Genomic DNA, 54,702 nt, shown 5'->3' with positions numbered 1-54,702 from the left:
AGCCGTCTCGGGGCCGGAAGGTCCTCGGGCAGGCGCTCGGCGTCCCGGACGGTGCCTGCCAGACGGTCGCCGGGAAACTCACCCGGGAGGGAGTCCTCACTCATCGTGCCGGCTAGGGACTCGACCCGTTTAGGCTGTTTGCCGGAGCCGGCTCGGTGCATCGGTTGCCGGAGCCGGCCCGGAGCATTATAGTCGTACACGTCCACGGCGAAGGTATGGATATCTCCGAGAGCGATCTTCCCGGCGTCGGGAAGAAACACGAGATCGAGATCGGGGGCGACAAGCGCCTGGTCATCGTCACCCACAACACCGGAAAACGCCAGCTCTTCCTGAAAGACGGCTCCGACGCCGACTCCGAGGAACTGTTCGAACTCTCGGACCAGCTAGCCCGAACCGTCGGGACGATCCTAGAGGGGGCGTACTTCCAGCCGGTCGCCTCCGAGAGCGTCGAGACGATGCTCGCCGAAGGGACGCTTCTAGAGTGGTACGCCATCGGGGACGACTCGCCGCTGGTCGGCGAGACCCTGCGAAGCGCCGACGTGGCCAACCGCACCGGCGTCACCGTCGTCGCCATCCAGCGCGAGGACGAGGTGCTCTCGGACACGCTGGCCGAGACCGAACTCCGGGCTGGCGACACGCTCGTCGCCGTCGGCGACCGGGAGAGTTGCGACCAGTTCGAGGACCTGCTGACGGGGGACGCGTAGGTGTCTCCCCGCACCTGCGGAGGTGACGTGGAGTGGCAAACCTGTTAGAAGTCGGCGTGATGTTCGCGGCCATCGCGGCCGCTGGCGTGCTCTCGACCCGGCTGGACAAGTCCGTCATCCCCTTCTACATCGTCGTCGGGATGGTGCTCTCGCCGTCGGTCGCCGGCCAGTTCTCGGTCGGCGGCTACGCGGTGCCGAGCGTCGAGTCCACCGAGTTCGTCGAGATCGGTGCCGAACTCGGGATCGTCTTCCTCCTCTTCTTCCTGGGCCTGGAGTTCAATCCGAGTCGACTCGTCGAGAGCCGCGACCGCATCGTCCGGGCTGGCGTCATCGACTTCGCGGTGAACTTCACCGCGGGTCTCCTGTTGGGGTTCGTCCTCTTCGGCGACCCGCTGGCTGCCCTGCTGGTCGCCGGTATCGTCTACATCTCCTCGTCGGCGATCATCACGAAGTCGCTCATCGACCTGGGGTGGATCGCCAACGACGAGGCCGACCCGCTACTGGGGACACTCGTCTTCGAGGACCTCGTCATCGCCGTCTACCTGACGATCGCTGCCGCGCTCGTCGCGGGCGGGAACGATCTCGTGGAGACGGTAACCTCCGTCGGCGTCGCCGTCGGCTTCATCCTCGCGCTCGTCCTGGTCGTCTACCTGGGGACCGCGTGGTTCGAGCGGTCGCTGGCAACCAGTTCCCGGGAGTTCACCGTCCTCCGGGCGATCGGGATCACGGTGCTCGTCGCCGGCGCGGCCCTGGCGCTGGGCGTCAGCGAGGCCGTCGCGGCCTTCTTCGTCGGGATGGCCTTCGCCTCGACCTCCCACGTCCACGACCTGTCGGAACTGCTCGAACCGATCCGGGACACCTTCGCCGCGGTCTTTTTCTTCTGGATCGGCGTCGAGACCGACCCCGCGCTGGTCGCCGGGGTCGCGGGTCTGGTCGCCGTCGCGGCCGTCGTCTCGGTCCCGACGAAAGCCGTCTCGGGCTATCTCGGCGGCCGCGTCTACGGCCTCAGTATCCGGCGCTCGACGCGGGTCGGCCTGGGGATGGTCACCCGCGGGGAGTTCTCGCTGATCATCGCCGCCGTGGCGCTGACCGGCGCCGGCGGGTCGCTGTCGGCCGCGATGGCCGGAGAGCTCTACTCGTTTGCCGTCGGCTACGTCCTCGTGATGAGCATCCTCGGCACGCTGTTGATGCAGTACTCCGAACCGATCGAGACCGCCGTCGAGTCCCGACTCGGCGGGTGATCAGTCCGCGACGGCCTCTTCAGAACTCAGCACCGCGTTGGGGTCCTGTATCCAGAGGTCGCCGAAGAGGTCGTCCTGCTGGAGACGGACCTGCCCGCGGTGGGCCAGAAAGAGCAGTCCCAGGAACGTCTCGACGCGGGTGCCGCCGGCGGTCTCGACTTCCTCGTACAGCACCTCCTCGCGGCCCTGGTCGTAGTGTTCCCGGACGGCTGCGTGGACGTCCTCGATGATCGCGTCCATGTCCTCCGCGTGGGCCGTTCCGGTGACGTCGTCGACCGTCGGCTCGTCGTCCATCCGGAAGTCGTCGTTGGCCCGGTAGTCCAGTTCCTGTGTCCCGCGGTCGTAGCCGCTCGGGGAGTCGCTGGTGTCGTACTCCCGGGACTCCTTCCACCAGGAGTCCCGTTCTGCCTCCCGGAGGTCACGGACGAGTTCGTCCAGCGTCTGTGGCATTCCCCGGGCGCGCCGGCGTTCGAGCCGCCGGTCCATCTCGGACTCCAGTGCGGTGAACGGGTCCGGGTCTTCGATCGGCGCGTCCTCGGTCATCGCCTGTTCCCAGGGTTCTGCGGGTTCTTCGGCTGGCTCGTCCTCTCCGAGCATCGCGTCGCTTTTCATCCGGATGAGCACGGAGGCGTAGAACAGGACCCGCCCGGAGGTCCGCAGGTCCGCGTCGTCGATGTGGTCGAGGAACTTGTCGGTCACCTCGACGACGTCGATGTCCCAGGGATCGATCTCCCCGTCGTCGGCCAACTGGACGAGCACCTCGACGGGTTCGACCTCCTCGTCTTCGCCGTCGGCTGTCCCTTCCTCCGGCGAGTCGTCGAGCAGCGACTCCGCGTCGTCGGAGCCTGGCGGCTCCCTTTCCTCGCGGGTCCCGTCGCTCCCCGCTTGACTGTCGGAGCCTGGCGGCTCCCTGTCCTCGTGTCCGCTGATGTCCAGGGGGATGTCGTCGTCTGTCATTGTCAGTCGTCCGCGGGTGCTTCCTCACTCTCGTCTGTGCCCGAGAGATCGATCCCGGTAACGGCCGAGACGTTGTCGCCCTGCATCATCACGCCGATCGCGCGCTCTGAACGGTCGAGCATCGCCGAGCGATGGGAAACGACCACGAACTGGGCATCGCCGGCCAGTTCGTCGACGAGTTCGCCGACGAGTTCGGCGTTGGCGGCATCGAGGAAGGCGTCGACCTCGTCCAGGGCGTAGAACGGGGCGGGGTTGTGCCGCTGGATGGCGAAGATGAACGCCAGCGCAGTCAGTGACTTCTCGCCCCCGGACATCGCGTTAAGCCGCTGGATGGGCTTGTCGGCGGGCTGGGCTTTCATCGTCAGGCCGCCGTCGAAGGGGTCGTCCTCGTTCTCGAGGTGGAGGTGGCCGGTGCCGTTCGAGAGCCGCTCGAAGATCTCCTCGAACTGCTCGTTGATGGCGTCGAACGACTCCATGAACGTCTCCTTCTTGCGGGCCTCGTAGGTGTCGATGCGCTCCCGGATACCGTCGGCCTCCTCGACGAGCGTCTCGCGTTTGTCCTCCAGTTCGTCGAGATCCGCGGCCACGTCGTCGTACTCGTCGATCGCACGCATGTTGACCGGTTCGAGCGCCTCCATCTCCCCGACGAGGCGCTCGATCTCGGCCTCGACGGTGTCGTGGTCCGGGACGTCCTCGGGGTCGTACTCCCCGACCTGGGCTTCGAGCTCGTCGATCTCCCACTCCAGGCGGTCACGGTCGTCCCGGGCGTCTTCGAGGTCACGCTCGACCTCGCTGACGGCGGTCTGTTGCTCGTCGCGGGCCTCCTTTGCCGCCGAGAGTGCCTCGCGAAGCTCCTCGCGCTCGGCCTTGAGGTCGGCCAGTTCTTCCTCCAGGTCGGCGATCTTCGCCTCCTTCTCGGCTTTGAGTTCCTGCTTCTGTGCGACCTGTTCTTCGAACTCGGCGATCCGTTCTTCCTGTTCGGCTTTCCGGTTCTGTGCGGCCTCGATGTCGTCGTGGAGCTCCTCGACGGCGTCCTCTGCGTACTGTTTCTCCAGTTCGAGTTCGTTCCGGCTGCCCTCCAGTTCGTCGAGCCGGTCCTCCAAGTCGTCGATCTCGCCCTGGATGGCCTCACGCTCGTCGGTCAGCGCCGGGAGCTCGGAGTCCTCGACTTCGGCCTCTAGCTCGTCGATCTCGGTTTGTAGCGCCGCGATCTCCTCGTCTTTAGCCTCGATCTCGGCTTCCAGTTCGTCCATCTCGTCGGCGACGTTCGCTCGCTCGGCCGCGATCTCCGCCAGCTCCTCGTCGAGTTCCTCGATGCGGGCCCGTGTGTCGTCGACGGCTTCCTGCTTGCGTTCGATCTGGGCCTCGATGTCCCGGACCTGCTCGGTCGCGTCGGACTCCCGGTCGCGGGCGTCGTCCAGTCGCTCCTCGACGTCCCGGAGGTCGCTGCGGACGCCCTCACGTTCTTCCTCCAGATCGGTGATCCGCTGTGCGACCCGTTCGAGTTTGCCGGCCCCACCGGAGAAGGAGTACCGCGTCCCCGACGAGGAACCGCCGGTCATCGCGCCGCTCTTCTCGACGAGGTCACCCTCCACGGTGACCATCCGGAAGTCGCCGATGAGGTCCCGTGCCGTGTCCATGTCGTCGACGATCACGGTGTCGCCGAGCACATAGGCGAAGATGCCGGCGTACTCCGAGTCGAAGTCCACGAGATTGTACGCGAAGTCGACGACGCCGTCGTGGCTCGGCAGCGACGGCAGCGACCGGCGCTGCATCTTCGTGATCGGCAGGAACGTCGCCCGGCCGGCGTTGCGCGATTTGAGGTAGTCGATACACTGCTGACCGACGCCGTCGTCGTCGACGACGACGTGTGCTAGTCGTCCCCCGGCGGCCGTCTCACAGGCCGTCGCGTACTCGGGATCGACGCCGCCGAGCTGCCCGACGGTGCCGTGGACCCCCCCGAAGTCGTTGTTCAGGATGGTCGTCACCGCGCGGCCGTAGGAGGAATCGCCCTCCTGGCCGGCTTTGGCTTCGAGTTCGGCGTACTCCTGTTGTTTGGCGCTGATCTCGTCTTCTAGCTCGTCAAGATCCGACTGGAGTTGTCGTTTCTCCGCCCGCAGGTCGTCGACCACCTCGCCGATGGTCGCCTTGTTCTCTCGGGCTTTCTCCAGTTCGGTCTCTAAATCCTCGATGTCCGCCTCCAGATCGGGGATGCGCGCTTCACACTCCTCGATCCGGTCCCGTTTCTCGTCTTCCTCGTTAGAGCGCCGACGGGCCTCGTCGAGCAGCCGGTCCTGCTCGCGCTGGAGGTCGTTGTGCTCGCTCTTGAGCGTCTCTAGCCGATCACGTTTGGCTTCGAGTTCGTCTTTGACCTCCTCGAACTCCTCGCCGACGGCGTCGATCCGTTCTTGGACGTCGGCCAGTTCGGCCTCCTTCTCGGCGATGTCGGCCTTGAGGTTGGACTGCTCGACTTTCGTCTCGCGGATCTCGCTCTCCAGCTCGTCGATACTCTCTTGTTTGCGGTCGATCTGGACGAACGCCTGGCGGCGCTCGTTTTCGGCCTCCTCGACGGCCGCCTCGGCGGCCTCGATCTTGTCCTCGAACCGGGAGATGTCGCCTTTGATCTCCTCGATGTCGCGTTTGATCGCGAGCTGCTCGTCCTCGCCTTTGCGCTCGATCTCCTGGTTCAGTTCCTGGAGTTCGTCTTCCAGGCGGACGACCTTCCCCTGGCGCTCGTCGAGTTCGGCCTGGAGGTCCGCGAGTTCGGTCTCCAGCTCCTCGATATCGCTCTCGACGGCGTCCAGTTCCGCGCGCTTGTCTTCCAGTTCCGCCGCCTTTCGGTAGCCCTCGTACTCCTCTTTCTCCTCGCGCAGCGACTGGTACTCCAGAGCCGTCTCGCGTTCGTCCTCTAGCTGGTCGAGCCGGTCCTGTTTCTCCTCGATACGTAACTCGGCCTCGTCGATGCGCTCCTGGACGACCTCCAGTTCCTCGAAGGCGTCCTCTTTCTTGGCGTCGAACTGCGAGACGCCGGCGATCTCGTCGATGATCTCCCGCCGGGCGCCGGCGGTCATGTTGATGATCTCGGTCACGTCGCCCTGCATGACGACGTTGTACCCCTCCGGCGTGACACCGGCCTGTGCGAGCAGGTCCTGGATGTCCGAGAGGTTGACCGAGCGGCCGTTGATGTAGTAGTAGGAGTAGTAGTTGTCCTCGGTCTGTTTGACCCGGCGTTTGATCGAGATCTCGTCGACGTCGCCGACGTCCTCGGTGCCGGCGGCGTTGACGACCTGCGAACGGTCGAGCGTGCGGTCGTCGTTGGCCAGGATGACCTCACAGCTGGCCTGGCGCTCGCCGGAGACGTCGGCGTCCTCGTCGGCGTGGCCGGGGTTGTAGATGAGATCTGTCAGTTTCTCGGCCCGGATGCCCGACGTGCGGGCCAGGCCGAGGGTGAAGAGGACGGCGTCGATGATGTTGGACTTGCCTGAGCCGTTCGGACCGCTGATCGTCGTGAAATCGTCGTAGAACGGGATTCGGGTCTTCCGCCCGAAGCTCTTGAAGTTGTCCAGAACGAGCTCTTTGATGTGCATGCGGTGTGGTGGGCCGGGTCCCTACGCGACGATGATGTCCGACTCGGACTCCTCGGTGGTCTCGGCGTCGGCGGGCGCCTCGGCTCCCTCCTCTGGCGGTTCCTCGGGAGCCTCGGTGTTAGATGTGTCGGCCCCGTCGTCGAACTCCGCGTCGACTTCGGCGTCGACGTCGGTCTGTTGGCTGGCGATGGGACCCACTTCGCCGTCGACGGCGTTTTCCATCTCGCGGAGGCGGACTTTGCACTCGACGAGTTCGTCCGTGAGTCCTTCCACGGATGCTTCCAGTTCCTGGACGCGTGCTTCCAGTTCCGCGACGCGGTTGTCGCTCATATGAACACACGTTCCGGCCTGGACACTTATACCTACGTCAGACAATATCATGGATTCTGACAGCTCTCGGACGGGTCAGGTGGTTCGCCCGCGTTCACGCGTGGTCGTTAGTCTTTAGCCACCCGACGCCGAACGCCGGGTAATGACTGCACAAGCCGCCGAGTCCCGTGAACTCGCGGCCGTCATCGGGCTGGAGGTCCACGTCCAACTCGAGACGGATACGAAGATCTTCTGTGGCTGCTCGACCGCGCCGGCCGACGAGCCAAACACCCACACCTGCCCGGTGTGTCTCGGACTCCCGGGCGCGCTGCCGGTCGTCAACGAGGGCGCCGTCGAGGCTGCCGTAAAGATCGGGAAGGCGATCGACGCCGACGTACCCGAGGAGACGGCGTTCCACCGGAAGAACTACTACTACCCCGACCTCCCCAAGAACTTCCAGATCACCCAGTACGACGCGCCGATCTGTCAGGACGGCGAACTCTCCTTTACTGTCGAGAGCGAGCGGCGGTCGGTCGACATCCGCCGTGCCCACCTCGAAGAGGACCCCGGATCGATCAAGCACGTCCGTGAGGGTACCGGCCCGCTGGAATCCCGGACCTGCTCGATCGACCGGGCCGACTACACGCTCGTCGACTACAACCGCGCCGGGACGCCGCTGATGGAGATCGTCACCGAACCGGACTTCCGGGCACCGGGCGAGGTGCGAGCGTTCCTCGAAAAGCTCGAAGAGGTCCTGGAGTACCTGGGCGTGTTCGACCCCGGCCGGGACGGCAGCCTCCGCATCGACGCGAACCTCTCGATGGTCGACGCCGACGAGGTCGGCGACGACGGCGAGATCGACGAGTCGGTGCTGGAAGACGCCAACCGGACGGAGGTCAAGAACATCTCCAGCCACAAGGGGGCGGAACAGGCTCTCTCCTTCGAGGCCTCCCGCCAGCGGAAACTCATCCAGTCCGGGCGCGCGGTCGAACAGGAGACCCGCCACTTCAACGAGACCCACGGCAACACGGTCTCGATGCGTTCGAAAGAGGAGGAGAAGGACTACCGCTACTTCCGTGAGGCCGACCTCCCGCCGCTGCGTGTCGCCCACTGGAAGGACGAACTCTCTATCCCCGAACTCCCCGACGCCCGCCGCGGGCGGTTCGTCGCGGAGTACGGGCTCAGCGACGAGGCCGCCTCGAAGCTCACCTCCACCAAGCAGGTCGCGGACTTCTTCGAGAGCGTCGCCGAGCGGTTCGACGCCGACCTGGCCGCGACCTGGGTCGCCGACAACCTGCTGGGCGAACTGAACTACCGCGACATGGAGATCACCGACGTCGACGGTCGCTTCGACGAGGTGATGCGGCTGGTCGAACTGGTCGCCACCGACGAGATCACCGCCAAGAACGCCCGTGAGACCGTGCTCCGCGGGATGCTCGACGACGGCGACGACCCCGAGACGATCGTCGACCGGGAGGACCTGGGCAAGACCTCCGGCGACGAGATCCAGCAGGCCGTCGAAGCGGCGATCGACGAGAACCCCGACGCCGTCCAGGACTTCCACGACGGCGAAGGCGGCGCGATCAACTTCCTGGTCGGCCAGGTGATGCAGAAGACCGGGGGCAGCGCCGATCCCGGAGACGTGAACGAGCGATTGCGGGCCGAACTGGAAGACTGACGGGAAGGGTGGTCTGCGGTCGCTGTCGCGATACGGTGGCCGGGAGCGCTCCGTCGTGCGACCTGAAGACCGGCGGGGGCTGACAGAGAGCATCCGGCGGCGTAGCCGCCGGTTCACCGAACGCGAGGCACCGCCGAGCGTTCGGCCGTTTTTCCCCATGTCTTTGCAAACGGGGTTCGCGCCGCGAACCCCGTGCAGTAAAAAGTGGTCGTCAATCACCAGGACTGGACCCGACGGCGGGCGGATCGCCGCGCTCGCCGACCCGGGGTGCCATCGCGGCAGCGGCGGTCGGTGCCAGGGCGTTGACCACCGCGCGGCCGTCGCGCTCGCGCTCGACGAGGCCGGACTCCTGGAGTCTGTCGAGGTGGTGGGTCACGGTACTTGGGTCCCGGTCGAGTTCGTCGGCCAGTGCCGACACTGACGCCGGCCCGACGGTCGCGAGCGCCCGGAGGACGGTCTCCGTCGCGTCGTCGGCCAGCGCGGCAGCGAGTTCGTCGGTCGGTTCGTCGCCGGGGAAATACCGGCGCTTGCCCCGGATCTTCACGGGGGTGACGACGTCCTCGCGTTCGAGGACTTTGAGGTGGTACCGGACGGTACTCATCGAGGCGTCGCTGGCGTCGGCCAGTTCCGAGAGGTACGCGCCGGGGTTGTCCTCGATGGCTGCCGCCAGGTCCGCCCGCGTCTCGTGTTCCAGCGGGTCCTCGGAGTGGAGCGCGTAGCCGGCGATCCCCAGGAACCGCCAGAGGCGGTCGGCGACTCCGCGGTAGGCCGTCCGAACGAGTGGGACACTCGACTGGGCGACTCCGCTTGCGGCGGTTGGACTCCCGCCCGTCGCCCCGACGTAGGCCCGGCCCGCCGCACCGGCTGCGACCGTCGCACCGACACCGACGGCGACGCTCTTCCCGTCCGGCGTCGGCATCTCACCGCCGAGGCCCGGCGGTTTCGCTCCGCTCGCAGCCCCCGCCGACGCGTTAGCTGCGGTGCTGGAAGCGTTTGCGGTCGAACGGGTCGCTCCAGCGGCCGCAGTGCGGTCAGCGTTCGTTCGGGTCTGGTCGGGCGTCGCTCCCCGGGCCGCGGCCCCCTCCGCGTTCACCGCTCCGTCCACGGTCGCGTTCACCGACGGGCGTGCCGTCACGTTCACGCTCGTGGTTGACGCACCGTCCAGCGTCGACCCGGCGGACTGGCTGGCCGACTCGACGTCGTCGCGGACTGTTCCGGTCGTGTCCGTGGCGTTCTCAGTCGTCTCTTCGGCGGACCCCGTCGTGTTCTCGGCCGTCTTCGATACCGTCGGTGTCGTGGTACCGATCGTCGACGTGGTGTTGTCGTCGGTATCTGCCGCGTCCTCCGTCGTCTCGTCGACAGACGACGTGGTGTTGTCGGTCGTATCACCGACCGTCGACGTATCGTTGTCCGAGGGGACCACGCCGTCGTCCGTAACCTGACTGGACGGATTCCTCTCGTCGGCCGTAGCGGCCGCTCCGAGACCTGACGCGAGGAGGACACAGCAGACGAGCCCCACGGCGAGGGCGACGGACGAACGGGTCATCGGGCGGTTCGCTCGGCACGTAGTTTCCCTGAGAGAGGCAAGTATCTTGTGCCCGAACCCGCGTTCTTTTAAATACTATCCGGAGTGCGAAGTTTTCGGTCTGCAGCCACTATCTACCGTCAATACGAACGTTTGGACGGTTTTGTCAGAAACGCCTTTTATTAACTGTCCCTCGATCCGAGTGGACGATGATCCGACAAACGACACTGACAGCGGTGATGGCAGTGCTGCTGGCCACCGCCGGTATCGCGCCGGCTGCCGCAGCCAGCGGTGACGCGAGTAGTACGGCCGGCGAATCGCTCACGGTGACGGTTCACACGACCGAGGACGAGACTGTCGTGACCGTCGTGTCCGACGGCGAGGCCGTCTCCGGTGCCGCCGTGGACGTCGAGCCCCTCGTCGAGAGCGAGGTCGCCGCCGAGGGCGAGTACGAGACCGACGCGGACGGACAGATCCGCGTGCCCACGCCCGAGACGACCGCAGCGGTCGACGTGGGTATCGAGAGCGAACAGGCCGACGCCGAGGGTGTCGTCACCCTGGCCGGCGAGGCGGCCGCCGAGCGCACGATGACGGTCACCGTTGACGTCGAGACGGAGGCGGACGCCGAAGCGACGGCTAGGAACCAGACCGTCACGGACGAGCGGCGTTCGAACGACAGCGAGCAGCAGACCGAGGGACCCACCGCAGCCTCCGAGAACGCACGGGACGGTTCCGATGGCGACCGGTCCGGCAACGGCTTCGGTGCCAGCGTCGTCATCGACATGGTCGTCGACCTGTTCGCCGGCGGTCCCGGTGAACCCGCGGCGCCCGCTAGCGACAACGCACGGGACGACAACGCGAGCGACCGCGGTACCCAGCACAGCGACGAGCGGTCCCGAGCGGACGCTGGGGATTCGAGGAACGGCACTGCGGCTGTCGATGCCCGAGCGAACGCTAGCGCTACCGCCGACGTGAACGCGACGGCAAACGCCGACACCAACGCGGCCGTCCACGCCGACAGCGATGCGGACGCGGATAGTGACGCGAACGCCGACAGCGAGAGCGAGTCGAACGCCACCGTCGACGCCGAGGCGACCGCCAGTGCCGAGGACAGCGCGTCCGCGAACGGTTCGGCACGCGGCGCGGTTGGCCTGTAAACTGCGAACCAGTCACGGGCGGTCCCGCTGACCACTGCGGTTCGGCCCTCCAGTCAGTCGGTCACTCAGTGGTGTCAGTTCTCCACGGCGTCGCCTGTTTCTGACTCCCCGGCGTCGACATCGCTCGCGTTCTCGCCGGGGATGATCGCGGGGTCTTTCCACAGCAGCGTCACGAAGATGGCGACTCCCAGGAACTCGATGGTCTTGATCGCGGACTCGACCGGTTCGGTGACGAAGTGATCCAGGATCAGGAGGACAAGACTCCCGCCGTGGTGGCCCGCGCCGCCGCCCGGCGCTTCGAAGCCGTCGACGAGGAACGCACCGTGGCCCGTCGCGTGCCAGAACACCCAGGCGGCGATCGAGCCGGCGAGCAGGACCATCCCGGTCAGATAGGCGTTCCGGAGGCTGACGATCCGTCGGGTGACGAGATACGGACCGGCGAGCAACACCACCGCGAAGGCGACGAAGAAGAACGGACGCGGGTCCGGGGGGAGTCCGCGAAGGAGAAACCCCTCGGCGGCCTGGAGGTAGACGATACTTCGGGGGAGCCCCCACCAGAGGTGAAACGCCGCCGTCGCGAACACGAGTGCCGCGACGGTCGCACGGAGGCCGGTGACGAGCCGTCTGTCCATGGTGTGGCTCGAACCCTCGGCGACAAGAGCCCATCGGAGTTACAGGGACGTTCCGAACGCGACCGCTGACTCGTCTCAAAAGGGTTAATCGACGGGCTCTCCGAGGGGGTGGTGTGCTCCCCGCCGACTACTCCAGGGCGACCGTGGCACGCCTCCTCGCTGCGCTGCTGGTCGTCTCGTTGATCGCGCCGATAGCGGTCAGCGCGGTGACCGCAGACGACCGGGAGGCGACGACACTCCAGCGTGGAACCGTCACGTCGCCGGCCAACGGCACCACCGTCGTCAGTACCCAGGGCTACACGTTCCAGGGGAACACCAACCCCAAGAAGCCGGCCCGGCTGGTCGCGGTCGACGAGCGGGCCCGGCTCCAGTGGACCTACACGAGCAGACAGGGGACCGACGCGTGGTTCTTCGACGTCGATCCGCTGCCGAACGGTAACCTGCTCGTCGTCTCCCCGCGGGAGGGCAAGACCCTGGTGTACGAACTCGACCCCGAAACCAGAGAGCGCGAGTGGGAACGGCTGCTCCCGTACGAGGACACCCACGACATCGACATGCTGAACGACACCGCACTGGCGGTCTCGCACATGCGGGCCTGGAACGAGAGCGAGGGGGTCTCCAACGACGAGTTGCTCGTCTACAACCTCACCACCGATACCGTCACCTGGCGGTGGCGCTACCGCGACCACTACCCGGCCAGCACCGACGGCGGACAGGACGACGACTGGACACACAGCAACGACATCGATCCCGTCGGTGACGACAAGTTCCTCGCCTCGCCGCGGAACTTCGACCAGGTCATCCTCGTCAACCGGACGACCGGCGAGATCGAACTGCAACTCGGCGAGGACGGCAACCACGACATCCTCAACGAGCAACACAACCCCGACTTCCTCCGTGGGGCCGACGGGACGCCGACGATCCTGGTCGCCGACAGCCACAACGACCGCGTCGTCGAGTACGCCTACACGAACGGGAACTGGACCCGGACCTGGGAAGTCGGTTCCGGGCAGTTGAACTGGCCCCGGGACGCCGACCGGCTTCCCAACGGCAACACGCTCATCACCGACACGCTCAACCACCGGGTCATCGAGGTGACGCCGACGGGTGAAGTCGTCTGGGAGTACTACGCCACCTGGGGTCCCTACGACTCCGAGCGAGTGGCCCACGGCGACGGTTCGACGGGGCCGACGATCCGCGAGCAGAACGCGACCGGGAGCTACACGCTCTCCGGGAGCGCGAACCTCACGGCGGGCGGCAGCGAGCCGACCCCAGTCGGGACGACCATCGAGGCGACCTTCGCCGGAACTCCCCTGGACGACACCGGGGCCACGGTCGGCGCGCTCTGGGGACATTACACCCCGTGGCTGCGCCCGGTCTGGATGAGCGGCTGGGATCTCTTCTACGGGTTGGTGGCCGGCGTCGTCCTGTTGGGCTGGGCAGTCGCCGAAGGGATCAGGGTCGGACGAACGCGCCTGGCCGGCAGATAAATCCATCCCCCGTACACGCGAGCGCGAGCGAGCGTACACGCCGCGCACACCCGCGCTGTCTGTCGGTTTTGGCGAAACACTTTAGAACTCGTCCGGACCTATCGGGACCAATGATAGCCACAGGTGGTGTCCGATGGAGCTGATAATCACCGAGAAGGACAACGCCGCACGGCGCATCGCGGAGATCCTCTCGGAGGGGAGCGCGGAGAGCGAGCGACGCAACGGCGTCAACGTCTACCGCTGGGGGGACAAGCGGGTCGTCGGTCTCTCTGGTCACGTCGTCGGTGTCGACTTCCCGCCCGAGTACAGCGACTGGCGCGACGTGGAACCGGTCGAACTCATCTCGGCGGACGTGACCAAGGAACCGACCCAGGAGAACATCGTCGCGACGCTCAAGCAACTGGCCCGCCGCGCCGACGAGGCCGTCATCGCGACCGACTACGACCGCGAGGGGGAACTCATCGGCAAGGAGGCCTACGAACTCATCCGCGACGAGACCGACATCCCGGTCAGTCGCGTCCGCTTCTCCTCGATCACCGACCGGGAGGTCCGGGAGGCCTTCGCCGAACCTGACGAGATCGACTTCGACCTGGCCGCGGCCGGCGAGGCCCGACAGATCATCGATCTCATGTGGGGCGCGGCGCTCACGCGTTTTCTCTCCCTGTCGGCGCGGCAACTCGGCGACGACTTCATCTCCGTCGGACGGGTCCAGTCACCGACCCTGAAGCTCATCGTCGACCGCGAACGGGAGATCGAGGCGTTCGATCCCGAGGACTACTGGGAGCTGTTCGCTGACCTCCAGAAGGACAGCGTGGCCTTCGAGGCCCAGTACTTCTACGACGACGACGGAACCGAGGCCGAACGCGTCTGGGACGAAGCGGCCGCCGAAGCCGCCTACGAGGACCTCCAGAGCGTCGACGCCGCGACGGTCACGAGCGTCCGCCGTCGGACCCGGACCGACAGTCCGCCGACGCCGTTCAATACGACCGCGTTCATCTCCGCGGCCAGCTCGCTTGGCTACTCCGCACAGCGGGCGATGTCCATCGCCGAGGAGCTGTACACCGCCGGCTACGTCACCTACCCGCGGACCGACAACACGGTCTACCCCGAGGACCTCGATCCCGACGACCTGCTAGACGAGTTCGTCGGTTCGGCCTTCGCCGAGGACGCCGAATCCCTCCTCGAACAGGACGACATCGCACCGACGGAGGGCGACGAGGAGACGACCGACCACCCGCCGATCCACCCGACAGGAGAGCTACCCTCGAAGGCAGATGTATCCGAGGACGAGTGGGAAGTGTACGAACTCATCGTCCGCAGGTTCTTCGCGACCGTCGCCGAGGCAGCGACCTGGGAACACCTCCGGGTCGTCGCCGAGGCCGCCGATCGCTCGCTGAAGGCAAACGGCAAGCGCCTGGTCGAACCGGGGTACCACGCCGTCTACCCCTACTCCAGCGCCAGCGAGAACCACGTCCCCGACGTCGAGGAGGGCGAGGAGCTGACGATGCCCGAGGTCCGCATCGAGGCCAAACAGACCCAGCCGCCGCGCCGCTACGGCCAGTCCCGACTCATCCAGACCATGGAGGACCTGGGGGTCGGCACGAAGAGCACGAGACACAACACTCTGGAGAAGCTGTACGACCGCGGCTACATCGAGGGGGACCCACCCCGACCGACGACGCTGGCGATGGCGGTCGTCGAGGCCGCCGAGGAGTTCGCCGACCACGTCGTCAGCGAGGAGATGACGGCACAACTGGAGGCGGACATGACCCGCATCGCCGACGGCGAGGCCACTTTGGAGAACGTGACCGACGAGTCCCGAGAGATGCTCGAACGCGTCTTCGAGGAACTTCGCGAGTCCCGTGAGGAGATCGGGGATTACCTCCAGGAGTCGCTGAAAGCCGACAAGACCCTGGGACCGTGTCCGGAGTGCGGCGAGGACCTGCTCGTCCGGCGCTCCCGACAGGGCTCGTACTTCGTGGGCTGTGATGGCTTCCCCGAGTGTCGGAACACGCTCCCGCTGCCCTCGACCGGCGAGCCGCTCGTCCTTGAGGAAGTCTGTGACGACCACGACATGCACCACGTGAAGATGCTGGCCGGCCGGGACACCTTCGTCCACGGCTGCCCGCGCTGTGAGGCCGAAGCCGCCGACGAGAGCGAGGACGAGGTGATCGGGCCGTGTCCGGACTGCAACGAGGACGAGGGTGGCGAACTCGCGATCAAGCATCTCCGCTCCGGATCGCGGCTGGTAGGCTGTACGCGCTACCCCGACTGTGACTACTCGCTGCCCCTCCCACGGAACGGCGACATCGCCATCACCGACACCTACTGTGAGGACCACGACTTGCCCGAACTCGTCGTCGACCCCGACAGCGACGACCCCTGGGAACTGGGCTGCCCGATCTGTAACTACGAGGAGTACAAAGCCCGCAACGCTGTCGAGGACTTGGCCGATCTCGACGGCATCGGCTCCGCGACAGCCGAGAAACTCGAAGCCGCCGGCGTCGACGACCTCGACACGCTCCGCGAGGCCGACTCCGACACCGTCGCCACGGAGGTCCAGGGCGTCAGTGAGACCCAGGTCCGAGAGTGGCAGGCGCAACTCGACGACTAGCGACCACTTTTTACTGCACGGGGTTCGCGGCGCGAACCCCGTTTGCAAAAACAGGGGAAAAACGGCCGGACGCTCGGCGGTGCCTCGCGTTCGGTGAACCGGCTCGCTTCGCTCGCCGTATGCTCGCGGTGTCCCGCCCGTCTTCAGGTCGCGCAACGGAGCGCTCCCGGCCACCACACTGCGACAGCGACCGCCACCGCGACCTACAACTGCAGATGCGAGGTCGAACTCGGGCCATCGTCGTCGTCGATCCCGCCCTCGTGGTGAAAGTCGTAGTCGTCGTCGATCAGGAAGACGGTGCCGTGTCGCTCGGCGATGTCGACCCCGGGGAGAGTCGTCCCCGCCGCTTCGCCGTTGTCACAGTCGCCCGAACACGCGTCGAACAGCGACCCGTGGCGGGGACAGATCAGTTGGCCCTCCCGCATCGGGACGCCACGGCCGGTGTCGAACCGCTGTTGCTCGTGGGTGCAGACGTTGACCCACGCTTCGACGCCGTCCTCGCAGGGGACGACGACGATTTCTTCGAGGTCACCGTAGGGGTCCGTCGCGGTGAACAGCACCGACCCCTCCTCGTGGACGGTCTCGACCGTCGTCAACTGGTGCATGGAAGATGCTTTGCCGCCAGCCGCTAAGGCGTGGTGGTCACTCGACGAAGTCGGCTCCGGGCGCGACTAATCGACGTACCGTAACGTCGGTGGTCGATGTCGCTATCCGGGCGGAACTGGAACGGGGCTTCGCGAGTCGCTGACGGTAGCAGTACCGCCGAAGCGGTCGGGCGTACCGAACCGTCCCGGTTCGACAGGACCGAATGGATGTCACGCTGCGCATCCCGGCCATCCGAAGCGGTTATGCCGACAGACGAACGTCACTGCGGTATGAGCGACTGGGCGGACTGGGACCACATCGTCAAGATCGACCCGGACAAGACGCTGGTCGACGGCGAAACGTTCGAGGACGTAGCTGCGACCGGGACCGACGCGATCGAGGTCGGCGGTACCACTGGGATGACCGAAGAGAAGATGGAGCGGGTCGTCGAGGCCTGCGGGAAGTACGACATCCCCGTCTACATCGAACCCTCGAACCCGGCGTCGGTCGTCCACAGCGACCGCCACGACGGCTATCTGGTCCCGGTCGTCATGAACGCCGGCGACGTGACCTGGATCACCGGTGCCCACAAGGAGTGGATCCGTATCGACGACGAGATCGACTGGTCCAGAACCTTCACCGAGGCATACATCGTGATGAACCCCGAGGCCTCCGTCGCCACCTACACCCAGGCCGACTGTGATCTCGACGCCGAGGAAGTCGCCGCCTACGCCGAGGCCGCCGAACACCTGCTCGGCCAGGAGATCGTCTACGTCGAGTATTCGGGAATGTTGGGCGATACCGAGATCGTCTCCGCTGCGGCCGAGGCCATCGACGACGCCACGCTGTTCTACGGCGGCGGGATCGGCGGCTACGAGTCCGCTCGGCGGATGGCCGAACACGCCGACACCATCGTCGTCGGCGACCTCGTCCACGACGAGGGCGTCGACGCGGTCCGTGAGACCGTCGAGGGGGCCAGAGACGCCCACGCAGCGACCGCCGATCGCTGACACACGCCGCTTTTCTCCGCCCAGTCCCTACGGCGGCTATGCAGCACGTGGAGGCGGTCGTCTTCGACCTCGACGGGACGCTGTGTGAGTCCACCCAGGCGGAGGAGACCCTGTATGCCGGCGCCTTCGAGGCCGTCGACCTCCCGCAGTTCGGAGCCGTCGACGAGCTGTGGGCGGCTCTGGACGGTCCACCGGACCCCGAGGACGAACAGTCGTATCTGGCTGCCGGCTTCCGCCGGCTCGGCGCACAGTACGGCCACAGACAGGTCCCGGCCGACGAACTGGCCGCCGGGCTGCTCGACACCGTCGACCGGCGCGCCGTCGCCTTCCGCGACGGGGCGGACGGAGCGTTGCGGGCCGCCCGAGCGCACGGTCCAGTCGGCGTGTTGACCAACGGACCTGCAAGCCGTCAGCGTCCGAAAGTCGAGTCGCTGGCGCTCGCTGACAGGGTCGACACTGTCCGGTACGCGGGCGACCGTCCGCGCCGCAAGCCACACCCGGAACCGTTCATCGACGTGTGTGAGACCCTGGGAACCGCCCCCGAAGCGACGCTGTACGTCGGCGACTCGCTCGCCTACGACGTGGCGGGCGCACACGGTGCCGGCCTTCAGGCCGCCTGGTGTCCCCGGGAACCCGGGGACAGCGAGGGCTACCGTCCCGAATACGTCTTCGACAGTCCGGCGGACCTCATCGAGGTGTTGGAGCGGTCGGACGAAGCTCGACAGCCGTGAGCGACGTCGAACAGGTGTTCCGTCGGGTTGTCCCGGGCCGGATACCCGAGACGATCGAACGGCCACCGCAAGGGAACCACAAGAGGACAGCCGTCGCACGGTACCCCGACCGGCCCGCAGTCGTCGCACAGCTGACGGACGACCCCGCGGCGATACACACCGAAGCCACACTACTGGCTGCCGTCGCCGACCGGACGAGCGTTCCGGTCCCGCGGCTGCTCGCACACGGTCGGCTCGACGGGCGTGGCTATCTCGTCACCGAGTACGTCGACGGCACGGACCTCCACGAGCGGTTCGACGCCCTCCCGGCGGACCGACGCCAACACGTCGCCCGACAGTTCGGGAGCGTGCTGGCCCGGCTCCACGAGGCGTTTCCCTTCGAGTCCGCCGGGCCGCTATCGGTCGATGACGGCGGATCGTTGATCGGTGGGGGCCGGTCTGTCACCGAAGTGTTCACCTCCGTCGCCGAGGACGCCCTGGCGGCACTGCCGGCGGCGTTCGACGACCTACGGCCGGAACTTGCCGCCGCGATGGAGCCCCCTACGCGGACCCGACGGCCGCGGCTGTTCCCCTGGGACCTCCGGCCCGGGAACGCCCTGCTGTCGGCAGGTGACCTCGCCGCTGTCCTCGACTGGGGTGGCCCGCGAGCCGGCGATCCGGCCCTGTCGGTCGCCAAGACCGAACACCTCGTTGCCCGCTGGTACGGGACGGACCCGGAGCCGCTCCGGAGCGCGTTTCGCGCGGGCTATCGGTCCGTTCGCCCGCTGCCGTCGGTCCCGCGGGCCTACCGGGTAGCGGCCGTCGTCACCGCCGCGGTTGACTCCGCGGGCGTGGTGACCCGACCGCACTACCCCGAACAGACCGGGGCCGAAGCCGTGGCGATCCACCGCGCGTGGCTGACCGAGTGGCTGGACACCGGCGAGGGTGAATAAACGGAGTTTAAGTCCGTCCCCGCAAACGGACGAACATGGACGACCGAACCTACACAGCGGACGCCGAGCCCGGCGAGACGGTCACCGTCGCCGGCTGGGTCCACGAGCTTCGAGATCTGGGTGGTATCGCCTTCCTGATCCTGCGGGACACGACCGGGAAGATCCAGGTCAAGTTCGAGAAAGACGAGATGGACGAGGACCTCGTCGAGACGGGGCTGAACGTCCACCGCGAGTCGGTCATCTCGGTCACCGGCGCGGTCGAAGAGGAGCCCCGTGCTCCCACCGGCGTCGAGGTCACGCCCGAGTCGGTCGACGTGATCTCCGAGGCCGACCCCGAACTCCCGCTTGACCCCTCGGGGAAGGTCGACGCCGAACTCCCCACACGGCTGGACAACCGGACGCTCGACCTCCGCAAGCCAGAGATCAAGGCCGTCTTCGAGATCCGCGCCGAGGTCCTGCGCGCGGTCCGGGACGCCTTCCGTGACCTGGGCTGTACGGAGATCAACACCCCGAAGATCGTCGCCACGGGAACCGAGGGCGGCACCGAGCTGTTCCCGATCACCTACTTCGGCCAGGAGGCCTTCATGAACCAGAGCCCCCAGCTGTTCAAGCAGCTGATGGTCGGGTCCGGCCTCGAACGTGTCTTCGAGATCGGCCCGATCTTCCGCGCCGAGGAGCACAACACGCCGCGGCACCTCAACGAGGCCACGTCGATCGACTTCGAGTCGGCGTTCTTCGATCACACCGAGGCGATGGACGCCTGCGAACACGTCGTCAAGTCCGCCTACGAGGCCGTCGCACAGAACTGCCAGGCCCAGCTCGAAGCACTGGACCTGGCCGACGACTTCGAGGCCCCCGACGGCGAGTTCCCGCGACTGACCTACCAAGAAGCGCTCGACGAGATCAACGCGACCGGCGAACTCGACGAGCCGCTGGTCTGGGGCGACGACCTCTCGACGGAGGCTGAACACGTTCTCGGCCAAGAGGTCGGCGAACACTACTTCATCACTGACTGGCCCAGCGAGATCAAGCCGTTCTACATCAAGGACCACGACGACGACGAGGAGGTCTCGACCGGCTTCGACATGATGCACCCGTCGATGGAGCTTGTCTCCGGTGGCCAGCGTGAACACCGCTACGACCAGCTCGTCGCCGGCTTCGAGCAGCAGGGCCTCGATCCCGAGGCGTTCGAGTACTACACCAAGATGTTCCGCTACGGCATGCCCCCCCACGCCGGCTGGGGTCTCGGTGGCGAGCGGCTCATCATGACGATGCTCGGTCTGGAGAACATCCGCGAAGCGGTGCTGTTCCCGCGAGATCGGCAGCGCTTGTCTCCCTGAGACAGCGATGCTCGGCGAGCGGGAGCCCGGAAGTCGCAGCCGGCGGAACGGAGTGAGTAGGACCGTCTTCAGACGTTCCCGCGGGATCGCCAACGTCTGAGTCCCTGACGAAGACGTTGGGAGCGCACGAGAGGCGCCACGCGCCTCTCGGGCAGACCGGCAGCGACTCAGTCCGTAGGACTGGTCGCTAACTGTCGAGCGGGTGCTCGTTGGACGAACGAAGTGAAGTCCAACGGTGTTCCCGCGAGCCGCAACGGTAACGACGGAACGCTTATCACTGCGAGTATCCGACCGCTGGGAGTGGGTGACGACGTCCAGTTCCGGAAGGCCAGACCCGAGGACGCCGGCACGATGTTGTCCGTCAAGCGCGCGGCGATCCTCGGTATCGAGGACGAGCGGTACACTGAGGGCCAGCTTGCGGCCTGGGCACCGGACGAGGGCAACATCGAGGCCTTCGAGGCGTCGCCGTCGGCCGACCAGTACGAGATCCAGGTGGCGACGATCGACGACACCGTGGTGGGATACGGCGTCCTCCAGTTGCCGGAGCAGCGACTGGACGCGCTGTTCGTCAGTCCGTTCTACGCCGATATGGGCATCGCGACGACGCTGTTGAAGCAACTCGAAACCGCCGCGCGGTTCGCTGGCATCGGGGTCGTGGAACTCGCGTCGTCACTGAGTGCTGTCGGGTTCTACGAGCGACACGGCTACGAGCGGACGGGAACCATCCACCGGGAGATCGAGGATGTGACCGTCCCGTTCGTGACGATGGAACGCCACCTCTCCCCTGAAACCCCACAGAACGATGGGTGACCGGTTTTCGTGCCATCGCGGGACCATCCGATACTGATGGCGACGTATCGGTTCACCTGCCCCGAGTGTGGGGCTGCCGTCACCGTCGATGCCGGCGCACGCGAGCGACTCCTCGAAGCGGGCTGTGCGGTGTGTGGGGCCGGTGTCGGGACGGCAGCGTTCACCTCGGCGAACACGTTCGGGACAAGCGTCTGACCGACAGCCCCCGTCCTGTCGCGTATGGCGACGGAACAGCGTGACAGTCGGACGATGGACGTCCGGAACATCGACGGCGAACCGTTCGGAGAGATCATGAGCGCGCTCGACGACCTTGAGGAGGGCGAGAACCTGGAGTTGATCAACAGTTTCGAGCCGGTCCCGCTGTACGACGCTCTCAGTGCGCGGGGGTTCACCCACGAGACCGATCGGATCGCCGACGACGAGTGGCACGTCCACATCAGCCCGGAGTGAGATGAGCGACCCGCGGGTCACGCGCTGGGCCCGCAGGCTCGTCGCGGTCGGCGTCCTGTTTTTTCTGGCTGTACACCTCGCTGTAGCCGCCGATCTCGGCCGCCGACCGGTGGTCGTCCTCGGCCTGTACGGGTTCGTCCTGCACGTCCTGTTCGGGAAGGCCTACGCGCTGGTCCCCGCGTACTTCGATCGGGATCTCGCGCTCCCGTGGGCACCAGCCCTGCAGTTCCCGCTGTCGGTCGTCGGAACGGCGGGACTGGTGCTCGTGTCCGCGATGCCGGCGTCGGTCACCACGGTCGGGCGCGTCTGCTGGGCACTGGGTGTCGTCGTGTTCCTGGGATCGCTGGGCTGGACCCTCCGGACGAACCTCACGGGACGGGAGACGGGCACGGGCGGCGCAAACACCCACCGGAGGGGCGTCGACAGGGTCGCCAACGCCGTCGTCCCGGTCGCGCTTATGTACCTGGCCGCTGGCGCGGTCGCCGTCACACTGCCGGCCCTCGGACGCCAGTGGCTCCTGCCGGCGCAGGTCTCGCACCTGCTCGGCGCGGGGGCCGCCGCGCTGTTCGTTTTCGGCGTCGGGTTCCGGCTGTTCCCCCGGTTTCTCGTCGCCGAACCGCCCCGGCCGCTGGTCTGGCTCGTCCTCCCGGCCGGAGCAGTCGCACCGGCGTTACTTGCTATCGGGCTGTTCGACCGTCGGCTCCTCCTAGTCGGTGGTATACTGGAAGCGCTCGCGGTCGTCGGGTTCGCGGCAGCCTACGTGGTCATGTTTCGCCGTTCGGACCGGCGACGCGTGGGCTTTTATGCGGTTCTGGCGGCCGTCGGCTACGGCGTCGTCGGTGTCGGGCTGGCGCTGGCGACAGTCTTGAATGGGCGGGACCCCCAACTCGTTCGGGCACACTACCGGACGATGCTGCTTGGCTTTCTCGGGATGACCGTGATCGGTGCCACGTTCCAGTTCTACCCGCCGACCGTCGGCCGCTCGCGGCTGTCGACGGACCGTATCGCAGCAGTGACGATCGGACTGCTCGTCGTCGGACTCGGGGGACAACTACTGGGGATACTTAGTGAGTCGCCACCGCTCGTGTTCGGTGGTGAAGCGACCGGCGTCGTCGGCGCGGGGCTGTACTGTTGGCTGCTCGGAGCGGCGTTCCGTCGCCGTTAATCCGCCAGGATCGAATCCATGAGCTTGGTCTGGGCCGCCGCCAGGTGCTCGGCGAACGTCGATACCGAGATGTCGAGCGCCTCGGCGACTTCGCCGGCGTTGGCACCCTTCGGATACTCGAAATAGCCCATCTCGACGGCAGTCTCCAGAACCTCCCGCTGGCGATCGGTGAGTTTGCTCCGGTCGACGACGGTCGTGTCCATCACCGTCGCGTCGCCGTCCCGTCGCAGCGACCGCAGCGAGACGCCGTCGTAGAGATCTTTGAGCCGAGTGACGATGGCCCGAACCCTGTCGACGTCCGGTGCGTGAAACGTCAACATGAGTCGACCGTCGACCGCACGGATGTCCGCGACCGGACACGAGAAGGTCTCGACGGCTTCACAGACACAGTCCGTCCGGTCGCGCTCGAATCGATACCGCCCCCCGTCGCCCGCGGCGAAGACCTGTTCGGCACCGGGGTAGGCTTCGACGACGTCGGCCTCGCCGTCGGTCGTGAACTCCTCGACGACCTGTCCCTCCTGTGGGCTGGACCGCGAAACGTCGGTCACGGAGGCCCCGACCTCTTCGGTGACATCCGCCACCGGACAGGCACCGGGGGAGTCGACCGCCAGTTCGACCCTGATACCCGAGTCGCTCATACCAGACTGTGCGGACTACTGGCATAAAACGGGGGTCGCCCGTTCCCAGTGGCTGAAAAACCCCCTCAATCGGCCGGGTGCTGATCGGGAACGGGGCCGTCGTAGCCCGGTGGTTCGTACTCACACAGCGGGTCCGCCGCGAGCGGGTCGCCGGTGGTCGCGTAGGCTCGCGAACGGCTCCCGCCACAGACACCACGGAACTCGCAGGCACCACACTTGCCCGACAGCGCGTCGTCGTCCCGCAGCGACCGGAACAGCTCCGAATCGCGGTAGATGTCGACGACGCTCCGTTCGCGGACGTCACCGGCCGACTTCGGGAGGAACCCGGAGGGGTAGACCTCGCCGGTGTGGCTGACGAACGCGAACCCCTTACCGGCCCGAACGCCCATCCGTCTGGTCGGGCCGCCCTCTTCGCGCTGTTGCATCCCGACCCGGCGGTAGTGGGGTGCTTCGGTCGTCTTGACGCCGAAGGGGGCCTCGTCGCTGACCTCGTGGAGCCACTCCATGACCCGCTCGGCCCGGGCCGGCGGGATCGGGGTCAACACCCGACCGCGACCGACCGGGACGAGGAAGAACACCGACCACAGGACCGCACCAAGTTCCGCGACCCGCTCCCGGATCGTCGGTAGCTGATCGACCGTCTCCGCACAGACTGTGGTGTTGATCTGCAGCGGGACGTCCAGGTCCTCGGCCGCACGAGCCGCTTCCATCGTCGCCTCGAAGCTCCCGCCCTCGCCTCGGAAGCTATCGTGAGCGACGGCGTCCCCGCCGTCCAGCGAGAGGGCCAGTCGGCGGAGCCCGGCGTCCGAGAGGTCCGAAACCGCCTCGCGGGTGATCGAGTCGGTGCCGCTGGGCGTCAGCGTCATCCTGAGCCCCCGGTCGGTGCCGTAGTCGACGAGGTCGACCACGTCGTCCCGGGCCAGCGGATCGCCCCCCGAGAGGACGACCAGTTGCCCCTCGCCGAACTCGCGGGCGTCGTCCAGCAGCGCCTTCCCCTCCTCGGTCGACAGCTCCTGGGGGTGACGGCGCGGCTGGGCGTCGGCCCGGCAGTGTTTGCAGGCCAGCTCACAGGCCTGGGTCAGCTCCCAGATCAGGACCAGCGGCCGTTCGGTCAGGTCCATCTCCCCGTACATCAGACGTGCACCCGGGTGACGTGGCCGCCACAGCCACACTGCTCGACGTACTCAACATCGATCTCGTCGCCGAAGGCCGACTCCAGTTCCGCGAACAGGTACGTCTCGGGGTGGCCGTGCTCCCCGTGGGTCACCAGGTTGACGTGGTGTCCTGCGGTCGTGTGCTCGATCGCCTCCATCGCCTGTTCGACGATCAACTCCCGATCGTCGGCGTGGGCGGGCTGTTCGAGGTTCGCCGACCAGGAGTTGTCGTGGACGGCGTCGGTCACCGACGGGATGTCTTCGTGTGCGTGGCTCATACCCGTAGTTGGCGGGCTGTAGGGGTCCGTCCTGTCCCGTACATGTTCGGCGAACGTCGTCGGTCAGCCGAGTCGCTCTTCCAGCCAGTCGAACTGGGCTTCGAGTTCCTTCCGGCGTTGGCGGTCGACGACCGTCGAATCGAGCAACTGGCCGACCACCGCCAGGTCCAGCGCGGTGTACTCCGTCGTCGCGGTCACCGTCGTCCCCTCACCGTCGGCATCGACGTGGTACTCGGTTCGCATCGACTCGAAGACGCCGTCGCGTTGCTCGTAGACCAGCGCCGCGTCGTCCTGCTCGACGATGTCGAGGACGAGTTCGATGTCGAACAGCCCGACCCGGTTGTTGATGACGATGGTGTCGTCGTCGACGGTCACGTCGTCGAAGCCGGCACCGAGCATGAACGGCTCCAGGTCGGCCATCTCCTGGCGGACTCGCTCGGGCGTCGCGTCGAAGGGTCGTCTCACCGACACGCGTTCCATATCGGATGGCGACCGTCCGACGGGATAAGCCTTCGCCACCCCCGAACATGTCCGGCTAGAGGTTCTTTGTTACCGGCCGCGTACTCGTCCCTATGCAGCGCACACCGCTCCTCCGGGCGAACCGCGAGGTCCTGTGTGCGATCGAGACACCGCCGGACTCCGGAATCGAGGAGCGTCTGGACGACGTAGCCGCCCGGCTGTGGTACCTCGCCGAGGAACACCCGTACGACCCCGACACCGGGCAGATCACACGACTCCGGTACACCCTTGGACAGCTCGCCAAGCGGACCCACGAACGCCGAGCGAGACGGCTCCGGCGCGCCCGCGAGGCGCTGGACGAGTACCGCCGGCTGCTGGACCCCGTTTGAGTTCCCTGCCAGTACACTGATCCGTCTGGCCCGTGAAGCGAACATGTTCGGCAACACTGCCCTGCGCCCTCGCCGAATATATTCGGGTGAGAACGATGCCACGCGCAGAACTCACGCTCACGGTACCGGACGACATCTGGATCGGTGACGTCTCCAGGCAACACGACGTCACGGTTCGGGTCTTAGCTGCGCTTCCCGACGAGGAATCGGGGGTCGGGCTCGCGGAGGTGACGACCGACGACCTGCCCGGCGTCCTCGGTGACATCGAGAGTCGGGAGCCGGTGACCTCGATGGAGATCCTCTCGACGACGAACGACACCGCACTGATACAGTTCGAGACGTCGACCCCGCTGTTGCTGTTCCCGATCCAGGGGTCGGGGATCCCGTTAGAGATGCCGTTTACCCTCGAAGGCGGAGAGGCCATCTGGGAGATCACGGCACCGCAGGAACGGCTCTCCCAGTTGGGCGAGCAACTCGACGAGTTCGGCATCCCCTTCACCGTCGAGAAGGTCCAGCAACACGTCACCGAGGAGCCGGTCCTGACCGAGAGCCAGCGTGACCTCGTCCGGACGGCCGTCGAGGAAGGGTACTACGACACCCCACGACGGTGTTCGCTGACCGAACTCGCCGAGACGGTCGGGATCGCGAAATCGACCTGTAGCGAGACGCTCCACCGGGCCGAAGAGCAGGTGCTCAAGCGGTTCGTCTCGGAACTGGAGGCCACGCCGAGTCGAAGCGCGTAAGAATCCCCGCTGTGAGTGAACTGACAATGAGCAACGACGCCGACGAGGTTCATCAGAACGCCGAGCAGGACGTCATCGCAGTCGACGCCGACGACAACGAGGAGGGGCTGGTCAACCGTCTCGAAGCCCACACCGGCGACGGCGTCCGGCACCGGGCGTTCACCGCACTGCTGTTCGACGAGGACGGTCGGGTGTTGCTGGCCCAGCGTGCCGCCGGCAAACGGCTGTGGGACACCCACTGGGACGGCACCGTCGCCTCTCACCCCGTCGAGGGCCAGACACAGGTCGAGGCGACCCGCGAGCGGTTGGAGGAGGAACTGGGGGTCTCGCCCGATCAGTACGAGAACCTGCGGGTCACCGACCGCTTCGAGTACAAACGCTACTACGAGAACGCCGGCCTGGAGTGGGAGGTCTGTGCGGTGCTGCAGGCGACGCTGCAGGACACTTCGCTGGACCCCAACCCCGAGGAGGTCGACGGGCTGCTGTGGGTCCCCTACGAGCGCCTGCGCGAACATCCCGAGTACTACCGGCAGCTGCGGCTCTGTCCGTGGTTCGAGATCGCCATGCGCCGGGACGAGGAGCAGTAACGACCAAGACCCGTCGTCCGGTTTTTCGGCACGGACGCCGTAGGGGCGACATGGACGTTCCGCTGTACGACGACCTCGACGGACAGGTCGCGCTGGTGACCGGCGCGACACGGGGGATCGGGAAGGCGATCGCCGACGGCCTCGTCAGTCACGGAGCGACGGTGTACGCCGGGGCGCGGGACCCGGCGGACGTGACGGCGGCCGACCGTCGCGCGGTCGAACTCGACGTGACCGACGACGCCGAGATGGCTGCCGCGGTCGACCGGATCGAGGCGGAGTCGGGACGGCTCGACGTTCTCGTCAACAACGCCGGCGTGATGGACACACGGGAGCCTCTGGCCGAGATGCCCACCGACGCCATCGACCGGACGTTCGAGACGAACCTCCGGGGACCGACGGTACTGACCAAACACGCCCTCCCACTGTTGCTCGACCGGCCCGGCGGCCGCGTCGTCAACGTCTCCTCGGGGCTGGGCGCGATCACCGAGCGTCAGTCCGGCGGAATGCCGGCCTATCGCGTGTCGAAGACCGGACTGAACGGGTTGACACGGTATCTGAACGGCGAGTACGCCGCCGAGGGGCTGCTCGCGAACTCGGTGTGTCCGGGTTACGTCCAGACGGACATGACCGAGGACAGCGCCCCACGGACGCCCGAGAAAGGCGCCGAGACGCCGGTCTGGCTCGCACGGTTCCGCCCGGAGGCACCGAGCGGGGAGTTCTGGCGCGACCGGGAGCGGAAGTCCTGGTGAGTCACGCCTCGTCGTACTCCGGGGGTTTCGCGGCGGGGAGGCCGACCGCGACGGTCGTCCCCGGCCCGCCCTCGAACGAGAGTGTCCCACCGACGTTGCGGACGACCCAGGCGACGAGCCACAGGCCGACACCGGAGCCGTGCTGGAGCGGCGTCTCCTCGCCCGCCTGGATGACCTCCCGTTCGTGGGCGGCGATACCGGGTCCGTCGTCGGCGACGGTGACGAGGACCCTCGGCGGTTCCGCACGGTAGGTGACGTCGACGTCGACGTTCACGCTGGCGCCGCCGTCCGCTCGGCCGGCTGCTGTCGGGCCGTCGGTGGCGTCCCGTTCGGGCGAGCGGCCGTGTTCGACGGCGTTGTCGACCAGTTCCTCGAAGGCAAGCGAGAGCGACGGCCCAGCGGACACCCAGATGTCCTCGTCACAGGAGAGGGAAATGTCGGCCGCAGGATAGGTCTCCCGAGCGTCCTCGATCAACGGGGCGAGCACGCTCGCGAGTCGGACCGGTCGAACCGACTCGTCTTCCAGCGCCTCCGATACCCGGCCGATCTTGTTGCTCCGGTCGACGACAGTGTCGACCGTGTCCCGGATGCGCTCGATCCGGTCCTGTTCGTCGTCGGTGACCCGATCGGCGAGGAGGTCGGCGTTGCCCCGGACGACGTTCATCTCGTTGCGAATGTTGTGCCGCAGGAGGCGGTTGAGAACGTCGAGTCGCTGCTCGCGCTGGCGCCGACCGGTGATGTCCCGGAGGCTGATGAGGTGGCCGGAGACGACACCGTAGGCCCGGTACAGCGGCGTCACCCGCACGTCGTAGTAGTTCACCGCACCGTCCCGTTGGAGTTCCGTCTCCGTCTGGGTAGATTCGCCCGGATCGGGAACAGTCGCCGCCAGCGCCGGCAACAGCTCCGCCAACCGCCGACCCTGGAGTTCGTTCCGCTCGCAGTCGAACAGCGCGACGGCCGCGTCGTTGACGTCGACGATACGGCCGTCGTCGTCGACGATGACGACCTGATCGTCCATCTCGGCGAAGATCGCCTCCCGCCCGAGGTCACGGGTCACTGGGGCGACATCGAGCAGATGCCCGCGCAGGAGTGCCGCCGAAAGGACGACGCCCGAGACGACGTAGCCCAGACTCGTCGGATCGAACTGAGTCGGGATCGCGTCGAGAACGTGCAGGGCCTGGGCGACGGTCGGCGCGGTGATCGCGAGCAACAGGACGATGGCCTGCCCGCGGAACGACTCGTTGGCTCGAAACGTCGTCCGGAGCAACAACCCGCCACCGCCGAGAATCAGCGCCAGGATGTACGCGAGATGCGCCAAGTACAACAGCGTCCACTCGGGTGCGAGCGCGCTCGTCCCGCCGAGAAGCGTCGTCGTGCTCCCCTCCCAGACCAGTTGATGAGCGGCGTTCGACCAGACGAGCGTGACGAACGCCCCCGGTTCGACCAGCAGGAGCGCGAGTCGCCGGCGGGTGAGCCACTCCGGACGCCCGCTGTACTCCAAGACGGTGGCCAGCCAGGCGACCGGGACGACCACGGAGAGGGTCAACTGCACCTTGAGGAGCCAGCGCATCGTCTCGATGTCGGGGACCGCAAGCTCCAGGCCGTGAGCGACGGCCCACAGACTCGCGGCCACGACGAACGCTGCGAGGGGGCCCGCACCCGGGCGGTCACGGTGGAGCCAGACCAGGAAGGCAACACACATCCCGAGAACGGCCGCCAGGAGGACGACCGAGAGGAGCATTTGTCGGGGAGTACAGGAAACCCGAGTATAAATCGTTCCCCGACGTTACAAGCACTGATACTGGGTTACGACCGACGGGACCGTAGCGCGGACCAGACGGCGACCGTACCCAGAACGAACGCCGGAACCAGCGGTAACACCAGGTAGGCGTCCCGGAGCGTCAGTCCCAGAGCGGCGACGATCCCCCGCGCCGCTGGGAGATAGAGGATCGCCGCGGGAACGACGAGGAAGGCGACGAACACCACACCGACGAGTACCCAGCCGTGCCAGCCAAACCCCTCGGTCGGTTCGGCCTGGCGGGGCGGCTCGCCGCTGGGTCGCTCGTAGCCGGAGTCGTCGTCAGTGACCGTCACCGAGCCGTCGCTGTCGATGGAGACCCGGTCGCTCGCGGCGTCGTCACTCATCGCTGGCGAACCGGGTGACGACCCTTCGGCCGTAGTCAGGACGGAGCATACCTCACAGTCGGGCCAGCGGCCGCAAAACGCTGGCGGTCCGGCCAGCGGCCGCCCCCGAGTATTTACCCGGGGACCGTCCACGTACTGACATGGTCGATTTCCAGTCCAGGGACACGCGGCGGGGGGCGAGCGAGGAGTCCGACGACGAGCCGGAAACGGAGCCCGATCAGGAGACAGAGCAGTCCGGTGACGGCGGAACGAGCGAGTCGGGGACAGCGAGCGAGGCAGCGACGACGGACGGAACAGAGACCGCAAACGAGACAGACACAGTGGAAGAGACGGACACGCAGACGGCGGAGACAGACGCGGCCTCACGGACCGACACAGCGGACGAAGCCGAGGGGACAGCCCCGACCAGCGACACGGAGCCGGCCGAACCACCCGGCTCGCCGCCTGAATCAACCTCGACCGACGCCCAGGGGCCAGCCGAAACAACGCCAGGGCGATCGAAACCAACCGGCTCGGGGCCGGTAACGACAACGCAAACGGCACGGTCGGTGTCGACGACACCTGCACGATCGATCGACGTGGCGCTGGTCGCCGTCGGCGAGGCAGCGACTTCGGAGGGCGATCCGAACCTGACGACGGATCGACTGACGGAGAGTCTGACCGACGCCGGTCACTCGGTGACTGTGACCCGAGAGCTGTCGGGCGGATACGACGAGGTCCAGGGGGCCGTCGACGGACTGGTTTCGCGACCGGACGTGGAGGCGGTCGTCACCGTCGGCGGGACCGGTATCGCGCAGTCGGAGGTCGTCATCGAGGCGGTCCACCCGCTGTTCGAGAAGGTCTTGCCCGGGTTCGGTGAAGTCGTCAGGAACCTCCTGTTTTACCGGGCCGGGACCAGCGTCGTCGGCGTCCGAACGACGGCGGGGATCGCCGGCGAGAGCCCGGTGTTCTGTCTTCCCGGCGAGCGAGAACTGGCGGTCCGCGCAGTCGAGGAAGTCGTCACGACCGAAGCACCGGCGCTCGTCGCCGAACTCGAATGACCCCGTTCGACCGGTTTTCCCTCGCGAAATCGAGGGCGTAAAACGAATAAAACGTCTTAATCGAGCCGGCAGTTCACAAAACGAATGAACCGAGACGCTATGAACTGCTTGACCGACCGCTGAATCGCGACACCCCTCGGTTCCGGTAATTCCCCCCCCCCCCCTCAGCATCCCGAAAACTTCCCGTACAAACCCTCTAAAGCGTCTAAATCGTCTTAACTGCGTCAACCCTTCAAGTGGGTTCCATCCCCAGGCGAGAGTGCAATGTCCGATCGAACTGCGACGCGACGCGGTGCACTCAAGGGTATCGGTGCGACAGTTGCCGCAGCCACGGGGATCACGGCGTTCTCCGTCTCGGGGGCGGCCCAGTCGCCCTGGACCGCCGTGGAGTCGCCGACGGGGAACACGCTCCACGACGTCGAGTACACGGACGAGGGCGCGTACGCGGTCGGTGGTGGTGGCGTCGTCCTCGAACGGACGCCCCTGGGCTGGCAGAAGATCGTCGACGGCGGGCCGACGGGGAACGGAAACAGCCTCTACGGCGCGGACGTGACCGACGACGGCAAGCGCCTGTGGTTCGTCGGGTCGTCGGGTGCGATCGGCGAGTACGACGTCGAGTCCGGTGTCCTGACCGACCACAGCGCCCCCATGGACGTGACCAACAACTTCAACGACGTCTCGGTCACGGGCCGGGCCGACGAGGCGAACGTCTACGTCGCCGGCGACTCCGGGAAGATGTACTACTCCTTCGAGAACGGCGCCAGCCAGACCTGGGAGTACGTCACGCCCGGTTCGGGCTCGGCGATCAACGCCGTCGACTTCTTCGACGACCGGAAGGGCCACATCGTCGACGGCAACAAGTCCGTGTTCCGGACCAGCGATGGCGCGACCTGGGACAAGATCGGGCTGGCCGACGCCAACGTCAACTTCTACGGTGTCGATTCGGACGGCTTCGACGACGTGTGGATCTCCGGCGGTGGCGGGATGATCTTCCACTGGGACGGCGTCGAGTGGACGCCCGCCGACACCGGCGACGCGGGGCTGCGGGACATCGAGGTCACCGACGACGACAGTGACGGCCTCACGGTCGGTGGCGGCGGGAAGGTGTACGACCTCGACGAGAAGTGGAACCAACAGGCGACCCCCAGCGGCCAGAACCTGAAAGCGGTCGTCCGGGGCAGCACCGACATCGCCGTCGGCTCCGGCGGGACCATCGTCGAGCGGTAACGAGTGCGTGACGACTCCGTTCGGCCCTCCAGCGACACACGTCGTCCCGTCGTGATGGACGACACCGCCCGCTGACTGGCTGCTCGATCGGGGATTCCGCCGACAGAGCCGTGAAGGGTTTTGGCGTCGGCGTTCGTACCGACAGCTATGGTACAGTCTCTCGGCGACGGCGTGTGGTGGTACGACCTCACGGGCGTCAACGCCGCGCTCGTCGACGACGGCGGGACGGTGACGCTCGTCGATACCGGGATGCCCTGGGACGGCAACCGGCTGGTCGCAGGACTGATCGACACCGGGTTCGAGCCCCGCGATGTCGAACGGATTCTCCTTACCCACTACGACATGGACCACGTGGGCGGTCTATCCGCCTTCGAACAGGCCGGCGCCACGGTCTACGTGGGGACCGCCGACGCGAACTTCGTCGCCGGCGACCGTTCGCCGCCCCTGCGAAACCACAAGGGCGCACTCCAGCGACTCACGTCGCCACTGGTCGACGCACCCGACCTCCCGATCGAACCACTGTCCGACGGCGAGACCGTCGGGAGCTTCACCGCCTATCACACATCGGGCCACACGCCCGGCCACGTCAGTTACGTCAGCGAGTCGCTGTCGACGGCGCTGCTCGGCGATCTGGTCCGGGAGAAGCGGGGACGGTTTCACCCCTCGCCGTGGCACCTGAGCTACGACATCCGGGATGTCCGTCGGTCGATCCAGTCGCTCGTCGAGGACGCTCCATCGTTCGAGATCGCGGTGCCCGGCCACGGAACGCCCTTCGAACGCGGCGGCTCGGACCGGCTCGCCGATCTGGCTGCCCGGTTATAGCTCCTCTGCGACTGCTTCCGGGCTCAGCAGGTCGGGGTCGACGACGAGGTCCGCCTGTCGGCTGGCGAAATCCGGGAGCGAGCCGTCGGCGTAGATGACGACCCGGACGTCCGGGTTGAGGTCTTTCGCGACCGCGATCGAGGTCGCTTGGCGCATCTCGGTCAGCAGATAGACGTCGGCCTCGTGGATGCCGGCCTCCTCCAGACCCGGCCGGTTCGCGACATCGACCGCATGGACATCGGCTTCGATGTCGGAAAGCGCTGCGCCCAGTCCGTCCTCGTCGGCGCCGGCGATGATGATATGCATACCTTGACGGGGAGCTTCGAGGCGTTAATGTGTTCGGTTCCAGAACGGCCCGTTCTCGGAGGTATCGGTACTCACAGAGAGCAGTTGCTGAGCGTGGTCGGCCTTCGCCAGGAACACCTCGCGGAGATCCGGCGGGTTCTCGAACCGGTGGTCTTCGAGGAGGTCACGAGGGACCGCGAGTGTATCGGCCGGGACGCCGTCGTCGCCGTGGACGGTGAAATGCTGTGAACCGAGTTTCATCACGAGCGGGAGGTCTGTGCGTTCGACCCCGTCACCGGTCGTGTACAACTGTCGGTTGACGCGCTCGTGTTGTTCGCGACACATCGTTGCGGCTGCGTCGTCGTGTGGCTCGACGTACAGCCGCCCGAGATAGTATCCGCGTGAAAACTGTTCGAACATCGGTGCAGTCGAGTGTGTGTCATCGACACGCATAAACGCTGGCCCATAAGTTTTTGTCGTCGCGCAATCCGACCGCCAGCAGGGCGACTCCGACAGTGCTTTTTTCTGTGGGGTCCCGGACACGGTATGGACAGCGAGCGAGCGACCGGTACCGGTGACTACCTGCTCCCCCGCCGGTACGCACGCTACTACCTGGAGAACACGCCGAGTCTGGTCTGGTTGCTGCTCGTCAACGTCGTCGCGATGCTGGTCGGCGTCCGGTACTACGTCGAGACGATGCCTGACGTGTCGACGTTCCTCTGGCCGCTGTACGCCGACTCGCCGGCAGCCCTGTTTCTCATGACGCTCTCGCTGGCGACGCTGCTGCCGTTTCTCGGTCGGTCGCTGGACGAGGTTCCGCTGAGTCGACCGCTCGCGTATCTCCACACCATCGCGCTGGTCTGGCTGCTCAAGATGGGGCTCTGGACCGTCGTTGCGCTGAACCTGGGGTTCGACGCCTACTTCCCCGCGCCGTGGGCGTACTTCGGGATCATCGTCACCCACGTCGGGTTCGTCGCCGAGGGGTTGCTGGTCCCACACTACGCGCGGACGACCCGCGGTGCGCTCCTGACGGCGCTTGCGCTCGCGCTCGGCAACGACCTTCTCGACTACGGGTTCGGCTACTACCCACCGCTTCGCTACGATCCGGGGATCACGCTCACAGCAGCGACAGTCGCACTCTCGGTCGGCGCGGTCGTCGCCGCGTCCTGGCTGCTTCCAAGACACGCTGAAAACGAAGTATAAACGCTATTGGACTGTTTATGAGGCCCTCGGTGGAGGGTAAACGCTTCGAACGAAGACCCCTATTTTTACGACTGGATGGCCATAGCTATCGATAGATGCGCCACCGTTACCTCGTGTTAGTCGCTGTCGCCGCTCTCGCGTTCGGTGTTCCGGGTGTCGCTGCGCAGGGAACTGTGGCGGACAACGACTCCGGAAGCGGCGTCATCAGCCAGGCGAACACGACCGGTAACACTACGCTAGGGACGCAGCTGAGCGCCTTCCTCCAAGCCAGTTCGGCGGCAGCTGACGACACGGTCGAGTCGGGGATGTGGCGTGCCGGCTACGAGCAAGCCAGCGACGAGGAGCAGCCGGAGCTCGTTAGAAACCGAACAGGGACGCTCGAACGCCGACTCGAACGGCTCCAGGAGCGAAACGAGTCGCTGGAGGAACGGTTCGAGAACGGGTCGCTTTCGGAACAGGCCTACGTCGCACAGCAGAGCCGGCTCGCGGCCCGGATCACGGGGCTGAAGACGGCGGTCAACGAGACCGACACGGCTGCCCGGGAGACGGGCGTCAACGATACGCAACTCGAACGGCTCAAGCGGAACGCCAGCAACCTCACCGGACCGGAGGTGTCACAGATCGCCCGCGGGATCGCCGGACCGCCGGACAGGGCAGGTCCGCCGAACGCGAGCGAGCGGGGACCACCGGGTGACAACGCCAGCGAACGTGGCCCGCCGAACGCGAGTGAACGTGGCCCACCGGATGACAACGACAGCGAACGTGGCCCGCCGGATGACACCGGCCCATCTGACGACCGGTCCGATCGAGGATCGTCGGACGATTCCAGCCCGTCTGACGAGGCTGAGAGTGAGCGGGGACCGCCGGACGACGCCGGACCTCCTGACGACGACGACTCCGACCAGGGACCACCGGAAGACGCCGGGCCTCCTGACAATGACGACTCCGATCAGGGACCGCCGGAAGACGCCGGCTCTCCGGAAGACAGTGACTCGGAGCAAGGACCACCGGACGACACTGGACCCTCCGACGATAGCGATTCCGATCAAGGACCACCGGAAGACGCCGGACCTCCCGATGATACCGAGAGCGACGGGGGACCGCCGGAGGACACAGGTCCGCCAGCGGACAACGGGCCACCGGACGACAGCGACAGTGAGAGCAACCCATCCGGGGATACGACACCGTCCGATGAGGATACCTCGCCCGACGACGAGGACGACGATCCGTCCGAGAGCGGAGACGCACCATCCGACGACGGACCCCCGGACGACGGCGCGGAATCGCCCGACGACACTGACGACCAGGACGACACGGAATCCGACGACAGTGATGACCAGGACGACACCGAGTCCGACGACAGCGACGACCAGGACGACGGTGGACCGCCGGATAGCGGCGACAGAGGGAACGGCGGCCCACCGAGTGACGATCAGTCCGGTAACGGCGGCAGCGGTGGCCCACCCTGATCCCGCTCGAAGGGGTCACCCTTTTCTACGCAGACCCGCTACCCTCGGGTGAATGGACTCCGCCGAGTTGCTCGATCTCCTCGGGAACGCCAACCGTCGGCGTATCCTCCGACTGCTCGCCCACAAGCCCTGTTACATCACGGAGATCAGTGAGTACCTTGGCGTCAGTCCCAAGGCGGTCATCGACCACCTCCAGAAACTGGAAGACGCCGGACTCGTCACCTCCCGGACCGACGACAAGCGCCGAAAGTACTTCTCGATCTCGCGGAACCTCCGACTGGAGGTCCGTGTCTCGCCCTACGAGTTCGGGACCAAGAGCGCCTACCCGACCAATCCCGGCTTCGACATGTCCAGATGTCGCCATATCAGCATCGACGTCGGCGACGGCGGAGAGGAGACGCTTGGCGACCTCGCCAGCGAACTCGAACGGCTCGAACAGTTGGAGAACGAGCTCTCACTGGCCCAGCGGTGGGTCCAGGGCCGCGCGACAGACGTCCGTGACCGGATCGACGAGGCCGTCGACGACGGTGACGGCCGGCTCTACGCCGAACTCGTGAGCGCGCTGGCAGCCGGCGTCTCCACCGTCCCGGCGCTGTCCCGCGAAGTCGAAGCGCCACCGGAACTGATCGAGGAGGTACTCGACCGGCTGGCGGCACAGGACGTGGTCGAGGAGACCGAGGACGGCTGGCAGTTACGATAGGTCGGCGGTGAGGCCGGCGCGTAGGTCCCGGCCGAGGTAGTGAGCGACCAGCGAGGCGACCAGCCCCAGTACCGCCGCGACGAGGAACAGACGGCCGGCACCGACGTTCCCGCCGGCGACGCCCCGGAGCGCGAGCTGTGAGAACACCGAGAGGACGGTCCCGACGCCGGCGACGAGCCCGCCGGCCAGTCCCGTCTCGATGTAGCGCCGTTCGCTCGCCGCGAGGCCGTAGAGGAAGGCACCGACGGGAATCCCCAGGATCGCGGTAAACGGGAGTAGCGGGACGAAACTGCCCGCGACCATCCCGCCGCCGGTCGCGGCGAACGCGAACAGGAGCGCCCGGGCGGAGAAGTAGCTCCCACCGGACTCCGCCGTCTCGTCGGTGGACTGGCGTTCGGTCGTGGTCCCGCCGATCCCACCGATGTCGACGCCCGTGTCGGCATCCGTCGTGGTGTCTGCCTCGCGGGTCCGCTCCTCGGTTCGCTCGGACATACCTACCGATGGCACGCCGAGGGGCATGGACCTTTCGGGAGCGTGTCACCTTCCGGGCCGCGAACGGATGGGTTCAAGTCCCGCCGGGCGGAACTGGCGCGCATGAACGCAGGCGACCGCGTCCGCGTCGACCGCGCGGACCAGACCTACGAGGGGGTCTTGCTCCCGTCGAGCACCCCTGACCACCTCGCGATCAAGCTCGACGGTGGCTACAACGTCGGCGTCGACCGGGCCGAGGCCGAGGTCGAAGTACTCGAATCCGACGTGTACGACGTCGAGAGCGCCCAGGACGAACAGGGACAGTCCGAGATCGAGTTCGACGACGACCTGCCGACGGTGTCGCTGATCTCGACGGGGGGCACCATCGCCTCGACCGTCGACTACCGCACCGGCGCGGTCACCGCACAGTTCGACGCCGAGGACGTCCTCCGGGCGGTGCCGGACCTGGCGGGGATGGCAAACTACCGTGGTCGCGTCGTCGCCAACATCCTCTCGGAGAACATGACTCCCGCCGTCTGGCAGGACCTCGCGGCGGCCATCTACGAGGAGATCGAAGCGGGCGCCGACGGCGTCGTCGTCATGCACGGCACCGACACGATGCAGTTTACCGCCGCCGCGATGGCGTTCATGTTGGACACGCCGGTCCCCGTCATCTTCACCGGGAGTCAGCGGTCGGCCGACCGTCCATCCTCGGACAACGTGATGAACGCCGTCTGCTCGGTCGAGGCGGCCACGAGCGACTGCGCGGAAGTGCTGGTCTGTATGCACGCCGACGAGTCCGACGACCGGTGTGCGCTCCACCGCGGGACCCGCGTCCGGAAGAACCACACCTCCCGCCGGGACGCCTTCGAGACGGTCGGCGCGAACCCGCTGGGGGAAGTCGACTACGACACCGACGGCGACAACGAAGTTACCTTCCGCCGGGAGTACGCCGAGCGCGGCGACACCGACCTGGCGCTGGCCGACGACCTGGCGACCGACGTGGAACTCGTGAAGTTCACACCAGGGATGGACCCCACGCTGCTCGAAACGGCTGCCGAGGACAGCGCCGGTATCGTCATCGAGGGGACCGGCCTGGGCCACGTCAACACCGACTGGATCGACGCGATCGATGCGCTGGACGTGCCGGTCGTGATGACCAGCCAGTGTCTCGAAGGCCGGGTCTGTGACCGGGTGTACGACACCGGCCGGGACCTGTTGGAGGCCGGCGTCATCGAGGGCGAAGACATGCTGCCCGGGACGGCGAAGGTGAAACTGATGTGGGCGTTGGCAAACGCCGGGGACGTCGAGGACGCCATCCGGGACCCCCTGGCCGGCGAGATCCAGCAGCGGTCGACCCCCTGGCTGTAGCCTGCGATCGTCGGTTTTCCGCCACAGTTTCAAGACGGAGGCCGCCACCAGTCGTCGTATGTCATCGACCGTCCGGCAGGCACGCGAAGCCGACTACGAGGACGTGGTATCCGTCGTCGAGGGCGTCTGGGACGACCGTGAGACTGACGATTACGTTCCGGACGTCTTCGACGACTGGGTCCGCAGCGACGGCCCGAGTCAGCGGACCGTCGTCGTCGAGGTCGACGGGACCGTCGTCGGCCTCTGTCAGGCAGCGCTGGTCTCCGACCACGAGGCCTACGTCCAGGGAATCCGGGTCGATCCGGCTCACCGCGGCGCAGGCTACGGGCTTGCGATGCTCGGGGACCTCTTCGAGTGGGCCAGCGACCGCGGTGCGACCGTCGCCCGCGGGATGGTGTTCTCCTGGAACGACGCCGGCCTCGGACAGGCCGTCGCCGCCGGCTTCCGACCCGAGAGCGCCTTCCGCTGGGCGCGCCCGGAACCGGGCGAGGCGGAGCCGTCGATGCCCGTCGAGCGCGACCCGACGGCGGCCTGGAGTTACTGGACCCGAAGCGACGGCCGGACCGCCCTCTCCGGGGTCACACTGGACACAGAGCAGACGTGGGCGGTCGCCGAGTTGACACGGGAGCGCCTCCAGCGGTTGGCGGACGAACAGGCCGTCTTCGCGGTCGCCGGGAGCGGAACCCGGGGGATGGCCTGCCGCGTCCGGACGACCGAGGACGCGGGAACCGACCGGACGCTCGCCGAATACGCCGTCGGGACGTGGGAGGACACCGACGCGGCGGACGCGCTGTTCGACGCCGTTCGGGCCGACGCGGCCACGTTGGGCGTCGACGGGACACGGGTCTTCATCCCGGAGACGCCGCGCCACGTCGCCGAGGCGGCCTACGTCCGGGCGAACACGAGCGACTGGCCGACGTTCGCCCTCTCGGCCGACCTCACCGGGGCTTAGCCGCCGCTGACCGGCGGGAACAGGGCCAGTTCGGTGCCCTCGTCGACGGTCGTCGCCAGGCCCTCACCCGCAGTGAAGGGGTCCTCGCCGTCGACCAGTAGTCTGACGTGGTCGACCAGCTCGCCGTCCTCCGATACCTCGGCGGCCAGGGAAGGGTACTCCTCGCGGAGTGCGTCCAACGCGGCACCGACTGTCGGTTCGCCGTCGACGTCGACGGTAACGGTGTCACCGCCGGCGACTTCTCGGAGGTGTGCGAACAGTTTCCACTCCATATCTGGAGGAGATAGCCGGGAGACAAAGAGGGTTCCGAAGGTCACTCGCGGTCACGGTCGTCCGGGTCGGCGGCTGGATCGTCCCCCGTCTCGTCGTCGCTTTCGGTGGCGTCGGGGTCCCACACCGCCACGTCCTCGTCCTCGCCCTCGCCCTGGAGGAGCGCGTCCAGGTCGATGTCGTCCCCGTCGCCCTCGTTGAGCGACTCAAAGATGTTGTCGGCAGTGTGGACGGCCTGGTCGGTCGGTTCGTCCGGCCCAGTCAGTTCGTCGGGATCAGTCGCTGCCTGCTCGGGATCGTGTGCTGAGACGTCCTCGCCCGTCTCGTCGGCGAACGAGTCCAACAGATCGGTGTCCGGGACCGTCTCGTCGTCGGGAGACAGGTCGGGCTCTGTGTCGTCGTCGGACTGGTCGGACTCTGTCTCGTCGGGGGACCGGTCGGCCGCTTGTCCGTCGGTTTCGGTCGGCCGATCGGAACCGTCGTCGGTATCTGTCGGTGGTTCGTCGGTGTCCGACAGTGCGACGTCGGTCTCGTCACCTCCGTCGTCTTCGGTGTCCGTCTCGTCTCCGTCGGAACCGTCGACCGGCGGCTCGGGTTCGGCGGTGTCGTCAGGACCTGCCCTATCGGGCGTGCCACCCAGTACGTCGACGAGTGACTGGTCGTCAGCAGGCTCTTTCTGGTCGGCCTCGTCCCCTGTCGGTTCGTCGGGACCGTCCGATTCGACCGCGTCCGCAGCGTTCGAAGCCGGCGCGTCCGCCATCGTGTCCGAGTCAGGCCCGTCGGTCTCGGCACTCCCGTCACCGTCGGACTGCTCGTTGGACCCGGTGTCTGTCGTCGCTGCCTGCTCGGAGTCTGCGTCGGGACGAGACGTTGTCTCCGCTTCGGACACCGTCGGCTGCTCGACGGCGGGCTCGGACTGTGCGGCCGCCGGTGGCCCGGAGATGTCGTCGGTGTCGTCACCGCCTTCGGTCGTGGGGACAGCCGCCGTCGGCAGTTCCTCGCTGGCGTCGACATCGCTGGGTTCGGCACCCACGGCCGCGGCTTCGAGCCGGCGGAGCGCGTCGGGCGTCGCGATCGCGTAGAGGATGTCACCCGCGGACAGGACCCGGCTCCTGTCGGGGATCGGTTCCGGTTTCGCGCCCTCGCGGGTGATCGCGACGACGGTGGCCTGCAACCCGCCGATCGTGACCCCGTCGAGATCGCTCCCGGCCTCGACCGTCGCGGTCCCGAGCGTCTCGTCGGCCGCCCGTAACAGGGACGCGAACTCCCGGTCAGGCCGGTCCTGGACCGGGAGCGTGACGAGTTTGTACTGCGTGCTGGGGTCGACTTTCTGCGTGTCCGCCGCGTCGATAGCGACGGTGACGATCTCGCCGGCGACACCGCGGAGTTCCCCCGTCAGGACCCGCTGGAGCGGGTCCGTCTCCCAGACCTGAACCAGGTCGCCGGCGCTGGCGGCGTGGGCCGGGTCCGCCTGGATGGCGACGGCGTTGGTCGCCGGCGGGAGCGTCGGTCCGATCCCCGCGGCCCGGGAACCGATCGCGAGGTATTCGACGGTGCCGTCGCCGGTCAGTTCCAGGTCGACATGGCCGACGCCGTAGTCGACTTTGAGCCGGGAGACCAGCCGCTCGCGGAGTTCCGTCTTCGTCAGCCGCCGCGGGAAGAGGAACCGTCGGCCGGCCAGTTTCTCCTTCGTCTTCTCGGGCATCGGGTCGTAGCCGACGATATCGTCGATCTCCTCGGGCAGCGTGACCGATGTGACGCGGCCGACCGTCCGGACGATCTCGCTGACGTCGGCGTCGATCTCACGACCGCCGGTCACGCCGAACAGGTCGGTCCCCAACCGCTCGCCGATCCGGGTCCCAGTGTACGCCCCGAAGCCGCCGACGACGAACGCGCCGATGTTCGCCAGGATCGCTTCAGCGGCGAGTACGTCGTCGCTGCCGCCGATGACCTGTCCCAGCGCAGTCGTCGTCCCCATGTAGAGCGCGACGGCGCTCAGTCCGACCAGGACCGCCAGTCCGGCAGGGACCCGCTCGCGGACGTACCAGCGGTACGCCAGTGCGACGGTCCCCGAAAGGGTGCCGGCTACCGTCGCCAGCCCGAGCATTCCCGCGATGACGCCGACGAGTTGGTCGGTGAGTGTCCCGTTCTGCGGGACGACGCCCTGGAGCGCCAGGCCGGCGACAGCGGGACTCACGCGACCGCCTCCGTGAACGCCGTCAGAGCCTCGCGGGGGCCGACCGCGTACAGTTCGTCGCCGGCGGTCAGATCGCTGTCGCCACGCGGGGCGAGTCGCCATCCCCCCTGCGTACGCACGGCCACGATCGCGACGCCGTAGGTCTCTCTGACGGCCGCGGCACCGATCGTCTGTCCGTCGAGTGCGCTGTCGGCCCCGATCGTCACCCGCTGGAACCGGCTGCCGGCCCGGCGAAGCAAGGAGACGAGTTCGAACTCCCGGCGGGTCCCGCGGGGCTCGACGACCACTTTCGCTGTCGAGGCCCTGAGCAACGGTTGGGCGTCGGTCCGCCGGACCCCGACAGTCAACCGTCCCTCGCCGCCGTCGGTCGTCGGCGCCTGCGCCGGCGTCGGCGGTTTCTCGGTGGCGTCGACCTCGGGTTCTTCGGGCGTCTCGACCGGTTTCGACCCCTCACAGCGGGCACTGACGACGGTCCCCCGAACCTGCGCGTCCGTCGTCAAGACGGTCACTTCGTCGCCACGAGCGAGTCCCGTCGGGAGTTTCGCGTCGATCGAGACCGCGTGACGGCCGTCGCCGACGCGTTTCGAGAGTCCCGAGAACGGCGGCGCGGCGACGACGGTCGCCTGCCCCCGCTCGTCGATGTTCACCGCGACGTCGCCGAGATCGTGTTCTGTCTTCAGGCGGTCCTCCAGGCGGGATTCGAGTTCGCCGATCCGGAGATCGACCGGAAACGTCCACTCGCTGCCCCGGATCTCCGCCCGGAGCGGTTCCGAGAGGGGAGGATATCCTTCCATGTCGGCGATCTCCCCGACGACGTGGATACGGACCTCGTCACGCCCGCCGACGAGATCGGCCAGGTCCGTCGAGAGTTTCTTCTCCCGTAGCGACTGTAAGGAGAGCCGTTTCGGGAAGTTCGCGCCCATCTGGTCGCCCTTGGCGTGTGCGTACAGCGACACCATCGCGACGACGAGGATCGCGGTGATGACGCGCTCGGCGTTGGGTAACGAGGTGATCGACTGGTCGGCAAGCGCCAGCAGTCCGCCGCTGACGCCGGCCAGCGCGATCGCTAACACGGCGACACCGAACCCGGGCAGTGTCACCCCGGTGAAATATTTGAACGTAAACCCCAGCGCACCGGAGACGAGCGCGGGGATGACCCCCACGAGCAGTCCCAGATAGACGCCCAGGAGGATCTCGACCGGGAGCGAAGCCATGTGCCCACCGTGTATGTCCGGCAGTAAATCGCTTCCGGCGTCGGCCACCCTTCCGAGGCAGTACATTTAGGACACGGCACGGTGACAGAGAGATATGGATCGGCGACGGGACTGGGTCGGTGCACGTGCCGCAATCCTCCTCCCGACGGTAGTCGCGATCCTCTCGTTTGCAACCGGTGTGGTCAACATCAGCGAGGCCCCCGTCTTCGGTCCACTGGCCGCGTACGTCCCACGGAGCGCCCAGCGGGCCGCGGGGTTTACGGGTGCGCTGACCGGCTTCACGCTGCTGGTCGGCGTCTTCGGCCTGCGACGTCGACTCCGGCTGGGCTGGTACGTGACCGCCATCCTCCTGCCGGTCTCGGCCGCACAGGGCCTCGTCCAATCGTCGGCGGTGTCGGTTCCGCTCGTGGTGCTCTCGCTGGTCTCGATCCCGACGATGCTGTTCAACCGGCAGCGGTTCGACCGGGCGATCGATCTCTCGACGGCGCAACTGGCTGCCGGCGCGGCGCTGATCGGCGCACAGGTGTACGGCACCGCCGGGACCTTCGCGCTGCGCGAGGAGTTCAACAACGTCTCGACGCTGACCGACGCGTTCTACTACACGCTCGTGACCGCCAGCACCGTCGGCTACGGCGACGTGACACCGAACACCGAGCAGGCGACGCTGTTCGCGATGTCGGTGGTCGTTCTGGGGACCGCCAGTTTCGCGATCGCGCTGGGGACCCTGCTCGGCCCCGCCATCGAGAAACGCCTCTCGGAGGCACTCGGAAACATGACTGACGCACAACTGGAACTGTTCCAGGACCACGTACTGGTCCTGGGCTACGGCGACCTGACGGAACCGATCCTCGAAGAACTGACCGGCGCAGTGGAGTTCGTCGTCATCACCCCCGACACGGACACCGCGTCGCGGCTCCAGCAGCGGGACATCGCCGTCCTCACCGCCGACCCCAGCGACGAGGAACCGCTCCAGCGGGCCGGCATCGAGGACGCGAGTGCAGTCGTGGCGGCCACGAACGACGACGCACAGGACGCCCTGTCGCTGCTGACGGCGAACAACATGAACCCGTCGGCGACGCTCGTGGCCGCGGCGACGGACCGCGAGAACATCGAGAAACTCCGCCGGGCCGGCGCCGACACGGTCATCAGCCCGGCGGTCATCGGCGGACACCTCATCGTCCAGTCCGCGCTGGGCCGTGAGGGGATGGAGAGCGTGGCCGACACGATCCTCGAAGTCGACGACGAACGCTAGTTCCGGTCGACTATCGCCACGTCGGCCTCGACGGCGTCGAGCCGTTCGAACGTCGGCGGCGAGACGAACCGCGAGGCGGCGCTGCGGTCCTGGCTGGCACCGATCACGACCAGGTCGTACTGGGAGCCGGTCTCGGTGAGAAACGACTGGATGTCGGTCCGGGCGACGCGGGTCTCGAAGGACCCCTCGAACGGTTCGACCAGGTCCGCCAGCATCTCCTCGGCCCGGCGCCGATCCGATCGGGCGCCGATACAGGTGGCGACGGCGACCCGGCCGCTGCGGCCGGCCAGTCGGGTCGCGAAGTCGACCATGTTGTGCGAGACGTCGCTGGCCCGGCGCACCGAGACCAGGACGTGTTTCCAGCGGGTCCGTTCGGTCCGCGAGCGGTGGACCAACACGTCGGTGTCACCGCCGAGCAACCGCCGGAGGTACGGCGTGAGCGCCCCGTGTTCGCTCTCGTAGGGGGCGACGACGAGGTCGCAGTTGACCGCGTCGGCCGTCCCGAGCGTGGTCGCCGCCGGGGTCCCGTCGTCGACGGCCACGACCACCTCACAGGGGACGCCGGCCCGGGTCTCGATCCGACCGGCCTCCCGCTCCAAGGCGTCGACGCGGGTCCCAAGACCCTCGTCCAGGGGCTCGTCGCCGCCGTCGTCGGGGTCGATATCGGTGTCCTCGCCGTCCAGTAGCGCCCGTTCGGCCGCTGCGACCGCCTGGTCGGGAACCAGATCGAGCAGGACGACCTTCCCGGCGTCGTGGGCCGCGGCCAACCGCGCGCCGAGTAGTGCGGTCCGGCCGGGGGTCTCGCCGCGCATCGGCACCAGGACGTGGTCGTCACCCTGTGTCGACTCGTAGAGGTAGGTCGCCCGCCGGTCGTAGAACCGCTCGCGCCAGACCGTGAAGACGACCGCGACGAAGGTACTCGCGAGGAAGATACTCCCGAGATAGGGGAACCGTTGGGCGGGCTGGAGCAACAGCGTCAGCAGCGCGGTGGCGTATCCCGACGGCTCCTCAATCCCCAGCGGCCAGGTCACCAGCCCGGTCAGCAGGACCGCACCCCCTGCGGCGACGGCGTTGACCGCGAACGGCCCGGGCGGTGCCGTGAGAAACGACTGTGAGACCCACAGCGCGGCGAGGCCACAGGCAGCCCCCAGTGTCAGCCCGGCGACGAACCGCCCCGGGCTGGAATACTTTCCCGTGGGGTCGACGAAGAGCGTGTAGGTGCCCGACGCCAGCGGCGGGAACAGCAGGAAGGTCAGCGACGGGACGGCGTTTGCCAGTGCGGTCACCAGTCCGATGAGCAACGGTACCACCACGAGCATCGAGAGGTGGACCAGGTGGTCGGTGGTCTCCATCCACCGGCGGAACTCCCGCAGTTCCCGGCGCTCGACGCGGTGGAGTCGCTGGGCACCCGTCCGGACCCGGTCTCTGACCCCGTCGAGCATGACTATCTCTATCGTGTGGGCCAGCCGGAGTAAAACCACCGCCCGGCGGTCGGCGTCCCCCTACAGCGACGCCGCGGCGGTCAGCCCGAGTTCGATCGCCCGCTCGACGTTGTCCTTGGCCTTCTCGGGGAGTTCGTCGGCGTCGGTCTCGCCTTTCTGTGTTCCCTCGACGAGGTTCCCGTCGACGGTACAGATAGCACCCGCGGCCAGTCCCTTCCGGCGGGCCAGCGAGAAGACGGCCGAGGCCTCCATCTCGACGGCCAACAGCCCCGCCGCCACCCAGTCACTGACGTATTCCTCTGTTTCGGCGTAGAAGGCGTCGTCAGTGGCGATCGGGCCGACGTGGACGTCCTCGTCGTTGGCCTCCGCGGCGTCGACGAGCGCCGAGAGGACGTCGTAGTCCGGGACGGCCGGAACGGTGACGTCCTCGTAGCGCTGGCTGGTCCCCTCGTCTTTGGCGGCACCGGTGGCGACGACCATGTCACCGATCTCGATATCGGACTGGAGCGCCCCCGTTGTCCCGACGCGGATGAACGTCTCGACGCCGACGGACGCCAGTTCCTCGACGGCGATAGCCGCCGACGGGGAGCCGATCCCGGTCGAACAGATCGTCAGGTCCCGCCCCTCGTAGGTGGCGTTGACGAGCTTGTACTCGCGGTTCTGTGCGACGGTCTCGGTGTCCTCGCAGTGACCGGCGATGCGGTCGACACGGCCGGGATCACCCGGAATAAGCGCGATATCGTTCAGATCGCCCGGTTCGACGAGCAAGTGGGGTTGTTTGGCCATACCCGAGGTTACACTGGTGGGGCGAAAAACGGCGGGGGTTCGCCACACCGACGGGATAGCGGGAGTGCTCTGCTCGCGGGACTCAGAGGACGAGTATCCGGACCATCGCCGGGACCAGCAGCGCCAGGGTTACGCCGTAGATGAACGTCGACAGCGCCCACTGGCGGACGATCGGCGTCGCCTCCTCGCGGAGACTCCCGCCGGCGCGGGGCATGGCGACGCGCTCGAAAAAGAAGTAGATGAACAGCGTGAGTACCGCGATGCCGACGAGATGGGGGATCGTCGGTACACCGTTGAGCGACAGGGCGATCGGAAGCGGCGACAGGACGAGGACGACGGCCCCGTACAGGAGTGGAGCGACCGTCCCGGTCACCTGGTGGACCGCGACCGCGAGCGCCTGGCTCACGTCCGTCGGGTCACACCGACGGAGCCCCGCGGCGGCGACGTGGGCCGGCTGGTACCCCTGTGGCTGGACGTACATGGGAATGTTCATCAGCGCCGCTGCCATGGCGCCGGAGACGAGACAGACGAGTACCCACTGCCCGAGGGGGAGGGCGAGCATATCACCCGCTGGGACTGGCAGCACAAAGGGTGTTGTGGACGACTCTCTCCGAAGTCGTGCGACGCGATCTCCCGTGTCCAGGACGGTCAGCTACGCGAATTCGGAGAGATGGGCACTGCGGAGGGGTCTCAGGGCGCGAGAAACAGGAACAGGACGATGTTGTTCGTCGCCGGACCGAGACCGACTGCGGCGATCAGCGACAACAGGAGCCCCCCCTCGACGGGCTCCTCTTCGAGATACTGGTGCATCAGGAGGACGACGGCGACGGCGACGACCAGTTTGACGGCGACGAACAGCCAGCCGCTGCCCAGCACCGACGAGGCTTCGAGGCTCCCCGCGAACTCCATGATCTCCCGGGGGACCGGAGAGCGCTCGCCGATCCCGAGGATGTCGGTCCCGATGGCCGTCGAGATGCCGTCTAGGGTGTGTGCGAAGACGACGACCGGCGCGGCATAGCGGGCACGGACCACCACCGGGGTCCGCCAGAGCGCGACGATGAGGACGACGACGGCAGCGACGACGACGCTCGCGACGACGGCGACGGTCGGCCACAGCAAGAACAGCGACCCCGCCTCCAGCGCCATCGTCACGCCGATCACCAGCAGGACCGTGAGCACGCCGGTCCCGATGAGTCCGAGGTTCCGGGTGACCGTCTCGTCGTGGCTGGTCCGGACGCCGAACAGCGACGCCGCGATCCAGGCGATCCCCAGAACGACGTAGGTCGTGAGATACACCGACGGCGTCCCGAACAGCGGCCGGTAGACGGCGTCGTAGGCCTCGATCGGCGGCTGATTGAACGCGTGGAGCGCCCCGCCGACGGCCATCCACGGCGCTAGCGCGGCAACCGTCCGCTGATCGATCGGCGGCTCGACAGCGTACAGCAGGACCGTCACCAACAGCGTCCCCGAAGCGAGTGCGATCACGTACGGCAAGGGTGGCAGTCCGAACCCGGACGGCAGTACCATACCCCAGCGGGGGACCCGGGGGCGGGAAAAGGTTCCGGCCCCGGGACGTTTACGTGTCGGCCAGTCGTTGCCGGGCGTATGGACGACGTTCCCGACCGGATCGAGCACACCGTGCTGGGGCCGACCACGACCCCCGACGACGTGCGGGGCTGCCTCGACGAGGCCATACAGTACGGCATGCGTGCCTGTATTCCACCCTGTTACCTCCCGCTTGCGACCGACTACGCCAACGTCACGCTGTCGACGGTGATCGACTTTCCCCACGGCCAGGGAAGCCCGGACGCGGCCTGTCACGAGGCCCGGAGAGCGTGGGACGACGGGGCCGACGAACTCGATCTGGTGTGTAACGTCGGGCGCCTGAAAGCCGGCGAGGACGACGCCGTCCGCGAGAAGATCGCTGAGGTCGTCGCCGCCGTTCCGATCCCGGTGAAGGTCATCGTCGAGGCACCGCTGTTGACCGAGGCCGAACTCCACCGCGTCGGCAATCTGGCCTCCGAGGCCGACGCCGCGTTCCTCAAGACCGCCACGGGCTTCTCCGAGGGGGGTGCGACAGCCCCGGACGTCGAACTACTGAGCAACTACCTCCCGGTCAAAGCCAGCGGCGGCGTCGGCTCCTGGGCCGAGGCGAAGGCGATGTTCGAGGCCGGTGCCGAGCGGATCGGCGCCTCGAGCGGCGACGTGATCGTCGGCGAGTGGCGCGAAGAACGGGACGAATCCGGCCGGGACTGGTGAGTCCCCAACCGTCGCGCTTTTGCCCGCGCGGGAGAACAGTACTCTGACTGCAGATGGCCCGCTATCACATCGAGACGTACGGGTGTACCTCCAACAGGGGGGAGACCCAGCAGATCGAGCAGACGCTCCGGGAGGGAGGCCACCACCCCGCCGATAGCCCCGAGTCGGCGGACGTGGCCATCCTCAACACCTGTACGGTCCTGGAGAAGACCGAGCGCAACATGCTCGAACGGGCCAAAGAACTCGACGCGGAGACGCCGGCCGACCTCGTCGTCACGGGCTGTATGGCCCTGGCACAGGGCGATCAGTTCCGCGATGCCGGCGTCGACGCCGAGATCCTCCACTGGGACGACGTGGCTCAGCACGTCCTCAACGGGGAGTGTCCGACTGTCACGCCCGACACCGAGACCGTCTTGAACGGCGTCGTCGGCATCCTCCCGATCGCACGGGGCTGTATGAGCGACTGCTCGTACTGTATCACAAAGCAGGCGACGGGCCGTATCGACTCACCGTCCGTCGAGGAGAACGTCGAGAAAGCCCGGGCACTGGTCCACGCCGGCGCGAAGGAAGTGCGGATCACCGGCCAGGACACCGGCGTCTACGGCTGGGACACCAACCAGGGCGAGAGCCTGCTGCCCGAACTACTGGACCGCATCTGTACCGAGATCGACGGCGAGTTCCGGGTCCGGGTCGGGATGGCCAACCCGAAGGGGCTCCACGGCGTCCGGGAGGAACTCGCTCGGGTGTTCGCCGAACACGACGAACTGTACAACTTCATCCACGCCCCGGTCCAGTCCGGCAGCGACGACGTGCTCGCGGACATGCGCCGCCAGCACGCCGTCGACGAGTACGTCGAGGTCGTCGAGGCCTTCGACGAGGCGCTTTCCTACTGGACGCTGTCGACGGACTTCATCGTCGGGTTCCCCACCGAGGACCCCGAAGACCACGAACAGTCGATGGCGCTCTTGCGCGAAACCCGCCCGGAGAAGATCAACGTCACGCGCTTCTCGAAGCGGCCCGGCACCGACGCCGCCGAGATGAAAGGGTTGGGCGGCCAGACGAAGAAGGACCGCTCGAAGGCCATGACCGAGTTGAAGATGGAGCTGACCGGCCAGGCCTACGAGGAGATGATCGGGCAGGAATCGTCGGTGCTGCTCGTCGAGGACGGCACCGAGGAGTCGCTGGTGGGTTACGACGAAGCCTATCGGCAGGTCGTGATCGCCGACGCGGAACAGCGGGGACTGGAGGTCGGCGACATCGTCGACGTCGAGGTGACGAGTCACAACACGGTGTATGCCTTCGGCGAGCCCGTGAAGGCGGCGCTGGCTGCCGATTGACGCGTTCTCACCCGTGGGAAACGGGGCTCGATGACCCCGTCGGCACGGGTGCCATCGAAGGGGAGAAGTACGCGACGCCGTCAGTACGGGTATGCGACGCCGCTCGTTCCTGGCAGCAGTCGGGACGGCGATGGGGACGGCCGGCTGTGTCGGGTCGTCGCGTCCTCGGCAGCCGTTCCGCGTCTCACTCCCCGGCAGCGACGGGACGTTTCCGGTCCGTCACACCTGTGACGGTGCGGGCGAGTCGCCGGCGATCGCCGTCGAATCGGTCCCCGAACCGGTGGTGGCGCTGGCCGTGACCGCCGAGTCCAACAGGGACGCGATCATCGAACCCGTCCACTGGACGCTCTGGAACGTCCCGGCCGACCGGGAAGAGATTCCCGCTGGCCTGCCGCGAACGGCGACGGTCGAAACGCTTGGCGGTGCACGACAGGGTCAGCCCTCGAACGGATCGCCGGGCTACGAGCCGCTCTGTCCACCCCCCGGTGGGACTGCGGAGTACCGGTTTCAGGTGTACGGGCTCGACGCGTCCCTGGAACTGCCGGGTGGGGCGGCACACGACGACGCACTCGACGCGATCACCGCCGCAGCCGTCGCCAGTCAGCGCTTCGTCCGGGCGTACGAGCGGCCGGCCGACGCGGAGTCCGGCTCCGAGTGAGGACCCCGCAACAGGACCGTCGGGACCGCTCACTCCAGATCGGCCAGCCGTTCGACCTCGTCGTCGGCCTTCCACTCGCCCAGTTCCTTCGGATCGACGTGGACGAACACGTCGTCGACTTCCGGAAGCTCCTGGACCGACTTGATCACCGCCGTCTCGATGTCGTGGGCCTCCCGCAGGGTGAGCGCACCCTCGACCTCGATGTGGAGGCTGACGTCGATCTCGGGGCCGACGTAGTGAGCGATGACGTCGTGAGCGCCCTGGACCTGAGGGTGTGAGAGCGCGCGTTTGAGGATCTCCTTGCGGAGGTCCTCGGGCGGTGCAGCGCCGACGAGGTACGCGACGTTGTCCCGGACCACCTCGACGCCGGTGTAGAGGATGCCGACGGCGACGACCAGTGCGGCCAGCGGGTCCGCGAGCGGGAACCCCAGTAACGCGCCGACGACACCGACCAACGCCGCGCCGGCGGTGAGGATGTCGTTTCGGTTGTCCGTCGCGGTCGCGACCAGTGCCGGCGAGTTGCGCTGGCGGCCCGCGGCCAGACAGTACCGGTAGAGCCCGTACTTGGTCACCGCCGAGAGCACGAGGACCGAGATAGCGGCCGGCCCTCTCGTGACGGTGACGTCGCCCGATAGGAGTGCCGAACCGGCCTGCCAGAGGACGACACCGCCGGCGAGGAAGATGCCGGCAGCGACGAACAGCGAGACGAACGGCTCGATCCGCTCGTGGCCGTGAGGGTGCTCGAAGTCGGGCGGCCGCGTCGTCAGATAAAGGCCGGCGACGATGACCAGCGAGTAGGCGGTGTCGGCGGCGCTGTTGACGGCTTCGGACTGGACGGCGAAGCTCCCGGTCATCGCCCAGACGCCGCCTTTCAGCAGCATCAGCGCGAGGTTCACACCGAGGACCAGGAGCCCGACCCGCCGGAGCGTCGCGCGGCGTGACATCGAGCGTCCGTAGACGGCCCCCGGTCAAAGCCGCTTCGCCGTGCGGTCGGACGAGAGTCGTGACCCATTCGAACTGCCGGACAGCTCGGGCGACACGATCGACAGATCACCGCTGTCCGGCGGCCTACGCGAACCGAACAGCGCTGTCCGGTCCCGGCGTCTCGGCACCGTCCTGCTGGGCGAACGCGTCGTGCAACCGGTCGTAGGTGTCCGCGACCGCCTCGACGATCACCTTCGTGTCGCCGACGACCGGCATGAAGTTCGTATCACCGTCCCACCGCGGGACGACGTGTGTGTGGAGGTGGTCGTCGATGGAACCCCCGGCCGCCGACCCACCGAGGTTCAGACCGGCGTTGAACGCGTCCGGTCCGAGCGCCGTCTCCAGTGCGTCGAAGGCCCGCTGTTTCAACCGGGCGTGGTCCAACAGCGTCGCCTCGTCGAGATCGCCGTACTCGCCGGTGTGGTCGTGGGGGATGACCATCACGTGGCCCGGGTTGTAGGGGTAGTTGTTCAGGAGGACGAACGACCGTTCGCTCCGGGCGACGACCCGGTTGTCCCGGTCGGCGTCGTCGTCCCGGAACGCACAGAAGACGCAGTCGATGTCGGGGTTCTGCTCCTCGCGCTCGACCCAGTCGATCCGCCACGGCGCGAACACCTGGTCCATGGGTCACAGTCCGTCCAGCGGACCTAAACGACTTCGAACGGAGGGTCGACCTTCTATTTAAATGTATCGGCCGTTCAAGCCATGAATCTGCGTAAAACCGGGCGCGAAACAGCGTGTGGAGCCCCGTCTCGGCGGTGTGCGTCGTCGGCGTTATCTCGTCGTTGTCCGCCGATAAACGGTCTGAACAGTGTGGAACTGAACTGTGTCTTTATGCTGTCTGTCATCCTCGCATCAGCTACGATGGCAACGACACCCCACGACGCCGATATGGCCGAGCGCTGTGCCGACTGTGGCCGTGAGACACCCCACGCCGTCAGCGTCGAGATCCTGACCGAGAGCGAGAAACCGGAGAACGTGGCGTTCTCCCGGGAGCCCTACCGGGTCAGCGAATGTCAGGTGTGTGGGGCGACGACGAAGATCCGGATGAACAACGCCTGATTACCGCGACCGTGTCGTCACTTCACAGCCGTCCTCGGTGATGATGACGGTGTGTTCTTTCTGGCTGACGTAGTAGCCGTCCTGCTCTTTGAGGACGGGGTAGCCGTGGACGATGTCCTGTTGCTGGAGCCGGCGAAGCGCCATCTCGGCCCGCGAGGAGTCGAGCCACCGGGCGGCGAAGGGCAGCGTCCGGAACTCCTCGGTGATCTGATCGAGGACCTGTCGGGCCTGGCGGTTTCGGACGTTGCCCTCGCGTTCGAGCGCGAAGATCTCTTCGTCGGCCCCTTCCTGGACCTTCCCGCCGCCGTCGGTCGCGAACGGCTCGATGGCGACCACGTCGCCGGTCTCTAGGACCGCGCCCTGTTGCACCTCGCGGTTCGGGATGTTCGGGGCCGTATGCTGTTCCCAGTGGCCCAGTCCGTGGCCGGTGAGGTTGACGACCGGGTTGAAGCCGTACCCCTCGATGACGTCCTCGACGGCCGCGCCGATCTCCCCGACGTCGACGCCGGGACCCGCGATGTCGAGGGCCGCGTCCAACGCTTCTTCAGAGGCCGCGGCCAGGTCGTCCTGGCCGGAGAGGTCGACGGTGACGGCAGTGTCGGCGAGCCAGCCGTCGACGTGGACGCCGATGTCCAGGTTGACCATCTCCTCGCCGAACGTGGCGTCGTCGTCACGGGAGGGAGTCGCGTGAGCGGCCTCCTCGTCGATCGAGATGTTGACCGGGAAGGCCGGTTCACCGCCGAGTTCCCGGATGCGGTCTTCGGCCCACTCGGCGAGTTCGAGGTGGCTGGCGCCGACCTCGACCCGTTCTGCGGCCTCGTCGCGTACCTGTGCGAGAATCTCTCCGGCCTCGCGGCACTTCTCGTACTGCTCGGCCTGGAGGTCCACGTCGCTCATGCCCCGTGGTTGTATGCTGTGGGTGAAAGCGTTTGCCGTTGGGCTCAGCCGACCGGCCGGAACCGCGAGAGAGCGCCGTACCCCGAGAGGACTGTGAGGGTGACGAGGACGACGGCACCGGCCACGAGCGCGAACACGTCCCGGGGAGCAGTGACGACCAGGGGACTACCAGTTACGGCGGTATAGCCGGCGACGAGTGTCTCGCTGCCCGCGAGGACGCCGCCACAGCCGACGGCGGTGGTGCCGCCGACCGCGACAGCGACACGAGCCCAAGGTCGACCCCGGGCAGCCGCGTCACGTCCGGCGATCGCGGCCGCGAAGAGGGCGAACAGCGACGCGAGGGCGAGGAAGACGGGAGTCACGAACGGGAGTTGGCCGTGATCGGGTATAAACCTTCAGTCCGGCCCTACGCGTGCCGTCTGCATCGCCTGTGTGTTGAACTCCGACCCGGCGTGGCCGGCCTGATCCATGACGATCACGCCGGCCCGACCGCCGGTCGCGTCGGCGAACTCGTCGATGGCCTCCTCCGCAGCCTGACGGGGGCCGTAGGTGTCCAGCAACTCGACGGCCCGTCGGGCGAGCCCGAACCTGGCGATCGCTTCGCCCTCGCCGGTCGCGCTCGCACCGCCGTTCTCGTCGGCGTAGAACCCCGCGCCCAGTTGTGGAACGTCTCCCACCCGGCCGGCCAGCGCGAACCACCGCCCGGCCGTCGAGGTGGCTGCCGCCAGCCGGTCGCCGTCGGTGG

General features: G+C 67.2%; 59 protein-coding genes (2 of these 59 only partly in view). 31 read left to right on the top strand and 28 right to left on the bottom strand.

Features of this window, described 5'->3' with window-relative positions; all coding sequences use genetic code 11:
• Window positions 1-104: the 5' portion of a site-2 protease family protein gene (locus tag P0204_RS14090; RefSeq protein ID WP_276180315.1), read on the bottom strand. It extends 1,060 nt beyond the left edge of the window; only the first 104 of its 1,164 coding nucleotides appear in the window; the start codon lies at window positions 102-104; its stop codon lies beyond the left edge, outside the window.
• A gap of 111 nt (window positions 105-215) precedes the next feature.
• Between P0204_RS14090 and P0204_RS14085 the strand changes: the two genes are divergently transcribed.
• Window positions 216-704, top strand: coding sequence for a cation:proton antiporter regulatory subunit (locus P0204_RS14085; RefSeq protein ID WP_276180313.1), 489 nt, complete (start codon window positions 216-218; stop codon window positions 702-704).
• A 32-nt stretch (window positions 705-736) separates the two neighbouring features.
• Window positions 737-1,945, top strand: coding sequence for a cation:proton antiporter (locus P0204_RS14080; RefSeq protein WP_276180311.1), 1,209 nt, complete (start codon window positions 737-739; stop codon window positions 1,943-1,945).
• Here the strand turns inward: P0204_RS14080 and P0204_RS14075 are convergent, their stop codons facing one another.
• From P0204_RS14075 to P0204_RS14065, 3 genes are read right to left on the bottom strand one after another with little or no spacing between them, the layout of a single operon-like run.
• Entirely contained in the window at window positions 1,946-2,902 is a 957-nt protein-coding gene (locus tag P0204_RS14075; RefSeq protein ID WP_276180309.1) for a segregation/condensation protein A, read from the bottom strand.
• A 2-nt stretch (window positions 2,903-2,904) separates the two neighbouring features.
• Window positions 2,905-6,489, bottom strand: coding sequence for a chromosome segregation protein SMC (gene smc, locus P0204_RS14070; protein WP_276180307.1), 3,585 nt, complete (start codon window positions 6,487-6,489; stop codon window positions 2,905-2,907).
• Window positions 6,490-6,510: 21 nt separating this feature from the next.
• Window positions 6,511-6,819 carry a DUF7518 family protein gene (locus P0204_RS14065; protein WP_276180305.1) on the bottom strand — a complete coding sequence of 103 codons (309 nt, stop codon included), beginning with the start codon at window positions 6,817-6,819 and terminating at the stop codon, window positions 6,511-6,513.
• Window positions 6,820-6,961: 142 nt separating this feature from the next.
• Here P0204_RS14065 and gatB point away from each other — a divergent pair, with 142 nt between their 5' ends.
• Window positions 6,962-8,476, top strand: a complete 1,515-nt coding sequence (gatB, locus tag P0204_RS14060) for an Asp-tRNA(Asn)/Glu-tRNA(Gln) amidotransferase subunit GatB (RefSeq protein WP_276180303.1) — start codon at window positions 6,962-6,964, stop codon at window positions 8,474-8,476.
• A 211-nt stretch (window positions 8,477-8,687) separates the two neighbouring features.
• On the opposite strand, the gene P0204_RS14055 is transcribed toward gatB, so the two are convergent.
• On the bottom strand, window positions 8,688-10,022 hold the full coding sequence (locus P0204_RS14055) for a winged helix-turn-helix transcriptional regulator (protein ID WP_276180301.1): 1,335 nt from the start codon (window positions 10,020-10,022) through the stop codon (window positions 8,688-8,690).
• Window positions 10,023-10,210: 188 nt separating this feature from the next.
• Here P0204_RS14055 and P0204_RS14050 point away from each other — a divergent pair, with 188 nt between their 5' ends.
• The gene (locus P0204_RS14050) at window positions 10,211-11,158 is read left to right on the top strand and encodes a hypothetical protein (protein WP_276180299.1); all 948 of its coding nucleotides are present in this window, start codon (window positions 10,211-10,213) and stop codon (window positions 11,156-11,158) included.
• Window positions 11,159-11,232: 74 nt separating this feature from the next.
• On the opposite strand, the gene P0204_RS14045 is transcribed toward P0204_RS14050, so the two are convergent.
• Complete coding sequence (locus tag P0204_RS14045; RefSeq protein WP_276180296.1) at window positions 11,233-11,790, bottom strand: hypothetical protein; 558 nt, start codon at window positions 11,788-11,790, stop codon at window positions 11,233-11,235.
• 113 nt (window positions 11,791-11,903) lie between these two features.
• On the opposite strand from P0204_RS14045, the gene P0204_RS14040 reads away from it, so the two are divergent.
• Together P0204_RS14040 and P0204_RS14035 are read left to right on the top strand one after the other, a co-directional pair.
• Window positions 11,904-13,280: an aryl-sulfate sulfotransferase gene (locus tag P0204_RS14040; RefSeq protein ID WP_276180294.1), complete on the top strand. Its 1,377-nt coding sequence runs from the start codon at window positions 11,904-11,906 to the stop codon at window positions 13,278-13,280.
• Window positions 13,281-13,413: 133 nt separating this feature from the next.
• A complete protein-coding gene (locus P0204_RS14035; protein ID WP_276180291.1) occupies window positions 13,414-15,894 on the top strand; it encodes a DNA topoisomerase I in 2,481 nt (826 codons plus the stop codon).
• A gap of 203 nt (window positions 15,895-16,097) precedes the next feature.
• Here P0204_RS14035 and P0204_RS14030 read toward each other — a convergent pair whose 3' ends face one another.
• The gene (locus P0204_RS14030) at window positions 16,098-16,499 is read right to left on the bottom strand and encodes a Rieske (2Fe-2S) protein (RefSeq protein WP_276180289.1); all 402 of its coding nucleotides are present in this window, start codon (window positions 16,497-16,499) and stop codon (window positions 16,098-16,100) included.
• 270 nt (window positions 16,500-16,769) lie between these two features.
• Between P0204_RS14030 and P0204_RS14025 the strand changes: the two genes are divergently transcribed.
• The 8 genes from P0204_RS14025 to P0204_RS13990 all read left to right on the top strand — a co-directional run bounded on the left by P0204_RS14025 (window position 16,770) and on the right by P0204_RS13990 (window position 22,917).
• Entirely contained in the window at window positions 16,770-17,489 is a 720-nt protein-coding gene (locus tag P0204_RS14025) for a phosphoglycerol geranylgeranyltransferase (protein ID WP_276180287.1), read from the top strand.
• 38 nt (window positions 17,490-17,527) lie between these two features.
• Window positions 17,528-18,220, top strand: a complete 693-nt coding sequence (locus P0204_RS14020; protein WP_276180285.1) for an HAD family hydrolase — start codon at window positions 17,528-17,530, stop codon at window positions 18,218-18,220.
• Complete coding sequence (locus tag P0204_RS14015) at window positions 18,217-19,152, top strand: phosphotransferase family protein (RefSeq protein WP_276180283.1); 936 nt, start codon at window positions 18,217-18,219, stop codon at window positions 19,150-19,152. Before P0204_RS14020 ends, P0204_RS14015 begins: the two co-directional genes overlap by 4 nt.
• A 35-nt stretch (window positions 19,153-19,187) precedes the next feature.
• Window positions 19,188-20,492 carry an aspartate--tRNA(Asn) ligase gene (gene aspS, locus P0204_RS14010; protein WP_276180281.1) on the top strand — a complete coding sequence of 435 codons (1,305 nt, stop codon included), beginning with the start codon at window positions 19,188-19,190 and terminating at the stop codon, window positions 20,490-20,492.
• A gap of 300 nt (window positions 20,493-20,792) precedes the next feature.
• Window positions 20,793-21,302 carry a GNAT family N-acetyltransferase gene (locus tag P0204_RS14005; protein WP_276180279.1) on the top strand — a complete coding sequence of 170 codons (510 nt, stop codon included), beginning with the start codon at window positions 20,793-20,795 and terminating at the stop codon, window positions 21,300-21,302.
• 36 nt (window positions 21,303-21,338) lie between these two features.
• Window positions 21,339-21,497, top strand: a complete 159-nt coding sequence (locus tag P0204_RS14000) for a DUF7560 family zinc ribbon protein (RefSeq protein WP_276180277.1) — start codon at window positions 21,339-21,341, stop codon at window positions 21,495-21,497.
• 24 nt (window positions 21,498-21,521) lie between these two features.
• Window positions 21,522-21,752, top strand: a complete 231-nt coding sequence (locus tag P0204_RS13995; RefSeq protein WP_276180275.1) for a DUF2249 domain-containing protein — start codon at window positions 21,522-21,524, stop codon at window positions 21,750-21,752.
• Between the two features lies 1 nt (window position 21,753).
• Window positions 21,754-22,917, top strand: coding sequence for a hypothetical protein (locus P0204_RS13990; RefSeq protein WP_276180273.1), 1,164 nt, complete (start codon window positions 21,754-21,756; stop codon window positions 22,915-22,917).
• On the opposite strand, the gene P0204_RS13985 is transcribed toward P0204_RS13990, so the two are convergent.
• The 4 genes from P0204_RS13985 to P0204_RS13970 all read right to left on the bottom strand — a co-directional run bounded on the left by P0204_RS13985 (window position 22,914) and on the right by P0204_RS13970 (window position 25,467).
• Window positions 22,914-23,555 carry a helix-turn-helix domain-containing protein gene (locus tag P0204_RS13985; RefSeq protein WP_276180271.1) on the bottom strand — a complete coding sequence of 214 codons (642 nt, stop codon included), beginning with the start codon at window positions 23,553-23,555 and terminating at the stop codon, window positions 22,914-22,916. The two genes, P0204_RS13990 and P0204_RS13985, sit on opposite strands and share 4 nt — an antisense overlap.
• Window positions 23,556-23,620: 65 nt before the next feature.
• Window positions 23,621-24,688 carry a radical SAM/SPASM domain-containing protein gene (locus P0204_RS13980; protein ID WP_276180269.1) on the bottom strand — a complete coding sequence of 356 codons (1,068 nt, stop codon included), beginning with the start codon at window positions 24,686-24,688 and terminating at the stop codon, window positions 23,621-23,623.
• A complete protein-coding gene (locus P0204_RS13975; protein WP_276180267.1) occupies window positions 24,688-24,987 on the bottom strand; it encodes a CGCGG family putative rSAM-modified RiPP protein in 300 nt (99 codons plus the stop codon). The genes P0204_RS13980 and P0204_RS13975 overlap by 1 nt, the downstream gene beginning before the upstream one ends.
• A 63-nt stretch (window positions 24,988-25,050) precedes the next feature.
• Window positions 25,051-25,467, bottom strand: coding sequence for an SRPBCC family protein (locus P0204_RS13970; RefSeq protein ID WP_276180265.1), 417 nt, complete (start codon window positions 25,465-25,467; stop codon window positions 25,051-25,053).
• 92 nt (window positions 25,468-25,559) lie between these two features.
• Between P0204_RS13970 and P0204_RS13965 the strand changes: the two genes are divergently transcribed.
• From P0204_RS13965 to P0204_RS13950, 4 genes are all read left to right on the top strand, one after another.
• Window positions 25,560-25,835, top strand: a complete 276-nt coding sequence (locus P0204_RS13965; protein WP_276180263.1) for a DUF7553 family protein — start codon at window positions 25,560-25,562, stop codon at window positions 25,833-25,835.
• Window positions 25,836-25,930: 95 nt separating this feature from the next.
• Window positions 25,931-26,578 carry a helix-turn-helix domain-containing protein gene (locus P0204_RS13960; RefSeq protein WP_276180261.1) on the top strand — a complete coding sequence of 216 codons (648 nt, stop codon included), beginning with the start codon at window positions 25,931-25,933 and terminating at the stop codon, window positions 26,576-26,578.
• Between the two features lie 26 nt (window positions 26,579-26,604).
• A complete protein-coding gene (locus P0204_RS13955) occupies window positions 26,605-27,165 on the top strand; it encodes an NUDIX hydrolase (protein ID WP_276180259.1) in 561 nt (186 codons plus the stop codon).
• 50 nt (window positions 27,166-27,215) lie between these two features.
• The gene (locus tag P0204_RS13950) at window positions 27,216-27,914 is read left to right on the top strand and encodes an SDR family NAD(P)-dependent oxidoreductase (protein ID WP_276180257.1); all 699 of its coding nucleotides are present in this window, start codon (window positions 27,216-27,218) and stop codon (window positions 27,912-27,914) included.
• Window position 27,915: 1 nt separating this feature from the next.
• Here P0204_RS13950 and P0204_RS13945 read toward each other — a convergent pair whose 3' ends face one another.
• Window positions 27,916-29,655 carry a histidine kinase N-terminal 7TM domain-containing protein gene (locus tag P0204_RS13945; protein ID WP_276180255.1) on the bottom strand — a complete coding sequence of 580 codons (1,740 nt, stop codon included), beginning with the start codon at window positions 29,653-29,655 and terminating at the stop codon, window positions 27,916-27,918.
• A gap of 65 nt (window positions 29,656-29,720) precedes the next feature.
• Window positions 29,721-30,059: a DUF7977 family protein gene (locus P0204_RS13940; RefSeq protein ID WP_276180253.1), complete on the bottom strand. Its 339-nt coding sequence runs from the start codon at window positions 30,057-30,059 to the stop codon at window positions 29,721-29,723.
• 140 nt (window positions 30,060-30,199) lie between these two features.
• Between P0204_RS13940 and P0204_RS13935 the strand changes: the two genes are divergently transcribed.
• The 3 genes from P0204_RS13935 to P0204_RS13925 all read left to right on the top strand — a co-directional run bounded on the left by P0204_RS13935 (window position 30,200) and on the right by P0204_RS13925 (window position 33,148).
• Complete coding sequence (locus P0204_RS13935; RefSeq protein ID WP_276180251.1) at window positions 30,200-31,099, top strand: MogA/MoaB family molybdenum cofactor biosynthesis protein; 900 nt, start codon at window positions 30,200-30,202, stop codon at window positions 31,097-31,099.
• Between the two features lie 264 nt (window positions 31,100-31,363).
• Window positions 31,364-32,326: a WD40/YVTN/BNR-like repeat-containing protein gene (locus P0204_RS13930; protein ID WP_276180248.1), complete on the top strand. Its 963-nt coding sequence runs from the start codon at window positions 31,364-31,366 to the stop codon at window positions 32,324-32,326.
• 147 nt (window positions 32,327-32,473) lie between these two features.
• A complete protein-coding gene (locus P0204_RS13925; RefSeq protein WP_276180245.1) occupies window positions 32,474-33,148 on the top strand; it encodes an MBL fold metallo-hydrolase in 675 nt (224 codons plus the stop codon).
• On the opposite strand, the gene P0204_RS13920 is transcribed toward P0204_RS13925, so the two are convergent.
• Window positions 33,143-33,454 carry a DUF7126 family protein gene (locus tag P0204_RS13920; protein ID WP_276180242.1) on the bottom strand — a complete coding sequence of 104 codons (312 nt, stop codon included), beginning with the start codon at window positions 33,452-33,454 and terminating at the stop codon, window positions 33,143-33,145. The two genes, P0204_RS13925 and P0204_RS13920, sit on opposite strands and share 6 nt — an antisense overlap.
• A gap of 24 nt (window positions 33,455-33,478) precedes the next feature.
• On the bottom strand, window positions 33,479-33,853 hold the full coding sequence (locus P0204_RS13915) for a DUF5802 family protein (RefSeq protein ID WP_276180239.1): 375 nt from the start codon (window positions 33,851-33,853) through the stop codon (window positions 33,479-33,481).
• 126 nt (window positions 33,854-33,979) lie between these two features.
• Between P0204_RS13915 and P0204_RS13910 the strand changes: the two genes are divergently transcribed.
• The 3 genes from P0204_RS13910 to P0204_RS13900 all read left to right on the top strand — a co-directional run bounded on the left by P0204_RS13910 (window position 33,980) and on the right by P0204_RS13900 (window position 36,805).
• Window positions 33,980-34,636 (top strand): DUF1405 domain-containing protein, encoded by a 657-nt coding sequence (locus P0204_RS13910; RefSeq protein ID WP_276180236.1) that lies wholly within the window; start codon window positions 33,980-33,982, stop codon window positions 34,634-34,636.
• A 95-nt stretch (window positions 34,637-34,731) separates the two neighbouring features.
• Window positions 34,732-36,105 carry a hypothetical protein gene (locus tag P0204_RS13905; protein ID WP_276180233.1) on the top strand — a complete coding sequence of 458 codons (1,374 nt, stop codon included), beginning with the start codon at window positions 34,732-34,734 and terminating at the stop codon, window positions 36,103-36,105.
• A 52-nt stretch (window positions 36,106-36,157) separates the two neighbouring features.
• Window positions 36,158-36,805 carry an ArsR/SmtB family transcription factor gene (locus P0204_RS13900; RefSeq protein WP_276180231.1) on the top strand — a complete coding sequence of 216 codons (648 nt, stop codon included), beginning with the start codon at window positions 36,158-36,160 and terminating at the stop codon, window positions 36,803-36,805.
• On the opposite strand, the gene P0204_RS13895 is transcribed toward P0204_RS13900, so the two are convergent.
• A complete protein-coding gene (locus P0204_RS13895; RefSeq protein WP_276180228.1) occupies window positions 36,797-37,297 on the bottom strand; it encodes a hypothetical protein in 501 nt (166 codons plus the stop codon). The two genes, P0204_RS13900 and P0204_RS13895, sit on opposite strands and share 9 nt — an antisense overlap.
• Before the next feature lie 102 nt (window positions 37,298-37,399).
• Here P0204_RS13895 and gatD point away from each other — a divergent pair, with 102 nt between their 5' ends.
• Together gatD and P0204_RS13885 are read left to right on the top strand one after the other, a co-directional pair.
• Window positions 37,400-38,647: a Glu-tRNA(Gln) amidotransferase subunit GatD gene (gene gatD, locus P0204_RS13890; protein WP_276180225.1), complete on the top strand. Its 1,248-nt coding sequence runs from the start codon at window positions 37,400-37,402 to the stop codon at window positions 38,645-38,647.
• 58 nt (window positions 38,648-38,705) lie between these two features.
• On the top strand, window positions 38,706-39,599 hold the full coding sequence (locus P0204_RS13885; protein ID WP_276180223.1) for a GNAT family N-acetyltransferase: 894 nt from the start codon (window positions 38,706-38,708) through the stop codon (window positions 39,597-39,599).
• Here the strand turns inward: P0204_RS13885 and P0204_RS13880 are convergent.
• From P0204_RS13880 to P0204_RS13870, 3 genes are read right to left on the bottom strand one after another with little or no spacing between them, the layout of a single operon-like run.
• Window positions 39,596-39,871, bottom strand: a complete 276-nt coding sequence (locus tag P0204_RS13880; protein ID WP_276180220.1) for a ubiquitin-like small modifier protein 1 — start codon at window positions 39,869-39,871, stop codon at window positions 39,596-39,598. The two genes, P0204_RS13885 and P0204_RS13880, sit on opposite strands and share 4 nt — an antisense overlap.
• Before the next feature lie 41 nt (window positions 39,872-39,912).
• Complete coding sequence (locus P0204_RS13875; RefSeq protein ID WP_336406457.1) at window positions 39,913-42,066, bottom strand: cation:proton antiporter regulatory subunit; 2,154 nt, start codon at window positions 42,064-42,066, stop codon at window positions 39,913-39,915.
• Complete coding sequence (locus P0204_RS13870; RefSeq protein WP_276180216.1) at window positions 42,063-43,280, bottom strand: potassium channel family protein; 1,218 nt, start codon at window positions 43,278-43,280, stop codon at window positions 42,063-42,065. The genes P0204_RS13875 and P0204_RS13870 overlap by 4 nt, the downstream gene beginning before the upstream one ends.
• A gap of 94 nt (window positions 43,281-43,374) precedes the next feature.
• On the opposite strand from P0204_RS13870, the gene P0204_RS13865 reads away from it, so the two are divergent.
• Window positions 43,375-44,532: an NAD-binding protein gene (locus P0204_RS13865; protein WP_276180213.1), complete on the top strand. Its 1,158-nt coding sequence runs from the start codon at window positions 43,375-43,377 to the stop codon at window positions 44,530-44,532.
• Here P0204_RS13865 and P0204_RS13860 read toward each other — a convergent pair.
• The 4 genes from P0204_RS13860 to P0204_RS13845 all read right to left on the bottom strand — a co-directional run bounded on the left by P0204_RS13860 (window position 44,529) and on the right by P0204_RS13845 (window position 48,287).
• Entirely contained in the window at window positions 44,529-45,974 is a 1,446-nt protein-coding gene (locus P0204_RS13860) for an HPP family protein (RefSeq protein ID WP_276180210.1), read from the bottom strand. The genes P0204_RS13865 and P0204_RS13860 overlap by 4 nt on opposite strands.
• Before the next feature lie 60 nt (window positions 45,975-46,034).
• Window positions 46,035-46,760: a nucleoside phosphorylase gene (locus tag P0204_RS13855; RefSeq protein WP_276180208.1), complete on the bottom strand. Its 726-nt coding sequence runs from the start codon at window positions 46,758-46,760 to the stop codon at window positions 46,035-46,037.
• Between the two features lie 82 nt (window positions 46,761-46,842).
• Window positions 46,843-47,322: a hypothetical protein gene (locus P0204_RS13850; RefSeq protein WP_276180206.1), complete on the bottom strand. Its 480-nt coding sequence runs from the start codon at window positions 47,320-47,322 to the stop codon at window positions 46,843-46,845.
• A gap of 128 nt (window positions 47,323-47,450) precedes the next feature.
• Window positions 47,451-48,287 carry a DUF63 family protein gene (locus P0204_RS13845; RefSeq protein WP_276180204.1) on the bottom strand — a complete coding sequence of 279 codons (837 nt, stop codon included), beginning with the start codon at window positions 48,285-48,287 and terminating at the stop codon, window positions 47,451-47,453.
• A gap of 78 nt (window positions 48,288-48,365) precedes the next feature.
• On the opposite strand from P0204_RS13845, the gene deoC reads away from it, so the two are divergent.
• From deoC to P0204_RS13830, 3 genes are all read left to right on the top strand, one after another.
• Complete coding sequence (gene deoC, locus P0204_RS13840; RefSeq protein WP_276180201.1) at window positions 48,366-49,019, top strand: deoxyribose-phosphate aldolase; 654 nt, start codon at window positions 48,366-48,368, stop codon at window positions 49,017-49,019.
• Between the two features lie 53 nt (window positions 49,020-49,072).
• Window positions 49,073-50,356, top strand: a complete 1,284-nt coding sequence (locus P0204_RS13835; protein WP_276180199.1) for a tRNA (N(6)-L-threonylcarbamoyladenosine(37)-C(2))-methylthiotransferase — start codon at window positions 49,073-49,075, stop codon at window positions 50,354-50,356.
• Between the two features lie 91 nt (window positions 50,357-50,447).
• Window positions 50,448-51,014 carry a YbhB/YbcL family Raf kinase inhibitor-like protein gene (locus P0204_RS13830; RefSeq protein WP_276180197.1) on the top strand — a complete coding sequence of 189 codons (567 nt, stop codon included), beginning with the start codon at window positions 50,448-50,450 and terminating at the stop codon, window positions 51,012-51,014.
• 29 nt (window positions 51,015-51,043) lie between these two features.
• Here P0204_RS13830 and P0204_RS13825 read toward each other — a convergent pair whose 3' ends face one another.
• Both P0204_RS13825 and P0204_RS13820 read right to left on the bottom strand, forming a co-directional pair.
• Window positions 51,044-51,958, bottom strand: a complete 915-nt coding sequence (locus P0204_RS13825; RefSeq protein WP_276180195.1) for a cation diffusion facilitator family transporter — start codon at window positions 51,956-51,958, stop codon at window positions 51,044-51,046.
• Window positions 51,959-52,082: 124 nt separating this feature from the next.
• A complete protein-coding gene (locus P0204_RS13820; protein WP_276180193.1) occupies window positions 52,083-52,622 on the bottom strand; it encodes an HIT family protein in 540 nt (179 codons plus the stop codon).
• Between the two features lie 240 nt (window positions 52,623-52,862).
• Here P0204_RS13820 and P0204_RS13815 point away from each other — a divergent pair, with 240 nt between their 5' ends.
• Window positions 52,863-53,060, top strand: coding sequence for a DUF7835 family putative zinc beta-ribbon protein (locus P0204_RS13815; RefSeq protein ID WP_276180191.1), 198 nt, complete (start codon window positions 52,863-52,865; stop codon window positions 53,058-53,060).
• Here the strand turns inward: P0204_RS13815 and map are convergent, their stop codons facing one another.
• The 3 genes in view from map to P0204_RS13800 are tightly spaced (at most 44 nt apart) and all read right to left on the bottom strand, a layout consistent with a single transcriptional unit that may run on beyond the window.
• A complete protein-coding gene (map, locus tag P0204_RS13810) occupies window positions 53,061-53,957 on the bottom strand; it encodes a type II methionyl aminopeptidase (RefSeq protein ID WP_276180189.1) in 897 nt (298 codons plus the stop codon).
• 44 nt (window positions 53,958-54,001) lie between these two features.
• Entirely contained in the window at window positions 54,002-54,319 is a 318-nt protein-coding gene (locus tag P0204_RS13805; protein WP_276180187.1) for a hypothetical protein, read from the bottom strand.
• 33 nt (window positions 54,320-54,352) lie between these two features.
• Window positions 54,353-54,702, bottom strand: partial view of an isoaspartyl peptidase/L-asparaginase gene (locus P0204_RS13800; protein ID WP_276180185.1) — the 3' end only. It continues 502 nt past the right edge of the window; 350 of the gene's 852 nt are visible here — the last part of the coding sequence; its start codon lies beyond the right edge, outside the window; the stop codon is at window positions 54,353-54,355.

The sequence above is a fragment of the Haloarcula halophila genome, from assembly GCF_029278565.1.
Taxonomy (GTDB): domain Archaea; phylum Halobacteriota; class Halobacteria; order Halobacteriales; family Haloarculaceae; genus Haloarcula; species Haloarcula halophila.
This window is presented reverse-complemented; position numbering and strand designations above follow the sequence as displayed.

Bases quoted from the DNA above. Each gene is read 5' to 3' on its own strand.
- P0204_RS13970 (WP_276180265.1), bottom strand. From the start codon at position 25,467: ATGGAACGCGTGTCGGTGAGACGACCCTTCGACGCGACGCCCGAGCGA.
- P0204_RS13965 (WP_276180263.1), top strand. From the start codon at position 25,560: ATGCAGCGCACACCGCTCCTCCGGGCGAACCGCGAGGTCCTGTGTGCG.
- P0204_RS13885 (WP_276180223.1), top strand. From the start codon at position 38,706: ATGTCATCGACCGTCCGGCAGGCACGCGAAGCCGACTACGAGGACGTG.
- P0204_RS14025 (WP_276180287.1), top strand. From the start codon at position 16,770: ATGAGCGACTGGGCGGACTGGGACCACATCGTCAAGATCGACCCGGAC.
- P0204_RS13860 (WP_276180210.1), bottom strand. From the start codon at position 45,974: ATGCTCGACGGGGTCAGAGACCGGGTCCGGACGGGTGCCCAGCGACTC.
- gatD (WP_276180225.1), top strand. From the start codon at position 37,400: ATGAACGCAGGCGACCGCGTCCGCGTCGACCGCGCGGACCAGACCTAC.
- P0204_RS13910 (WP_276180236.1), top strand. From the start codon at position 33,980: ATGGACAGCGAGCGAGCGACCGGTACCGGTGACTACCTGCTCCCCCGC.
- P0204_RS14055 (WP_276180301.1), bottom strand. From the start codon at position 10,022: ATGACCCGTTCGTCCGTCGCCCTCGCCGTGGGGCTCGTCTGCTGTGTC.
- map (WP_276180189.1), bottom strand. From the start codon at position 53,957: ATGAGCGACGTGGACCTCCAGGCCGAGCAGTACGAGAAGTGCCGCGAG.
- P0204_RS13880 (WP_276180220.1), bottom strand. From the start codon at position 39,871: ATGGAGTGGAAACTGTTCGCACACCTCCGAGAAGTCGCCGGCGGTGAC.
- deoC (WP_276180201.1), top strand. From the start codon at position 48,366: ATGGACGACGTTCCCGACCGGATCGAGCACACCGTGCTGGGGCCGACC.
- P0204_RS13935 (WP_276180251.1), top strand. From the start codon at position 30,200: ATGGTCGATTTCCAGTCCAGGGACACGCGGCGGGGGGCGAGCGAGGAG.
- P0204_RS13985 (WP_276180271.1), bottom strand. From the start codon at position 23,555: ATGAGCGACTCGGGTATCAGGGTCGAACTGGCGGTCGACTCCCCCGGT.
- P0204_RS13815 (WP_276180191.1), top strand. From the start codon at position 52,863: ATGGCAACGACACCCCACGACGCCGATATGGCCGAGCGCTGTGCCGAC.
- P0204_RS13950 (WP_276180257.1), top strand. From the start codon at position 27,216: ATGGACGTTCCGCTGTACGACGACCTCGACGGACAGGTCGCGCTGGTG.
- aspS (WP_276180281.1), top strand. From the start codon at position 19,188: ATGGACGACCGAACCTACACAGCGGACGCCGAGCCCGGCGAGACGGTC.
- P0204_RS13975 (WP_276180267.1), bottom strand. From the start codon at position 24,987: ATGAGCCACGCACACGAAGACATCCCGTCGGTGACCGACGCCGTCCAC.
- smc (WP_276180307.1), bottom strand. From the start codon at position 6,489: ATGCACATCAAAGAGCTCGTTCTGGACAACTTCAAGAGCTTCGGGCGG.
- P0204_RS14020 (WP_276180285.1), top strand. From the start codon at position 17,528: ATGCAGCACGTGGAGGCGGTCGTCTTCGACCTCGACGGGACGCTGTGT.
- P0204_RS13830 (WP_276180197.1), top strand. From the start codon at position 50,448: ATGCGACGCCGCTCGTTCCTGGCAGCAGTCGGGACGGCGATGGGGACG.
- P0204_RS13895 (WP_276180228.1), bottom strand. From the start codon at position 37,297: ATGTCCGAGCGAACCGAGGAGCGGACCCGCGAGGCAGACACCACGACG.
- P0204_RS13835 (WP_276180199.1), top strand. From the start codon at position 49,073: ATGGCCCGCTATCACATCGAGACGTACGGGTGTACCTCCAACAGGGGG.
- P0204_RS13905 (WP_276180233.1), top strand. From the start codon at position 34,732: ATGCGCCACCGTTACCTCGTGTTAGTCGCTGTCGCCGCTCTCGCGTTC.
- P0204_RS13915 (WP_276180239.1), bottom strand. From the start codon at position 33,853: ATGTTCGAACAGTTTTCACGCGGATACTATCTCGGGCGGCTGTACGTC.
- P0204_RS14050 (WP_276180299.1), top strand. From the start codon at position 10,211: ATGATCCGACAAACGACACTGACAGCGGTGATGGCAGTGCTGCTGGCC.
- P0204_RS14065 (WP_276180305.1), bottom strand. From the start codon at position 6,819: ATGAGCGACAACCGCGTCGCGGAACTGGAAGCACGCGTCCAGGAACTG.
- P0204_RS13820 (WP_276180193.1), bottom strand. From the start codon at position 52,622: ATGGACCAGGTGTTCGCGCCGTGGCGGATCGACTGGGTCGAGCGCGAG.
- P0204_RS14045 (WP_276180296.1), bottom strand. From the start codon at position 11,790: ATGGACAGACGGCTCGTCACCGGCCTCCGTGCGACCGTCGCGGCACTC.
- P0204_RS14035 (WP_276180291.1), top strand. From the start codon at position 13,414: ATGGAGCTGATAATCACCGAGAAGGACAACGCCGCACGGCGCATCGCG.
- P0204_RS13980 (WP_276180269.1), bottom strand. From the start codon at position 24,688: ATGTACGGGGAGATGGACCTGACCGAACGGCCGCTGGTCCTGATCTGG.
- P0204_RS13960 (WP_276180261.1), top strand. From the start codon at position 25,931: ATGCCACGCGCAGAACTCACGCTCACGGTACCGGACGACATCTGGATC.
- P0204_RS13900 (WP_276180231.1), top strand. From the start codon at position 36,158: ATGGACTCCGCCGAGTTGCTCGATCTCCTCGGGAACGCCAACCGTCGG.
- P0204_RS13995 (WP_276180275.1), top strand. From the start codon at position 21,522: ATGGCGACGGAACAGCGTGACAGTCGGACGATGGACGTCCGGAACATC.
- P0204_RS14030 (WP_276180289.1), bottom strand. From the start codon at position 16,499: ATGCACCAGTTGACGACGGTCGAGACCGTCCACGAGGAGGGGTCGGTG.
- P0204_RS13865 (WP_276180213.1), top strand. From the start codon at position 43,375: ATGGATCGGCGACGGGACTGGGTCGGTGCACGTGCCGCAATCCTCCTC.
- P0204_RS14075 (WP_276180309.1), bottom strand. From the start codon at position 2,902: ATGACAGACGACGACATCCCCCTGGACATCAGCGGACACGAGGACAGG.
- P0204_RS14000 (WP_276180277.1), top strand. From the start codon at position 21,339: ATGGCGACGTATCGGTTCACCTGCCCCGAGTGTGGGGCTGCCGTCACC.
- P0204_RS13930 (WP_276180248.1), top strand. From the start codon at position 31,364: ATGTCCGATCGAACTGCGACGCGACGCGGTGCACTCAAGGGTATCGGT.
- P0204_RS13845 (WP_276180204.1), bottom strand. From the start codon at position 48,287: ATGGTACTGCCGTCCGGGTTCGGACTGCCACCCTTGCCGTACGTGATC.
- P0204_RS13940 (WP_276180253.1), bottom strand. From the start codon at position 30,059: ATGAGTGACGACGCCGCGAGCGACCGGGTCTCCATCGACAGCGACGGC.
- P0204_RS13945 (WP_276180255.1), bottom strand. From the start codon at position 29,655: ATGCTCCTCTCGGTCGTCCTCCTGGCGGCCGTTCTCGGGATGTGTGTT.
- P0204_RS13920 (WP_276180242.1), bottom strand. From the start codon at position 33,454: ATGCATATCATCATCGCCGGCGCCGACGAGGACGGACTGGGCGCAGCG.
- P0204_RS13825 (WP_276180195.1), bottom strand. From the start codon at position 51,958: ATGTCACGCCGCGCGACGCTCCGGCGGGTCGGGCTCCTGGTCCTCGGT.
- P0204_RS14085 (WP_276180313.1), top strand. From the start codon at position 216: ATGGATATCTCCGAGAGCGATCTTCCCGGCGTCGGGAAGAAACACGAG.
- P0204_RS13855 (WP_276180208.1), bottom strand. From the start codon at position 46,760: ATGGCCAAACAACCCCACTTGCTCGTCGAACCGGGCGATCTGAACGAT.
- P0204_RS13955 (WP_276180259.1), top strand. From the start codon at position 26,605: ATGAGCAACGACGCCGACGAGGTTCATCAGAACGCCGAGCAGGACGTC.
- P0204_RS13990 (WP_276180273.1), top strand. From the start codon at position 21,754: ATGAGCGACCCGCGGGTCACGCGCTGGGCCCGCAGGCTCGTCGCGGTC.
- P0204_RS13925 (WP_276180245.1), top strand. From the start codon at position 32,474: ATGGTACAGTCTCTCGGCGACGGCGTGTGGTGGTACGACCTCACGGGC.
- P0204_RS13850 (WP_276180206.1), bottom strand. From the start codon at position 47,322: ATGCTCGCCCTCCCCCTCGGGCAGTGGGTACTCGTCTGTCTCGTCTCC.
- P0204_RS13870 (WP_276180216.1), bottom strand. From the start codon at position 43,280: ATGGCTTCGCTCCCGGTCGAGATCCTCCTGGGCGTCTATCTGGGACTG.
- gatB (WP_276180303.1), top strand. From the start codon at position 6,962: ATGACTGCACAAGCCGCCGAGTCCCGTGAACTCGCGGCCGTCATCGGG.